This is a genomic window from Marivivens donghaensis (assembly GCF_011806565.1).
GTDB lineage: Bacteria > Pseudomonadota > Alphaproteobacteria > Rhodobacterales > Rhodobacteraceae > Marivivens > Marivivens donghaensis_A.
The window spans coordinates 114,376-162,487 of record NZ_JAATOP010000008.1 but is presented as its reverse complement, the minus strand read 5'-3'; the positions used below and the strand labels follow the sequence as shown (position 1 = coordinate 162,487).

At 61.2% G+C, this 48,112-nt stretch carries 53 protein-coding genes and 1 pseudogene (1 of these 54 cut by a window edge); 27 read left to right on the top strand and 27 right to left on the bottom strand.

Annotated elements, in window-relative coordinates:
• From HCZ30_RS12845 to HCZ30_RS12810, 8 genes and pseudogenes are all read left to right on the top strand, one after another.
• Positions 1 to 181: pseudogene (locus HCZ30_RS12845) on the top strand (hypothetical protein); the annotation flags it as partial.
• On the top strand, positions 178 to 726 hold the full coding sequence (locus HCZ30_RS12840; RefSeq protein ID WP_167638696.1) for a MotE family protein: 549 nt from the start codon (positions 178 to 180) through the stop codon (positions 724 to 726). The pseudogene HCZ30_RS12845 and the gene HCZ30_RS12840, both read left to right, overlap by 4 nt.
• A gap of 48 nt (positions 727 to 774) precedes the next feature.
• Positions 775 to 1,644: a flagellar motor stator protein MotA gene (gene motA, locus HCZ30_RS12835; protein WP_167638695.1), complete on the top strand. Its 870-nt coding sequence runs from the start codon at positions 775 to 777 to the stop codon at positions 1,642 to 1,644.
• Positions 1,641 to 3,062 (top strand): hypothetical protein, encoded by a 1,422-nt coding sequence (locus tag HCZ30_RS12830; RefSeq protein WP_167638694.1) that lies wholly within the window; start codon positions 1,641 to 1,643, stop codon positions 3,060 to 3,062. Before motA ends, HCZ30_RS12830 begins: the two co-directional genes overlap by 4 nt.
• A 45-nt stretch (positions 3,063 to 3,107) precedes the next feature.
• Positions 3,108 to 5,168, top strand: a complete 2,061-nt coding sequence (gene flhA, locus HCZ30_RS12825; protein WP_167638693.1) for a flagellar biosynthesis protein FlhA — start codon at positions 3,108 to 3,110, stop codon at positions 5,166 to 5,168.
• Positions 5,165 to 5,905: a flagellar biosynthetic protein FliR gene (locus HCZ30_RS12820; RefSeq protein ID WP_167638692.1), complete on the top strand. Its 741-nt coding sequence runs from the start codon at positions 5,165 to 5,167 to the stop codon at positions 5,903 to 5,905. The genes flhA and HCZ30_RS12820 overlap by 4 nt, the downstream gene beginning before the upstream one ends.
• Positions 5,902 to 6,951 carry an EscU/YscU/HrcU family type III secretion system export apparatus switch protein gene (locus HCZ30_RS12815; RefSeq protein WP_167638691.1) on the top strand — a complete coding sequence of 350 codons (1,050 nt, stop codon included), beginning with the start codon at positions 5,902 to 5,904 and terminating at the stop codon, positions 6,949 to 6,951. The genes HCZ30_RS12820 and HCZ30_RS12815 overlap by 4 nt, the downstream gene beginning before the upstream one ends.
• Entirely contained in the window at positions 6,948 to 7,295 is a 348-nt protein-coding gene (locus HCZ30_RS12810) for a hypothetical protein (RefSeq protein WP_167638690.1), read from the top strand. The genes HCZ30_RS12815 and HCZ30_RS12810 overlap by 4 nt, the downstream gene beginning before the upstream one ends.
• Here the strand turns inward: HCZ30_RS12810 and HCZ30_RS12805 are convergent.
• The 9 genes from HCZ30_RS12805 to HCZ30_RS12765 are packed head-to-tail and all read right to left on the bottom strand — an operon-like array spanning position 7,283 to position 11,671.
• A complete protein-coding gene (locus HCZ30_RS12805; protein ID WP_167638689.1) occupies positions 7,283 to 7,741 on the bottom strand; it encodes a flagellar basal body-associated FliL family protein in 459 nt (152 codons plus the stop codon). The two genes, HCZ30_RS12810 and HCZ30_RS12805, sit on opposite strands and share 13 nt — an antisense overlap.
• 9 nt (positions 7,742 to 7,750) lie before the next feature.
• Positions 7,751 to 8,482 carry a flagellar basal body L-ring protein FlgH gene (gene flgH, locus HCZ30_RS12800; protein WP_167638688.1) on the bottom strand — a complete coding sequence of 244 codons (732 nt, stop codon included), beginning with the start codon at positions 8,480 to 8,482 and terminating at the stop codon, positions 7,751 to 7,753.
• Complete coding sequence (flgA, locus tag HCZ30_RS12795; protein WP_167638687.1) at positions 8,469 to 8,882, bottom strand: flagellar basal body P-ring formation chaperone FlgA; 414 nt, start codon at positions 8,880 to 8,882, stop codon at positions 8,469 to 8,471. Before flgA ends, flgH begins: the two co-directional genes overlap by 14 nt.
• Entirely contained in the window at positions 8,879 to 9,664 is a 786-nt protein-coding gene (flgG, locus tag HCZ30_RS12790; protein WP_167638686.1) for a flagellar basal-body rod protein FlgG, read from the bottom strand. The genes flgA and flgG overlap by 4 nt, the downstream gene beginning before the upstream one ends.
• A 9-nt stretch (positions 9,665 to 9,673) precedes the next feature.
• On the bottom strand, positions 9,674 to 10,372 hold the full coding sequence (locus HCZ30_RS12785; protein WP_167638685.1) for a flagellar hook-basal body complex protein: 699 nt from the start codon (positions 10,370 to 10,372) through the stop codon (positions 9,674 to 9,676).
• Complete coding sequence (locus tag HCZ30_RS12780; RefSeq protein ID WP_167638684.1) at positions 10,369 to 10,638, bottom strand: flagellar biosynthetic protein FliQ; 270 nt, start codon at positions 10,636 to 10,638, stop codon at positions 10,369 to 10,371. The genes HCZ30_RS12785 and HCZ30_RS12780 overlap by 4 nt, the downstream gene beginning before the upstream one ends.
• Positions 10,635 to 10,916: a flagellar hook-basal body complex protein FliE gene (gene fliE, locus HCZ30_RS12775; protein WP_167638683.1), complete on the bottom strand. Its 282-nt coding sequence runs from the start codon at positions 10,914 to 10,916 to the stop codon at positions 10,635 to 10,637. The genes HCZ30_RS12780 and fliE overlap by 4 nt, the downstream gene beginning before the upstream one ends.
• A gap of 11 nt (positions 10,917 to 10,927) precedes the next feature.
• Entirely contained in the window at positions 10,928 to 11,320 is a 393-nt protein-coding gene (gene flgC / locus HCZ30_RS12770; protein ID WP_167638682.1) for a flagellar basal body rod protein FlgC, read from the bottom strand.
• A 3-nt stretch (positions 11,321 to 11,323) separates the two neighbouring features.
• Complete coding sequence (locus tag HCZ30_RS12765) at positions 11,324 to 11,671, bottom strand: flagellar basal body protein (protein ID WP_167638681.1); 348 nt, start codon at positions 11,669 to 11,671, stop codon at positions 11,324 to 11,326.
• A gap of 79 nt (positions 11,672 to 11,750) precedes the next feature.
• On the opposite strand from HCZ30_RS12765, the gene HCZ30_RS12760 reads away from it, so the two are divergent.
• Positions 11,751 to 13,067, top strand: a complete 1,317-nt coding sequence (locus HCZ30_RS12760) for a FliI/YscN family ATPase (RefSeq protein WP_167638680.1) — start codon at positions 11,751 to 11,753, stop codon at positions 13,065 to 13,067.
• Here HCZ30_RS12760 and HCZ30_RS12755 read toward each other — a convergent pair.
• The 6 genes from HCZ30_RS12755 to HCZ30_RS12730 all read right to left on the bottom strand — a co-directional run bounded on the left by HCZ30_RS12755 (position 13,059) and on the right by HCZ30_RS12730 (position 16,824).
• Positions 13,059 to 13,829: a DUF1217 domain-containing protein gene (locus HCZ30_RS12755; RefSeq protein WP_167638679.1), complete on the bottom strand. Its 771-nt coding sequence runs from the start codon at positions 13,827 to 13,829 to the stop codon at positions 13,059 to 13,061. The two genes, HCZ30_RS12760 and HCZ30_RS12755, sit on opposite strands and share 9 nt — an antisense overlap.
• Entirely contained in the window at positions 13,826 to 14,227 is a 402-nt protein-coding gene (gene flbT, locus HCZ30_RS12750; RefSeq protein WP_167638678.1) for a flagellar biosynthesis repressor FlbT, read from the bottom strand. Before flbT ends, HCZ30_RS12755 begins: the two co-directional genes overlap by 4 nt.
• Entirely contained in the window at positions 14,224 to 14,592 is a 369-nt protein-coding gene (gene flaF, locus HCZ30_RS12745) for a flagellar biosynthesis regulator FlaF (RefSeq protein WP_246212798.1), read from the bottom strand. The genes flbT and flaF overlap by 4 nt, the downstream gene beginning before the upstream one ends.
• Positions 14,593 to 14,667: 75 nt before the next feature.
• Entirely contained in the window at positions 14,668 to 16,152 is a 1,485-nt protein-coding gene (locus HCZ30_RS12740) for a flagellin (RefSeq protein WP_167638677.1), read from the bottom strand.
• Positions 16,153 to 16,313: 161 nt separating this feature from the next.
• Positions 16,314 to 16,616 (bottom strand): hypothetical protein, encoded by a 303-nt coding sequence (locus HCZ30_RS12735; protein WP_167638676.1) that lies wholly within the window; start codon positions 16,614 to 16,616, stop codon positions 16,314 to 16,316.
• Positions 16,609 to 16,824 carry a flagellar biosynthesis protein FlgJ gene (locus HCZ30_RS12730; protein WP_167638675.1) on the bottom strand — a complete coding sequence of 72 codons (216 nt, stop codon included), beginning with the start codon at positions 16,822 to 16,824 and terminating at the stop codon, positions 16,609 to 16,611. Before HCZ30_RS12730 ends, HCZ30_RS12735 begins: the two co-directional genes overlap by 8 nt.
• Before the next feature lie 94 nt (positions 16,825 to 16,918).
• Here HCZ30_RS12730 and HCZ30_RS12725 point away from each other — a divergent pair, with 94 nt between their 5' ends.
• Positions 16,919 to 18,079, top strand: a complete 1,161-nt coding sequence (locus tag HCZ30_RS12725; protein ID WP_167638674.1) for a hypothetical protein — start codon at positions 16,919 to 16,921, stop codon at positions 18,077 to 18,079.
• A 9-nt stretch (positions 18,080 to 18,088) separates the two neighbouring features.
• Positions 18,089 to 18,706 (top strand): flagellar hook capping FlgD N-terminal domain-containing protein, encoded by a 618-nt coding sequence (locus tag HCZ30_RS12720; protein ID WP_167638673.1) that lies wholly within the window; start codon positions 18,089 to 18,091, stop codon positions 18,704 to 18,706.
• Here HCZ30_RS12720 and ubiB read toward each other — a convergent pair.
• Positions 18,703 to 20,238 carry a 2-polyprenylphenol 6-hydroxylase gene (gene ubiB / locus HCZ30_RS12715; protein WP_167638672.1) on the bottom strand — a complete coding sequence of 512 codons (1,536 nt, stop codon included), beginning with the start codon at positions 20,236 to 20,238 and terminating at the stop codon, positions 18,703 to 18,705. The two genes, HCZ30_RS12720 and ubiB, sit on opposite strands and share 4 nt — an antisense overlap.
• A complete protein-coding gene (ubiE, locus tag HCZ30_RS12710; protein ID WP_167638671.1) occupies positions 20,238 to 20,990 on the bottom strand; it encodes a bifunctional demethylmenaquinone methyltransferase/2-methoxy-6-polyprenyl-1,4-benzoquinol methylase UbiE in 753 nt (250 codons plus the stop codon). The genes ubiB and ubiE overlap by 1 nt, the downstream gene beginning before the upstream one ends.
• 184 nt (positions 20,991 to 21,174) lie before the next feature.
• Here ubiE and mutM point away from each other — a divergent pair, with 184 nt between their 5' ends.
• From mutM to gyrB, 9 genes are all read left to right on the top strand, one after another.
• Entirely contained in the window at positions 21,175 to 22,026 is an 852-nt protein-coding gene (mutM, locus tag HCZ30_RS12705) for a bifunctional DNA-formamidopyrimidine glycosylase/DNA-(apurinic or apyrimidinic site) lyase (protein ID WP_167638670.1), read from the top strand.
• 63 nt (positions 22,027 to 22,089) lie between these two features.
• Positions 22,090 to 22,866 carry an enoyl-CoA hydratase gene (locus tag HCZ30_RS12700; protein ID WP_167638669.1) on the top strand — a complete coding sequence of 259 codons (777 nt, stop codon included), beginning with the start codon at positions 22,090 to 22,092 and terminating at the stop codon, positions 22,864 to 22,866.
• 160 nt (positions 22,867 to 23,026) lie between these two features.
• Entirely contained in the window at positions 23,027 to 23,290 is a 264-nt protein-coding gene (gene rpsT, locus HCZ30_RS12695) for a 30S ribosomal protein S20 (protein ID WP_167638668.1), read from the top strand.
• A gap of 582 nt (positions 23,291 to 23,872) precedes the next feature.
• Positions 23,873 to 25,276 carry a chromosomal replication initiator protein DnaA gene (gene dnaA / locus HCZ30_RS12690; RefSeq protein WP_217703050.1) on the top strand — a complete coding sequence of 468 codons (1,404 nt, stop codon included), beginning with the start codon at positions 23,873 to 23,875 and terminating at the stop codon, positions 25,274 to 25,276.
• Between the two features lie 112 nt (positions 25,277 to 25,388).
• Positions 25,389 to 26,507: a DNA polymerase III subunit beta gene (dnaN, locus tag HCZ30_RS12685; RefSeq protein ID WP_167638667.1), complete on the top strand. Its 1,119-nt coding sequence runs from the start codon at positions 25,389 to 25,391 to the stop codon at positions 26,505 to 26,507.
• A 76-nt stretch (positions 26,508 to 26,583) separates the two neighbouring features.
• Positions 26,584 to 27,693: a DNA replication/repair protein RecF gene (gene recF, locus HCZ30_RS12680; RefSeq protein WP_167638666.1), complete on the top strand. Its 1,110-nt coding sequence runs from the start codon at positions 26,584 to 26,586 to the stop codon at positions 27,691 to 27,693.
• Positions 27,690 to 28,109 (top strand): VOC family protein, encoded by a 420-nt coding sequence (locus HCZ30_RS12675; protein ID WP_167638665.1) that lies wholly within the window; start codon positions 27,690 to 27,692, stop codon positions 28,107 to 28,109. Before recF ends, HCZ30_RS12675 begins: the two co-directional genes overlap by 4 nt.
• Positions 28,106 to 28,726, top strand: coding sequence for a LysE family transporter (locus tag HCZ30_RS12670; RefSeq protein ID WP_167638664.1), 621 nt, complete (start codon positions 28,106 to 28,108; stop codon positions 28,724 to 28,726). Before HCZ30_RS12675 ends, HCZ30_RS12670 begins: the two co-directional genes overlap by 4 nt.
• A gap of 80 nt (positions 28,727 to 28,806) precedes the next feature.
• Positions 28,807 to 31,242 (top strand): DNA topoisomerase (ATP-hydrolyzing) subunit B, encoded by a 2,436-nt coding sequence (gene gyrB / locus HCZ30_RS12665; protein WP_167638663.1) that lies wholly within the window; start codon positions 28,807 to 28,809, stop codon positions 31,240 to 31,242.
• 36 nt (positions 31,243 to 31,278) lie between these two features.
• Here gyrB and HCZ30_RS12660 read toward each other — a convergent pair whose 3' ends face one another.
• Positions 31,279 to 32,271 carry an MDR family oxidoreductase gene (locus tag HCZ30_RS12660; RefSeq protein WP_167638662.1) on the bottom strand — a complete coding sequence of 331 codons (993 nt, stop codon included), beginning with the start codon at positions 32,269 to 32,271 and terminating at the stop codon, positions 31,279 to 31,281.
• Between the two features lie 127 nt (positions 32,272 to 32,398).
• Between HCZ30_RS12660 and HCZ30_RS12655 the strand changes: the two genes are divergently transcribed.
• Positions 32,399 to 32,842, top strand: coding sequence for a lytic transglycosylase domain-containing protein (locus HCZ30_RS12655; protein ID WP_167638661.1), 444 nt, complete (start codon positions 32,399 to 32,401; stop codon positions 32,840 to 32,842).
• Here the strand turns inward: HCZ30_RS12655 and HCZ30_RS12650 are convergent.
• The 3 genes from HCZ30_RS12650 to HCZ30_RS12640 form a co-directional block, all read right to left on the bottom strand.
• Positions 32,839 to 33,888 carry an AbrB family transcriptional regulator gene (locus tag HCZ30_RS12650; protein ID WP_167638660.1) on the bottom strand — a complete coding sequence of 350 codons (1,050 nt, stop codon included), beginning with the start codon at positions 33,886 to 33,888 and terminating at the stop codon, positions 32,839 to 32,841. The genes HCZ30_RS12655 and HCZ30_RS12650 overlap by 4 nt on opposite strands.
• A complete protein-coding gene (locus HCZ30_RS12645) occupies positions 33,889 to 34,794 on the bottom strand; it encodes a rhodanese-related sulfurtransferase (RefSeq protein ID WP_167638659.1) in 906 nt (301 codons plus the stop codon). It lies immediately after the preceding gene.
• Positions 34,795 to 34,860: 66 nt separating this feature from the next.
• On the bottom strand, positions 34,861 to 36,087 hold the full coding sequence (locus HCZ30_RS12640; RefSeq protein WP_167638658.1) for an Hsp70 family protein: 1,227 nt from the start codon (positions 36,085 to 36,087) through the stop codon (positions 34,861 to 34,863).
• Between the two features lie 142 nt (positions 36,088 to 36,229).
• Here HCZ30_RS12640 and pncA point away from each other — a divergent pair, with 142 nt between their 5' ends.
• The 3 genes from pncA to pncB are packed head-to-tail and all read left to right on the top strand — an operon-like array spanning position 36,230 to position 38,756.
• Entirely contained in the window at positions 36,230 to 36,832 is a 603-nt protein-coding gene (pncA, locus tag HCZ30_RS12635; RefSeq protein ID WP_167638657.1) for a bifunctional nicotinamidase/pyrazinamidase, read from the top strand.
• Positions 36,829 to 37,449 carry an MrcB family domain-containing protein gene (locus HCZ30_RS12630; protein ID WP_167638656.1) on the top strand — a complete coding sequence of 207 codons (621 nt, stop codon included), beginning with the start codon at positions 36,829 to 36,831 and terminating at the stop codon, positions 37,447 to 37,449. Before pncA ends, HCZ30_RS12630 begins: the two co-directional genes overlap by 4 nt.
• 14 nt (positions 37,450 to 37,463) lie before the next feature.
• Positions 37,464 to 38,756: a nicotinate phosphoribosyltransferase gene (gene pncB / locus HCZ30_RS12625; protein ID WP_167638655.1), complete on the top strand. Its 1,293-nt coding sequence runs from the start codon at positions 37,464 to 37,466 to the stop codon at positions 38,754 to 38,756.
• Here pncB and HCZ30_RS12620 read toward each other — a convergent pair.
• The 6 genes from HCZ30_RS12620 to HCZ30_RS12595 form a co-directional block, all read right to left on the bottom strand.
• Positions 38,753 to 40,225 (bottom strand): P-loop ATPase, Sll1717 family, encoded by a 1,473-nt coding sequence (locus HCZ30_RS12620; protein ID WP_167638654.1) that lies wholly within the window; start codon positions 40,223 to 40,225, stop codon positions 38,753 to 38,755. The genes pncB and HCZ30_RS12620 overlap by 4 nt on opposite strands.
• A gap of 59 nt (positions 40,226 to 40,284) precedes the next feature.
• Complete coding sequence (arfB, locus tag HCZ30_RS12615) at positions 40,285 to 40,698, bottom strand: alternative ribosome rescue aminoacyl-tRNA hydrolase ArfB (RefSeq protein ID WP_167638653.1); 414 nt, start codon at positions 40,696 to 40,698, stop codon at positions 40,285 to 40,287.
• 484 nt (positions 40,699 to 41,182) lie between these two features.
• The gene (locus HCZ30_RS12610; RefSeq protein ID WP_167638652.1) at positions 41,183 to 42,022 is read right to left on the bottom strand and encodes an esterase-like activity of phytase family protein; all 840 of its coding nucleotides are present in this window, start codon (positions 42,020 to 42,022) and stop codon (positions 41,183 to 41,185) included.
• Between the two features lie 3 nt (positions 42,023 to 42,025).
• The gene (gene mepA / locus HCZ30_RS12605) at positions 42,026 to 42,934 is read right to left on the bottom strand and encodes a penicillin-insensitive murein endopeptidase (protein WP_167638651.1); all 909 of its coding nucleotides are present in this window, start codon (positions 42,932 to 42,934) and stop codon (positions 42,026 to 42,028) included.
• On the bottom strand, positions 42,913 to 44,289 hold the full coding sequence (locus HCZ30_RS12600) for an MFS transporter (RefSeq protein WP_167638650.1): 1,377 nt from the start codon (positions 44,287 to 44,289) through the stop codon (positions 42,913 to 42,915). The genes mepA and HCZ30_RS12600 overlap by 22 nt, the downstream gene beginning before the upstream one ends.
• Before the next feature lie 78 nt (positions 44,290 to 44,367).
• Complete coding sequence (locus HCZ30_RS12595; RefSeq protein ID WP_167638649.1) at positions 44,368 to 44,901, bottom strand: acyl-CoA thioesterase; 534 nt, start codon at positions 44,899 to 44,901, stop codon at positions 44,368 to 44,370.
• Positions 44,902 to 45,028: 127 nt separating this feature from the next.
• Here HCZ30_RS12595 and HCZ30_RS12590 point away from each other — a divergent pair, with 127 nt between their 5' ends.
• The 3 genes from HCZ30_RS12590 to yaaA all read left to right on the top strand — a co-directional run.
• Positions 45,029 to 45,316, top strand: a complete 288-nt coding sequence (locus HCZ30_RS12590) for a YggT family protein (protein ID WP_167638648.1) — start codon at positions 45,029 to 45,031, stop codon at positions 45,314 to 45,316.
• A 135-nt stretch (positions 45,317 to 45,451) separates the two neighbouring features.
• Positions 45,452 to 47,488 carry a DNA helicase RecQ gene (gene recQ / locus HCZ30_RS12585; RefSeq protein ID WP_167638647.1) on the top strand — a complete coding sequence of 679 codons (2,037 nt, stop codon included), beginning with the start codon at positions 45,452 to 45,454 and terminating at the stop codon, positions 47,486 to 47,488.
• Between the two features lie 7 nt (positions 47,489 to 47,495).
• On the top strand, positions 47,496 to 48,112 hold the 5' portion of the coding sequence (gene yaaA / locus HCZ30_RS12580; RefSeq protein ID WP_167638646.1) for a peroxide stress protein YaaA. It continues 157 nt past the right edge of the window; 617 of the gene's 774 nt are visible here — the first part of the coding sequence; its start codon is at positions 47,496 to 47,498; the stop codon falls past the right edge of the window.

The following is a 48,112-nucleotide window of genomic DNA, read 5'->3' as shown; positions in this document are numbered from 1 at the left end:
GACGACCGCCCTCCAGAACGCGCGCGTTTCGGCCAAGGATAGCGTCGAGCGCCTGTCGGACGTCAGCCAGCGGGCGGAGGCTGCGGCGTCCCGTCTGGAGTTGCTGCTTGCCTCGATGCACGACTTGCCGGAGCAGCCGAAAAAACCGATGAGCGCGTTTTTCTCGGGTCATCAGCAATGAAACGCTCCCCGCGGCTCTTGCTGGCATTGTCGATTCTGCTGATCGGCTCGGGCACGTTGCGTCTGTCCGGCGGCATTCAAATCCCCGCCGTACTCGCGGACGAGGCGGAGACCTGCGTTGACACCACGCCCGAAGTGCTTGCCGCATTGAACGACCGCAGTGACCGCCTTGATCAGCGGGAGGACATCCTGAACACCCGCGCCCGCGAGATCGCCGAAGAGGAAGAGGCGCTCACCGCCTACATCGCGGAGATGGAAGCGACCAAAGCCAGCCTTGAGGACATGCTGAACCTTGCTGACAACGCCGTGGAAAACGACCTCGCGCGTCTGACGGAGGTCTATCAGAACATGAAACCGCGCGACGCTACCGCACTATTCACCGCGATGGACCCTGATTTTGCCGCCGGTTTCCTCGCGCGGATGCGCCCCGATGCCGCCGCGGCGATTATGTCGGGCTTGTCCCCCGAAACGGCCTACACGATCTCTGCTGTGCTGGCGGGGCGGTTCACCAATGTGACCGTGGACGAGGCGCTTACCCGTCCTTAACACCTGCTGTGCCACTCATATCCCCGAGTTCATAACGGGTGTGATTCTATGATTGGTGTCGTCGGCATTGTCCTGATCTTCGTCATGGTTTTCGGCGGCTACACGCTCGCCGGTGGTCATCTGGAGATCATCCTGCATTCCTTGCCTTACGAGATGATCATGATCGGCGGCGCGGGGCTGGGGGCCTTCGTGCTGTCGAATGACCTATCTGGCATCAAACACACCGCGCGGGACGTGGCCAAAGTGTTCAAGGGGCCGCATTGGAAACACGCCGATTACCGCGATTTGCTCTGCCTACTCTACGAACTGATCCGCGTTGGTCGCACCGGTCCCGTTGCGCTGGAGGCGCATATTGAGACCCCGCAGGATTCGCCGATTTTTGCCCGCTATCCCAAGATATTGGCCGACCGAGAGGCAGTTGCGCTGATCTGCGACACATTCCGCTCGGCCTCCATGAACTACGACGATCCGCATCAGGTCGAAGAGGTGCTCGACAAGCGCATGGAGACCGCGCGCCACGATGCCGAACACTCCACCCACGCGCTGCAATCCGTGGCCGATGCGCTGCCCGCTTTGGGAATCGTCGCGGCGGTGCTCGGGGTGATTAAGACGATGGGTTCGATCGACAAACCGCCCGAAATTCTGGGCGAGATGATCGGCGGCGCGCTTGTCGGCACGTTCCTTGGCGTGTTCCTCGCTTACGGGCTGATCGGCCCCTTCGCCGCGCGATTGAAGCAGGTCGTTGCGGAGGATGGGCATTTTTACCAGCTGATCCGGGAAGTGCTCGTCGCCAACCTTCACAATCACGCGCCGAATATCTGCATCGAGGTTGGTCGTCAGAACGTCCCCGGCCACGCGCGCCCCGAATTTAATGAGGTCGACGAGGCCCTCCGCACCCTTAAACAGGAAGCCGCATGAGGTGGCTTTGGCTCTGTCTGGCGCTGTGGGGCACGTCCGCGAATGCCGACACGCTCCCCGTCTGGAGCGGCGAGCACGGTGCTTTCACGCGGCTGGTCATTCCAATCGGCGCGCGGGAATGGGACTTGGTCAATCGCGGCGCGGACTATGAACTCACGATCATCGGAAGCGACTTCGATACCCGCCAGATCTACACCCGCATCGACCGCACCCGTTTAGCCGCAGTGAGCGGAGAGGACACGCTTCGCCTCACCCTTGGGTGTCACTGTCAGGCGTTCGCTGACACAGAAGACGGTAATCTCATCATCGACATCCGCGAGTCTGCTGTGATCACCCTACCGATTGTGGCCGAGCGTCCACCAGCGCCGCTCGAATTGCCACCCATGCAGCAACAGATTTTCGCCGCCAACATCGCACGCGCGGCGTCTGCTGCGTTCATTGATCCGCTTACTAACCTGAAATCCGACACCAACTCAGCCGGAATTACCTATCAGGATGCCCTTGGAACCCGCACTGACCCTTATGCGGATCGCACCGGCTGCTTGCCCGACGGTGCCCTTGATGTCGCGACTTGGGGAACGGGCGAGTTTCAGGCTGACGTGGAAAACGCGATATCGCACATGGCCGAAGGGTTCGACAGCCTGAACGATGAGGCACGCGAGGCACTCGCGAGAACCTACCTCTACTACGGCTTGGCCGAAGAGGCGGAGTCTTTGGCCACAAGTCCTGCAACCCGAGTCATCATCACTGCGCTGCTAACCAGTCATAGCTCTCTCACCACCCAGTCATCATGCGGCGACGACGCGCACCTCTGGGCGGCCGCGTCCGGTGCGCAAATCTCTGACGCCGCAGCCATCCAGCGAGCATTTCGGAGCCTGTCGTCCGATCTGCGCAACGCGCTTAGCGACCGCCTGACCGCCAGCTTGATCGACGTTCAGGACCTGTCCGCTGCTGCTGCGATCATTGCGATGACGCCTGAGCCGACAAAGCTGGCCCGCGCAAGGCTCGCGCTCGGTCTAGGGGATCTGTCAGGGGCAAAGTCCCTGTTGCTGGCCGCACTAGATAGCGATCAAGCAGGCGAAGCCTTCGATCTTTTCTTTGCGGTGAAGCCTCAAATATCGGCAAGCGATTTCGAGGCGCTCGCGGCTTATGCCTTCACCATCCGCCGTACCCCCGAATATACCGAGAAAATCAGTCAACTCGCGGAACTTGCCAGTCAGTCGGGCCTCTATGCGCAGGCATTCAGTGTCGCCTCAAGCGCGGCACTCCCCGAAGTCGTCCGAGCCCTCGTTGACACCGCCAATGACGCCGAGTTCTTGACGGTCGCGCTCACGCTTAAAGACCTGCCGCCGCGCTTGCAGAGCATCGTCGACGAGCGCCTCCATCGCATGGGGTTTGCCGCCGCAAACGAATTGTAAACCTTTGGGCATTAGCGTCGGATCATAACCGCAAGAATTGCGAATATGACCCAGATCTCGACCCTGTTCCGGCCTACCGTTCTCCTCGCGCTCGCGCTGATGGCGGTCATCGTCATGATGATCCTGCCCGTGCCTGCGATCATTCTTGATATCGGGCTGGCTGCATCCTTTGCGCTCGCGATCCTGATTTTCACAGTGACGCTGTTCATCGAGCGGCCCCTCGATTTCTCGGCCTTCCCCACGGTTTTGCTGGCCTCCCTCATGCTGCGTCTTGCGCTCAACGTCTCCAGCACGAAGCTGATTATCGGTCAGGGACATACAGGCACCGGCGCGGCGGGGCAGGTGATCGAAGGGTTCGCCTATTTCGTCATGGGCGGTTCTGTTTTGCTGGGCCTCGTCGTATTTTCTGTCCTGTTGATCGTGAATTTCGTGGTCATCAACAAGGGCGCGACCCGCATGGCAGAGGTCGGCGCGCGCTTTGCCCTTGATGCTATGCCTGGCAAGCAGCTGGCCATCGACGCCGACATGAGCGCAGGCGCGATCGACCATGCCGAGGCGCGCCACCGCCGCGAGGTCGAACAGGCGGAGACGACGTTTTTCGGCTCGCTCGACGGCGCATCGAAGTTTGTCAAAGGCGATGCCGTGGCGGGCCTTTTGATTACCGGTCTCAACCTCGTCATGGGCATGATCATCGGCACCGCGCTGCACGGAATGCCGATTGGCAAAGCGCTCGAGACCTACGCGATCCTCACCGTCGGCGACGGATTGGTCAGTCAAATCCCCGCGGTCGTCATCTCCATCGCCTCTGCGCTGCTGCTGGCGCGTGGCGGGTCCAAGGGGGCGACCGATATCGCGCTCGTGGGACAGCTGGGCAAACATCCTGCCGCCTTGGCGACGGTCGCGATGCTCATGTTGCTCTTCGCATTTGTGCCGGGCCTGCCGTTCATCCCCTTTATCGTCGGCGCAGGTGTCCTCGGCGCCTGCGCCTATTTTGCCCGCTCGAAACCCGCCGAACCCGATGCGCCCGAAGAAAACCTGCCAGCGCCCGAAGCGTCGCTCGGCGATATGCTGGACCTCGACGACATCCACGTGGAATTCGCGCCCGATCTGATCGAAATGGTGCTTGATCCCGTGACGGGCCTCGACGCGCGGATTGTCAGTATGCGCCAGCACGTCGCGACGCGGTACGGCCTGATCCTGCCGGAAATCCGGATGACCGACAGCGCAATGCTGCCCGATGGTCACTACGCGATCCGCATTCAGGGCGTGGAGCAGGCGACCGACCAACTGCGCCCCGGACGTATTCTGGCGCTGCTCCCCGACGGCACAAACCCGCCCGTTTCCGGTGAAACAGTGACTGAACCGGTCTACGGCGCGCCCGCGCGGTGGATCGCGCCGCAGGATCAGGACACCGCGTTGATCGAGGGGCTGACGACCGTGCTCCCGAACGAAGTGCTCGCCACGCATCTCCTTGAAATTATCAAACGCAATTTCCCGCGCCTCATGAGCCAGCGGGCGTTGGCCCGTATTCTGGACGAGATGGTGAACCTGTCGGATGGCACGCGGCGCGAAGCGAACAAGCGGCTCCTGAACGACATGATCCCCGACCGTGTGCCGACCGATTTGTTGCTAAGTGTCCTGCGGTTACTGCTGGAGGAACAGGTCTCCATACGCAATCTGCCGCTGATCCTTGAGGCGATCTCCGAGGGGCGCGCCACCTACGGCACCCCCGAAATGCTGACCGAATACGTGCGCCAGCGGCTCGGCTTCCAGATCATCGCGGAATACAAACGCAGCGACGGAACGCTCCCGCTGATCCAGCTCGCGCAGGAGTGGGAGGACACGTTCACCCGCTACCAGATCGCGGGCGAGCGTGCCGATGTGGCCCTGCCGCCCGATGTGTTCAACCAACTCGGCACGTCTATCGCCGAAAAGGCGTCTGAAATCGCGGGCAATGGTGTTCAAGCGGCCATCGTCACCAACGCCAGACGGCGGCGGTTCCTGCGCACGATCCTCACCGCGCGGGGCGTGTCGAACCCCGTCATCAGCTTCGAGGAAATCGGCCTCTCCGCCAAACCCGCGCTCGTCGGTCTGGTGCCCGCATGACGCTTGCCGATATCGGGGCGGAGGCGGTCTGGGCGGCGATGATCCTCTTCGCGCGGATCGGTGCCTGCATCGCCCTCGCCCCCGCATTCGGAGAAATGACGCTGCCCGTTCGCATCCGCCTCGGGATCGCGCTGGCCTACACGGTGACGCTTTGGTCCATCGTGCAGATCCCAGCAGAACAGACTCTAAATCAGGCAATCATCACCATTATTGTCGAGGCTCTGAACGGCCTCTTTTGGGGTATTCTTCTGCGCCTCGTGGTGATCGCTCTTGAAACTGCGGGCACGATTATTGGGCAGTCGATGTCTCTGTCGCAGCTGTTCGGCAACACCGCTGGCGCCGAGCCGTTGCCCGTCGCGGGTCAGATTTTGCGCGTCGCCGGCCTCGCGCTCGCCTGTGCGCTGGGCCTGCATGTGAAGCTCGCCGCCTACCTGATCGCGACCTACCAGATCGCGCCTGTAGGCGATCTGATCTCGGCCGATACCATGATGCAGGCGGGGCTGGAGGCGATCAGCTCTACCTTCGCCCTTGCTTTTTCGCTCGCCGCCCCATTCGTGATCGGCGCGTTCCTCTATAACCTCACAATCGGTTTCATGAACCGCGCGATGCCGCAGTTCATCCTGACGATCGTCGGCGCGCCCGTGAGTATGCTTGGCGGTATATTCCTCCTGATTCTCATGGCGCCGCTGATCCTCGGCCTCTGGATCGAAACGCTGGATCGGATGCTCGCCCCATGAGCGAGGACGACGACAAGCAGTTCGAGCCATCGCAAAAGCGGCTCGACGATGCCCGAAAGCGCGGGGAGGTCGCCAAATCGCTCGACCTCGTCACCGCGGCGTCTTGGGGCGGCTTGCTGATCGCGATGCTCGTGACCATTGGGGCGTCTTTTGGTTACCTCGGCACTATGTTCATGGTGCTGATCGAAACCGCTGGGTGGACCGAGATTGATCGACCGCTGCTGGGGCGGCTTTTGGGGCAAACGGCCCTCCCGACACTCGCTTGGTTTCTGGTCCCGCTGCTCACGTCGGCGCTGGCGCTATTTGCCCAGCGCGCCGTGATATTCGCGCCGACCAAGCTTGCGCCCAAGGCCGACCGCATCAATCCGCTCAAGAACGCCAAGCAGAAATTCGGGCGGGCAGGGCTGTTCGAGTTCGCGAAAAGCGCGGCCAAACTCATGCTCTACGGTGCCGTTCTGGCCGTCGTCATTGCCCGAGGGCTGCCTGACATCACACGGTCGATCTGGATGACTCCGGCACAGGCAGTTGGCGCGATGATGTGGCTCGCGGCGCAGGCGTTTGCCGCTGTGATCGTGCTGTCTGGGGTAATCGGCGTAGTCGATTTCATGTGGCAACGGGCCGAACTGCACCGGCGTAACCGCATGAGCCGTCAGGAGTTGATGGACGAAACCAAGGAAAGCGAAGGCGATCCGCAGCTCAAGCAGCAGCGCCGCCAAAAGGCCGTCGATATCGCGATGAACAAGATGTTGGCGGACGTGCCGTCGGCGGATGTGGTGATCGTGAACCCGACGCACTACGCGGTCGCGCTGAAGTGGGACAAAGCGTCCGGCCAAGCGCCGATCTGCGTGGCGAAAGGGGTCGACGAAGTCGCCGCGAAAATCCGCGAACTGGCCGCCGAATACGCAGTGCCGGTGCGATCCGACCCTCCGGCGGCGCGGGCGCTTTATGCGACAGTCAAAGTCGGCGAGCCGATCCGTCCAGACCACTACCGCGCTGTCGCCGCCGCGATCCGGTTTGCCGACGCCCTGAAGAAGCGAGCGCGATGAAAAACCTGTCCAAACTGCAACAGCTCACCGACGCGGTCTATGCCGCCGAGATGGCAAAGGTAACGGATCTTAACCGGCAGGAGCAGCACCTGCGCCAGAGGCTGGCCGAGCTGAAAGCCGCGCCCACGCCAGACGGAATTTCGCCATTCGCTTTGGCCGGTGCCGATCTGAAATGGCAGAGCTGGATTGCCGAAACCCGCCGCGCGCTGAACATCGAACTTAGCCGAGTCCTCGCGGCAAAGGAGCGAGCGCGCACCGGGCTGTCCACCGCGCTTGGCAAGCAGCAGGCGGTGAAGAAGTTGATCGAAAATCAAAGTCTAAAACGGCGAAATCACACGTCCTGACGCGCGATGTCGAGGATCAATACGTCCTCGATCGCGTCAGGCAGGACGACCTCGGCAGCCTCTTTCAGGACCTGCCGCAGCGTGCGCATCTTGTCCGAGCTCGTAAAGTTGCCCGAAAATCCGCCAAGGTTCGCGTGCTCCATCAGGGCGGAGAACAAGACATCGCGCAGCTTTGGCTCCATCGCGTAGACGCTATCCTTTTCGTCCTCGGGCACCTGCAAAGACAGCGAAAGCACGACGACCGACCGCATCTCGGCATCCTCGACCACAGGCACGATGAACTGGTTGTTCAGCTTGGCGTAGGCGGCGGTGGTTTCGTGCTCCTCGTCAGGGGCGTGCTCCTCGGCGGCCTCGTGCGGTGCCTCGTCCGAGCTCAGGAAATACCCCGCGCACGTGCCCGCCGCGATGCCGATGATGAAAAACAGAACGGGTATCAGAAGCCGCATTTCGCCCCCTTAGAACGGTAGCAGCGCGTCGGCGATCTGCTGGCCGTAACGCGGTTGCTGCATGTCCGAAATCTGCCCCTCGCCGCCGTAGGAAATACGGGCGGAGGCGATTTTGTCGTAGGTAATTTCATTCTGGCGGCTGATGTCGATGGGCCGCACGAAGCCGGACACCAGCAGCTCTCGCATCTCGAAATTGACACGGACCTCCTGGCTCCCTTGGATTGCGAGCACGCCGTTGGGCATCACGTCCGTCACGGTCGCTGCCACGCGGAGTGTCAGTTTCTCGCTCCGCCGGATCGAGCCGTCACCCCGCGCGGAACTGGTGGACCCGAGCCCGACCGCCGATCCCATCGACGCGCCGGCGGGCAGGCGTTCGTCCATGCGTTGCGGCCAACCGAAGAGGTCGTTGATCTCCATCTCCTGCGAGGCGCGGCGCGAGCGGTCGGAGGAGTTGTTGATCTGCGCGCCCTCGTCGATTTCCACCACTACTGTCAGGATATCGCCCCGCGTCATCGCGCGGCGTTCACCGAGCAGCGATCCGCGCTCGCCCGTCCAGAGCGACGCGGTCTGCGCGGGGCGAAAGGGTTCGGCTTCCTCGGCGAATGGAAACGCGGGCGTCATCATCGCGGTGTGCTCGACCGTTGTGACGGGCGGCGACATTTCCGGCAGTTGGCCGATGCGGCCTAGCGGAGTGCAGGCCGACAGGCAAAGCGCGGCGATGGCAATTCTAGCGGCCCACATAAGCAGCTCCATCCACGCCGATCTTGGCGCTCACTGTGTTGCGCGAGCCGAGGTTCATCACGCGGATCACCTCCCCCGGTCCGGCGCGATCCAGCGCGCGTCCATCGGTCGAAATCATCATGCCGCCGGTATCGTAGATCAGCGTGATCACCTGATTGCGCTCGACCACGGCAGGCATCCGTAGGCTCGCCGCGCTGATCGGGCGGTTGGCGTAGAGCGCGACGCGGGCTTCCATCCCGATGATCGACGCGGCGTCCGCGATGCCGCCGGGAATGTCCTGCGCGATTTCCTTGAGGTCCTCGGCCATCAGCACAGTGCGCGGCGGAATCGTTCGTGCGGCAACGACCGTGTCCGCAAACGTCGGAGACGCCGTCAGGCAAAATAACAACGCACGGATCATCGGACCTGCACCATTGCGCTCAGCATCTGGTCGGCGGCGGTGATAACCTTAGAGTTCATCTCGTACCCCCGCTGCGCCTCGATCAGATCGGTCACTTCGCGGACGGCATCCACGCTGGAATCCTCCAGATAACCCTGACGCAGCACGCCCAACCCGTCCTGTCCCGGCGTCGATACAAGCGCGGGACCGGAGGCCGTGGTCTCCGCAAACATGTTGCTGCCCGTAGCCTCGAGCCCTTTGGGATTGGTAAACATGGCAAGGCTGAACTGGCCGAGGAGTTCCGGCTCGATCCGATCCGCGAACTGAGCGTAGACCTCACCTTCCGCTGAAATAGAGACGGATTTTGTGTCAGCGGGTAGCGTAACGCCTGGCATCACGGCGTATCCCTCCGACGTCACGATCTGACCGTCGGCAGAGATTTTCAGGGCGCCGTCCCGCGTGTAACCCGAGGTGCCGTTCGGCAGCATGACCTCCAGATAGCCCGCGCCTTCGATGGCCACGTCGAGATCGCCGCCCGTCGCGGCCAGCGCGCCTTGTTGGATCATCACGGACACGGCGGTCGGCTTCACGCCAAGGCCAAGCTGCACCCCTGTTGGCATCACCGTCCCGTCGCTCGCGGTGATCGTGCCGGGCCTGACGGCCTGCTGATAGTGAAGGTCCGCAAACTCCGCCCGCCGCGGGTCAAAGCCGGTCGTGTTCATGTTAGCGAGGTTGTTGGAAATCACCTCGACCCGAGTTTGCTGGGCGCTCATTCCGGCGGCCGCGATCGCAAGGACGCGCATGGTTATCTCCTATCGCGTGATGGTGCCGAGCGCATTGCGGACCCGTTCGTCCTCGCGCTCGCTGAAACTCTGGCCCAATTCGTAGGCCCGTTGGACCTCGATCAGGCGGCTGATCTGAAGGATCGGATCAACGTTGGACTGCTCGACAAAACCCTGAACCATGCGGCCCTCGGCGGGCTCATAGCCGTCCGCCGCAAACCGCGTGCCTTCGGTCCTGCGCATCGTCAGCGGGTCGGCGGGTTGCCAGATACCGACTTGCCCGACGATCTGTCCGTCTGCCGAAATCGTTCCGTCCGGCGCGATGCCGACCGAGCCTGCGCCGATAGGCACGAACACAGGCGCGCCGCCGCTATCGAGCACCGGATGCCCGTCCATCGTCACCAGATCGCCCATCTCGTTCGGCGTGAAATTCCCTGCCCGTGTGAGGCGCTGCCCCTCCGGCGTTTCGACCAGAAAGAAGCCGTCCCCTTCGATAGCGAGGTCATACGTCCCGCCCGTCTGCGCCAGAGCGCCCTGCGAGACCGAAAAATGATGCGCCCGCGCCGCCGACATAGAGACTGATCCGGCGCTATTCAGGAACTCCGAAAACGTGATCCCCGCCGACCTGAAACCTGCGGTATTCGCGTTCGCGATGTTGTTCGCGATGGTCTGCATTTCGGTCATCAGACCGGACTGACGGCTCAGGCTTGTGGTAATCGCGTCCATCATGCCCCCGCAATCATCGGCACCAGCGTATCGCGCCACAGCGACACGAGCGTCTGCGTCATGAACCCCATCGAGGCCCAGAACACCGCGACGATGCACACCAGTTTCGGCACGAACGTGAGGCTGTTTTCCTGAATGGAGGTGAGCGCCTGAAATAGGCCGATCACCAACCCGACGACCAGCGACACCGCGAGCAGCGGGGCGGACATCACCACGCCGGCCCAGAGCGCCGCGCGCAGCACGTCGAAAATTGCGCCTTCGCTCATCATACCGGCATCCTCAGGATTTCCTGATACGCCTCTACGACCTTGTCGCGGATGGTCACCGCCGCTTCGACAGCGAGCTCCGTCTGCGCCAGCGCCTGCACCAGCGAGTGTGCGTCCGCGCCGCCTGTCATCGACGCGATGGCCGTTGTTTCACTGGCGCGCAGCGTTTCGGCAAAATCCTCTGCCTTGCCAAGCACCGTGCCGCCGTGGCCTTGCGCGGGCGTGGTGGCGGGCTTGTTGGCGGCGTAAGCCTGCGTCGCAAAACGTGAAGAGATATCCATAGCGTGCTCCTTCAGCGACGCAGCAGATCAAGCAGGCCCGAGGACATCTGTTTGATCTGTTCGAACATTTTGAGATTGGCCTCGTAAGACCGCTGCGCCTCGCGGGCGTCGGCGATTTCGACCAGCAGATCGACGTTGGAGCCGTTGTAGTGCCCCGTCTCGTCGGCCAGTGGGTGCGAGGGATCGTAAATCTGCGACAGCGGTGATTGATCGAGCGACGTGCGCCCGACCTCGATCCGTCCGGTCTGCTGACCGCGTTGGACCTCGGCGTCAAAGCTGACCAGCTTGCGGTGGTATCCGGGCGTATCCGCATTTGCGATATTTTCGGAAAGCCGCCCGATCCGCGCGGTCTGCGCGGACATGCCGGAGGCTGAAATGCCAAGCGCTTGGGTAAAGTCAGACATGGCTTACCCCCGTCCGAGCGCAGTGCGCAGAACAGTCAGCCCGTGCCGATAGATGGCCAGCGCTTTTTCGTGGTCGCGCTGGGCGTCGACCGCCTTCACCATCTGCTGTTCGAGCACAACTGCCGCGCCGGTATCGAACGTCGTGGCGGTTTCGTCTGTGCCCATGTGGCTCGTGCTGGACGTTTTCAGCGCCAGCCCGCGCTCCATCGTCGCCTCGAACGGCGCCACACCTTTTGCGTGGTATCCGGGACGATCCGCGTTCGCGATGTTCTCTGCGATGACACTCTGCCGGCTGCCCGCATAGGCCGACATGGCGCCCGCGACCCGGAAAAGAGCTGCATTTTCTATCATCGGGGCTTCTCCCTCGATTGCTTCAACCTCTGCTTAACCCCGATTCCTTAAGAAGGGGTTGAGAGGCAAAGGAGCGATGATGACAGATAGTGTTTTTGAACGCGGCAGGGCGGCAGTTCGGCGTGTAGATGTGCAGAATTATGCCGGAATAGTCTCGAAGATTTCTGGTGGCATCTTGTCTGTCGACGGTTTGCCCGACACCACGCGACTCGGCGATCAAGTCGAGGTCGTCACCGACAGCGCTCGTATCAAAGCCGAGGTGATCGGACTCGAAACGGACGTTCGCCTGATGACCGACGGCCCGACCCGCGGAGTAAAACTGGGCGACACCGTCATCCATCGTGGAAAGTCGCATTTCCGCCCCGACGCATCATGGATCGGCCGCGTGATCGACCCCGACGGCAAGCCGCTCGACGGTCGACCGTTGCTGGACGGGCTGCGCACGGCCACTCTCGACCGTAATCCGCCTGACGCCTACGCCCGCCGCCCGCTTGGTGCGCGGGTCCCTACCGGTCTTGCCGTTTTCGACACCATGTTGCCCATCGTGCGCGGCCAGCGCATCGGTCTTTTCGCGGGCTCCGGCGTCGGGAAATCCACGCTCATCGCCAACCTCGCCCGAGGCATGGCCGCCGATGTGATCGTCATTGCAATGGTCGGTGAGCGCGGCCGCGAGGTGCGGGAGTTCGTCGAAAATGTCCTAGGCCCCGAGGGCCTTTCGCGTTCGGTCGTTGTTGCAGCGACCTCCGACCAGTCCGCCAATATGCGCAGGCGCTGCGCCCTATCCGCGACCGCCGTGGCCGAACACTTCCGCGCGCTGGGTCAGCAGGTGTTGCTATTCGTCGACTCGGTGTCGCGTTTCGCCGAAGCTCACCGCGAAATCGCCGCAGCGAGTGGTGAGGCGTCGAACTTGCGTGGTTTTCCGGCATCGACCGCGGCCTCCATCGCCCGCCTGTGTGAGCGTGCCGGACCCGGCCCCGCGAACGAAGGCGACATCACCGCGATCTACAGCGTGCTCGTCGCCGGCTCGGATATGGAGGAACCTGTGGCCGACATGCTGCGCGGCGTCCTCGACGGACATGTCATTCTAAGCCGCGACATCGCAGAGCGCGGCAGATTTCCCGCGATCGACGTTCTCCGCTCGGTGTCGCGTGCCTTGCCTGCTGCGGCGAATGAGGCAGAGAATGCGCTGATCAAAGAGGCTCGCAGTCTGATGGCGGCCTATGAGCAGTCTGAGTTGATGATCCAGTCCGGTCTCTATTCCGCTGGAAGCGATCCGCAAATCGACAAGGCGATCAAACTGCGGAACGGTCTGGAGCAGTTCCTTTCCTATCCTTCCGTCGGCATCGGCACAGCGTTTGCCGACCTGCGGCGCACGCTAGAGGGGCGCTCAACGTAAGAGCGTCAGAATGTGCGACTGAACCGCCGACGGATTGGCCATCTCCGAGCGGACGAAGAACATCCGAAGTAGTTTTTCCTGTCCTTCCGGTTCCAGAAATTGCGCGACATCGGACGTTCCCAGCACCCGTTCCGAGCGGTCCCTGAACTGCTCGAGCTGCTGATCGATATCGAGCGCACCGAAACTCGTCGGAAAACCGAGCGCTGTCTCAAACACCTTGCGCACCGCGGGGTTGCCCATCACGGCGAACCATTTGCCGTCGCCGCTTGCGACCGAACTGTCGATGTCTTCCAATGCGGACCCGAGGTTCAGCGCCATCCGCATCGTATTGTCGACCTCGCCCAGCGCGGCCTCGAAACTGCGGTCCTGATAGCGGGCCACAATGTTCGCCACACCGTCGGTTGTGAGCGGCTTCCCGTCCCCGAATCCCAGCGCTTTGGCCATCGCGGCATAGCGTTTGTCTGACAGCTTCCCTGCCAGCGCCTCACGGTCGCCTGTCGGGCTTTCGAGGACTTTGCGCACGAACGCTTTGGCATTGATGTCGTCGCCCAAACCGAACGCTTCGAGGGCAACCGACATTAACCGGCGATCGGAAACCAGTTCCTCTGCGCTTTCTACTCCGCCTATCGTTTCGCTGAAATAGGCACTGTTTCGCGCCGCTTCGCCGCTTTGCGTAAAGGCGTCCTTCTGCTTGTCCAGCGTCCGGTTCAGGAACACCCAACCGCCGTAACCGGAGAGCGGAACGACAGGCTGGAAGCTCATGAATATTGCGCCATCAGACGGTCCTCGCGGGGGAGGAGCGTACGCAGATGGCGGAGGCATTTGTAATAGTCGCCCTCCAGCACGGCGCTCGTCCCTTTGGTCAGCGCCTGTTTGCTGTCGTGATCGCAGAACACTTGGCTGAGCTGCTCGATCCCGCTGAGGATCTGGCGTTTCGCCTGTATTTCCTCGGCATCGCCGGACAGTACAAGCTGCGCGATGTAGCAAACGCGGCGGACGGGCGTGTTGGCCTCGTCAGGGTGGATCGCATCACGCAGGCGGAGGATATTCGCCTTGGGTGTCAGGATCGAAATGCGGGAGCGTTTGTCACCGTTTTCGATCACTGCGCCGTTCACCAGCAGCCGCTCACCCGGCCCGAGTTTCAGAACGAGCCCGCTCATGCTGCTGCCTCGGACGACAGGCCGGCAATGACAGCACGGTTGATGTCGACGAGCACAGCCGGATCGGCGCCATCCTTCAGGACGAGGCTGGAGTGGTGGTGCGTGAATTCGGCAAGGTAGAAAATCTGGCCTCGCAGTTGATCGGGCAGCCCATTGTCGTCGCTCGCAATATCGACCGCGATGGTCGTCCAGAGCTTGCGGTTGTCATGCAGCGCCTCGATCAGCGCTTTGCGGTGGGTCCCCGCAATCGCCCGTGACAGGCGCGAGGTGATCTGACCGAACAGAAGCCGCTCCATCGAACGGGGGTGGCGGCTGACGGCGGTTTTCGGGTCATAGCCCATGCGGGCCTGAATAATGGCGTTCAAGGCAAAGTCCTTTCGGGACGGAAATGGCACGATTTCATCGTGATTGGGGGAGGGCTACGCGCCCTCCCCCCGGCCTTAGCGGAAGAGCGACAGGATCGACTGCGGCGCCTGGTTCGCCATTGACAGCGACTGCACGCCGAGCTGCTGCTGCACCTGAAGCGCTTGCAGGCGGGCGGAAGTTTCCTCCATATCCGCGTCCACAAGGCTGCCGATGCCTGCCTTCAGCGCGGACGACAACTTGCCGATGAAGTCCGACTGTGTCTCAAGTCGCCCTTGGGCCGAACCGAAGGCAGCCGCCGCGTCGACCGAATTGGCGATCAGCGTGTCGATATTGCCCAGCGCAGCCTTTGCGCCGTCCTTGGAGGACACGTCGATAGTGTCGAGCCCGAATAGACCGCCAGACGCTTCGCCGCCAGCCGCGCCGGTGACACCCAAGCCCAGCGACGCAGACCCGCTGCCATCATTGTCGACCTTGAGCGTCCATTGGCCTGTTGTCGCGTCCTGAGTGACAGAGGTCGACACCCCGTCAACGCTGCCGCCGTCGATTGCGGCTTTCAGGCCCTTCGCGACGTCCTCCATCGTCTCGCCCTTGCCGGCCACATAGCTGTAGGAGGACGAACCGATCGTCACGCGATACCCGTCACCGTCATTCACGCTGGCGCTGGCGGAGAAGTCGATGGTTTCTGCGCGCTCGGCGATTTCCGTCGCGCTGGCAGTAGCACCGGTCGCCGACAGGCTTACATCTTCGAACGCGCGGGTGGATGTGATGTCGATCTGGTTTGCCGTGCCGCCATTTACAGCCGCTGTGACACCTTCGATACCGAGCGCGTTGATGGCGGAGGTAATGGTCGCAGCCGCAGCATCCTGGTCGCCCGCCAGATCACCTGCTGCGAACGAAAGGACTGTGCCGGCGATATCAATGCTGATCGTATTGTCGGACATGTCGGCATCGGTTGCGATCGTGACATTCGCCGAGTTACCCGCCGAAGCGACTGCTGTATCCGAAGGGGTGGCGTTCGCGTTCAGCGATGTCCCGCTGCCGAACGTGCCCTTCGACGCCGTCAGGTCCTGACGGTCAATGGCGATGTTCGAAACAGACACTGTACCGTCCGAAGCGCGGTCGAGCGAGGACAGAACCTCCACCGAATCCGACCCTTCGAGGAAGTTGAGGCCGTTGAACTGCGCTGCGCCCGTGACCGATTTGATCTGGTCGCTCAGCGCCTTGATGTCCGACTGGATCTTGTCGCGGTCGACGTTCTCTTCCTGCGCGGCGACGATCTTGCCTTTGATGTCGGTGAGCAGGTCGGTCACCGTCTCGGACGCACCCGCCGCAACCGCGAGGCTCGATTCGGCGAGCGACAGGCTGTCCGAAATGCCCTTGAAGCCCTTCACGTCGGCTTCCATCACCTTGGAAATCGCCCAGACCGAGGCGTCGTCCTTGGCCGAGTTCACCGACTTACCGGTCGAAATGGTGTCCTGAACTTTGGACAGATCGCTATTGATGCTTTTGAGAGTGTTCAGCGCAACCATGGCGCCGTTGTTGGTCAGAATGCTGGACATGAGTCAGAGTCCCTTTTGCTGGCGCTTTTGCGCCCGTGTTCCAAAAGCCGTTCGGCTCGGTGAAATGTCGTTCTGACTGTCCGGAGTGTCCGGCGATCCATTCGGGATCTGAAGTGACTGTGCGGGTCAGGTTCTAAGATTCCCCTAACGGCCCGCGAATTTTACGACTGCCTATCGATCGTTTTGCGCGACTTGCGCGGCATTTTGCGCCCGTCGGCATCATAATAGCCAAACGTCTCCTGAAGCAGGGACAGATCGGCAAGTCGCTGACGCACAACGGAAATTCCGGCCTGCGCCCGCTGGAGAAGCGCGAGGTTGCGCGCGGCTTCTTTCCTGATCTGCACGGCTTCGGCCTCGGTCAGGAGAGCTGCATCAAACTCCACAGGATTTAGATTGAATTGTCCGTGAATAATCGCCTCGCGGTCGGCGGCGAGGGCCTTCAATACGCGCGCTGCCTCAGTCATTTCGGGCCTCCAGTGCGGTCAGGATGGTCTGCGATAGACCGATTCCGCCAGCCGCGACGAGCTTTTCCGAAACGGCATCACGCATGAACGTATCGAATTCCGCGCCGTTCTGTTCGCCGCCGAAACCCGTGTGTTTCAACATCTCTGACAGGAATTGGCTCTCGATTTTCTGCGCCGCAAGCCGCAGGTCGGTCGGTGGGATTTGCATGATCACTCCTTTGTTGTCCGAGCAAGCATGAAACGCGGCGGTAAATATTCGGTAAGTTTCATCGGCTATCAAATCGAGAGCCACAGGAGCCCCGATGATTCCGTTTCAAATCCCAGACCTGCCGATTTGCCCGATTCCATCGGCTGCCTCGCCCGTCGAGAGCGGCGCGGAATTCGCAGCGGTTTTCGCCGAGTTGGTGCGGGAAGTGGTGCAAGTCGAGGAGCCTGAGCCTATTCCTGAGGCCGCGGTTGAAGTTGACGTTGAGAAGCTTGAAGAGGGGGCGGTCGAAGAGGCTGAAGTACCTGATGCGCCGGTGGCCGAAGTCCCACAGGCGAACCGCGAACCGACACCAACGCCGGACTCCGAACAGTCACAACTGTTGACTGAGATCCCTGCTCGGCCGTGCAGCGATGAGCCACCGGCGGAAACAGCAGAACCAGCCAAGGTGCCGATCCCGCGTGAGGATGCTGAGGCACCTGGCGATGCACCTCCAACCATTGAGCCGCTAATGCCGGATAGGGTTGCGCCGCCCCAAATACCTGAGGCGAACACGCCGGTCGCAACGCAGTCGGTGGACAGGTCTAAAGTCCACGATGACGTACCGCAGCCTGTCAAAAAGACGGCCCAAGTCGAAACCGCTCCAGCCGAGCGACCAACTGCTGCGCTGGCACCAGTTCATGTCGAATCGGGAACGCAGATGCCCGAGCAGCAGACTGATTGCCCAGAACCCGCCGCTCCAGAGTCATCTGAGGACCCCAGCGCCGATACCCCGCTTGCCGTCCCCCGCGAACGAGACGCTCCACAAACGCCGTCGCTCCCGTTACCCGCCCCCCAGCCAACCAGAGCGTCCGAGCCGCCCGCACAGCGCACCGAGGTGCCCGCCGCCCCAGACATTGCCCCCCTTCGTGCCGCGACCCCCGACGAACCCGGTGTCGTCATTGCGTCGGAAACTGCCGACGTGATCGAAGTCGATATCCCTCAGGGCAAGGACGCGCCCGTGAAGCTCAGGATCGAGACGGCCGACGACTCCGCCATTGTCACGGTCACGACCGAGCGGCAGATGATCGAACCTGTCCAGCGCGCACTGCCGGTACTGAGTGACGAAATGGTGCGCAGCGGGTTTGCCAGCCTGTCGGTGAACATCGAGGCACGCGGCGAACGGCAGAAACGCCAGCAAAGGGCGACAGAACATCATCACGATGACGCGCCGCAAGAGCGACCACGCATCACGACCGGCATCGATATCCGAATTTAGGAGACCCCAATGGAAGTCACTTCGGCCACAACGCCCACAACGCCGTCCGCCCGCTCCAAGATCGGGTCGGATTTTGATACCTTTCTCAAGATGTTCACGGTGCAGCTCCAGAATCAGGACCCACTGAACCCGACCGATCCGTCGGACTATGCCGTACAACTGGCGACGTTCTCTGCGGTCGAGCAGCAGGTCATGACCAACGATCTACTCACCGGCCTGTCCGACCTGATGGCCTCTGCCTCGCTCGCGGATTTCGCGGGGATGGTGGGCAAGGAGGTGCTCGCGCCGACTACCGTTACCTATACGAACACGCCGATCACCGTCGAAATCCCGCCAGCCGCCGGAGGGGCGGACAGCGCAGACCTTGTGGTCAGGGATGAGAATGGGTTCGAGGTGCAGCGGATGCCCGTGAGCGTGGCGGGCAGCACGATCAACTGGAGCGGCGAGGCGCAAGGCACCCACAGCTTCGCGCTCGAATCGTACGAAGGGGACACCCTGACCGCGACGACCACAGCGTCGGTCTATGCGCGGGTGGTAGAGGTCCGCAGCGACGCCAGCGGACCGGTGCTCGTGTTCGAAAGCGGCGGAACAGCGCCCGCCGCCTCGATCAGCGGTCTGCGAGGTTAGAACGCGCCCGAAAGCGCCAGAAGCCAGATCACCAGACCCGAGGCCGCAGCGCCGCCAACGAACCACCAGCCGTGGCGGTGAGTGTTCTCTTCATCGTCACCGGAGTTATGGCCCTGCTTCACCAATGCTGCCTGCGCAAGTTCGGGCAGGCGGGGGCCGAAACGGGCGAGGACTAGCGCGGTGCGGGACAGATCGCGGATGACGGCTTTGGGGCCGATGCTTTCCTTGATGTAGTCCTCGACGATGGGCTGGGCGACTTCCCAGATGTTGATATGCGGGTCGAGCGAACGGGCCACGCCTTCGACAACGACCATCGTGCGTTGCAGCAGGATCAGCTCGGTGCGGGTCTGCATGCCGAAACGTTCGGTGACTTCGAACAGGTAGGACAGCAGGCGACCCATCGAGATGCGCGAGGCATCCATACCAAATATTGGCTCGCCCACCGCACGCAGCGCGCGGGCGAATTCGTCCATGTCCTGATTGGCAGGGACATAGCCCGCTTCGAAGTGAACCTCGGCCACGCGGCGGTAGTCACGGCGGATGAAACCGAACAGGATTTCAGCGTATACACGCCGTGTATATTCATCAATTCTGCCCATGATTCCAAAGTCATAGGCGATGATGTCACCGTTTTCACTGATCTTCAGGTTGCCCTGATGCATGTCAGCATGGAAGAAACCGTCGCGAAGTGCGTGGAGCAGAAACAGCTCCAGAACGCGGGCACCGAGACGCGCGCGGTCATGTCCTGCGGCGTCGATCGCGTCGTTATCACCGGAGCCGACGCCCTCGACCCAGCCCAGCGTCATCACGCGGCGGGACGATAGGTGCCAGAAGACCGGCGGGACAGAGAAGCCCGTATCGCCCGCCGTGTTGGCTTCGAATTCGGACGCGCCGGAAGCTTCGAGCCGCAGGTCCAGCTCTCCCTGAACCACTCCGTCGAAGTGGCGGATCACCTCCATCGGGCGCAGGCGGCGCGACGACGGGGAGAGGAATTCGACCATCTGCGCGGCAAAATAGAACGCGTCGATATCCTTGCGGAACGCTTTCTCCACACCGGGGCGGAGGACCTTCACGGCGACTTCTGCGCCTGTGTCCTTCAGCACGGCCTTATGGACCTGCGCGATGGACGCGGCGGCCACGGGGGCGGAGAATTCGGAGAAAACGTCGTCGACCTTGATGCCCAGCTCGCGCTCGACTTCTTCCTCGGCGATCGCCACGGGGAAGGGGGGCAGGGCGTCTTGGAGGACGCGCAGTTCGTTCGCCATCTCGGGGCCGACCACGTCGGGGCGGGTCGACATGATCTGGCCGAACTTGATGTAGGCAGGGCCGAGCGCCGTCAGTGCACGCGATACGGGGGGCAGCGACGGGTCGCCTTTGTAGCCGAGCCAGCGGAACGGAAACGCCAGCGTGCGGGCCACGGCGCGCAGCAGCGGACCGGCCTCAAAAGCGTCGAGCGCATGGTTCATCGCGCCAGCGCGTTCGAGCGTCGCGCCGGTACGGATCAGGCGCCAGATATTGTGGGGACCGCGCATCAGATCTTCCAGCCGGAGTGCAGGCAGGCAATGCCCATCGACAGGTTGCGGTATTTGGCGTTCTCGAAGCCCGCGTTCTTCACCATGCCGAGGAAGGTTTCTTGATCGGGGAAGTTACGGATCGATTCCACGAGGTACTGATAGCTCTCGCTATCGCCCGCGATCACCTTGCCCATCCGCGGGATGACGTTGAACGAATAGAGGTCGTACATCTTTTGCAGCATGTCGTTCGGGATCTGGCTGAACTCCAGTACCATCAGGCGACCACCGGGTTTCAGCACGCGGTACGCCTCGTTCAGCGCCTCCTGCGGGCGGGTCACGTTACGGATGCCGAAGCTGATGGTGTAGACGTCAAAGGTGTTGTCCGCGAACGGCAGCTTCATCGCATCGCCGACCACCCAGTCGAGGCTCTCGGCCATGCTTTCTGCTTCGGCACGCTTGCGGCCTTCAACCAGCATCGACTCGGTCAGATCGCAAACGGTGGCGTGGCCGTGGCCCGCACGCTTGAGGAAACGGAACGAGATGTCGCCGGTGCCGCCAGCCACGTCGAGCAGCTTCTGACCGCCGCGCGGGGCCAGCCAGTCCATCATCGCGTCCTTCCAGACGCGGTGGATGCCGACGCTCATTACGTCGTTCATGATGTCGTACTTGGAGGCGACCGAGGTGAAGACGCCTTGGACCTTTCCGGCCTTTTCCTCTTCCTTGACGGTCTGGAAACCGAAGTGAGTGGTGTTTTCGGGGGTCTCGGTCATGTCGCACATAAGCCTTCTGATGGTCGGGGACGGGTTATAATCTTTCAGGGGTGGTGACAAACCCCCTTTGTGCCGCATCCATCACGTAGATGTGGCGTCCCATGCCCCGCGTCAAATGCTGCGGGGCTTGAAAAACGGCACCACTTGGCCCGATTTAGGGTGCGACAGGTCTAGAAAGGTCCAGATGCCCGAACTTCCCGAAGTCGAAACCGTCCGCAAAGGTCTCCTTCCCGCGATGGAAAGCGCCCTGATTTCCAATGCCGCGGTGAACCGCCCCGATCTGCGCTGGCCATTTCCGGAGCGTATGGCAGAGCGTCTGACAGGCAAGCGCATCAACGCGCTGCGCCGCCGCTCGAAATACATCCTCGCGGACCTCGATAGTGGGGAGACGCTGCTGATCCACCTTGGCATGTCGGGCCGCATGACGGTGTCGGGCCATACGATCGGTGAATTCCACCATCCGCACCCGACGCCGGCAAAACACGACCATGTGGTCTTCGACATGGACAACGGCGCGCGCGTCACCTTCAACGATGCCCGCCGCTTTGGTGCAATGGACCTGATGGCGACCGAAGGGCAGGCCGATCACTGGCTGCTCAAGGGAATCGGGCCGGAGCCCTTCGGCAACGACTTCAACGAATCCTATCTGGTGGAGCGGCTGGCGGGTCGCAAATCCCCGATCAAAACCGCGCTGCTGGACCAGAAAATCGTCGCCGGTCTGGGCAATATCTACGTCTGCGAAGTGCTCTACCGCGCGGGAATCGCCCCCGCTCGCCTAGCCGGAAGCCTGACCCAACGTGAGGTCGCGGGACTCGTGCCGCTGATACGCGAAGTTTTGGCGGATGCTATAGAAGCAGGCGGTTCTTCTTTACGCGACTACCGCCAAGCGGACGGTGAACTGGGGTATTTCCAACACACTTTCAAGGTGTACGACAGGGAGGGTGAATCGTGCCTAACCGACGGATGCCAAAGCAAAATCGAGCGATTCGCCCAGAGCGGTAGGTCGACGTTTCACTGTCCGCAATGCCAAAGATAGCTTGATCGCCCGTGGCTCGGTGTTAAGCACTTGGTTTCAAGTTAACCGCTACCGAGGCTGCTCATGGCTTACGAGACGATCATCGTGGACGTTCAGGCGTATGTCGCCACGATTACCCTGAACCGACCCGAGGCTCTCAACGCTCTCAACTCCCAGCTTTTGGGCGAACTGTGTTCGGCGCTCGAAGCTGCCGACCAGAATGAGAAGGTGCGCTGCATCGTTATCACCGGCTCCGAGAAGGCATTTGCCGCTGGCGCCGACATCTCGGAAATGTCGAAGAAGTCCTTCGTCGATATGTACACCGAGAAGTTCTTTGCCACCGAAGGCGAGCGCTTCAACAACATCAAGAAGCCGATCGTGGCGGCTGTGGCCGGCTACGCGCTGGGCGGCGGTTGCGAGCTGGCCATGATGTGCGACTTCATCATCGCCGCTGACAACGCCAAATTCGGCCAGCCCGAGATCAACCTCGGCGTCATCGCCGGTATCGGCGGCACCCAGCGTCTGACCCGCTACGTCGGCAAGTCCAAATCGATGGACATGCACCTGACCGGCCGTTTCATGGATGCCGAAGAAGCCGAGCGCTCGGGCCTCGTGTCCCGTGTCGTTCCGCTCAAGAAGCTGAAAGAAGAAGTCGCTTCGGCTGCCGAGAAGATCGCAGAGAAATCGCTGCTGGCCGCCGCCGCTGCGAAGGACTGCGTGAACCGCGCCTACGAAGTGCCGCTCGAAGACGGTCTCGCCTACGAGCGCGCGATCTTCTACTCGCTCTTCGCGACCGAAGATCAGAAGGAAGGCATGGCCGCGTTCCTCGAGAAGCGAGAGCCGCAGTTCCGCGACCGCTAAAACACTTGCCTTTTAGGGCGGCGGGCATTAAACGCCGCCCGATACATGCGCGTGAGGCCCGCTAGGCCAGAATCAGCCGGTTCGTAAAACCCGGTGGGGCCCGTTGCGCTAACGATATTCTATTATGGTCCCCCGCGGACCCTCGAAAGGGAAGACGAACATGGCAAACACGCCCCAGTCCAAAAAGCGCGCACGTCAGAACGAACGCCGCTTCGCAGTCAACAAAATGCGCCGTTCGCGCATTCGCACCTACCTCCGCAAAGTCGAAGAAGCCATCGCATCGGGCGATCAGGCTGCTGCTGCTGCCGCTCTGAAGGCTGCTCAGCCGGAACTGATGCGCGGCGTCACCAAGGGCGTCGTTCACAAGAACACCGCTTCGCGCAAGATCTCGCGTCTCGCATCGCGTGTAAAAGCACTCGCTTGATTCTGCTCACAGAACGGTGAATTTCCCTTGATACAAGGGGAACAAAACGCACCCAAATCGGGTGCGTTTTTTTTGTGGCTATCGTGCCACCCTATCCTTTCGCGCGGCCTTGTTTTTAAGGCGCGCAGAGATTCTTTTTGCCCAAAGCCAGAGTCAAGATCGTTGTTGTGTTGAGGGGATTATACCCCGTTGCTAACTTCACGAGGCGATTCACATCGTTCCTGGGGGAGCAGGTGAAAGCCGGTGATTGGGTACGCACGTTTTGCAACCTTAACGTGCGATACACTCTCTACGAGCTAAGACCATACGATCCTACGGTGCCGTTACAGAGTATGTAGCGGGCCAATGGCCGTGGCTTGTCTGCAATCGGGTCGGACCCGAAGGCAACGCCCCCGTTTTGTAAAGTACGAGGCCGGCATCAGTACGCCGATGGCCATCTGTAAGTGACATAGAATGCGACTTGGTCGCCTGGTGTGGGAGTCAGGCGAGCGACAGTTTTTTTGTCCTTACGGATCGATGTGAAAGGGTTGGGCAACCCGCTCGAACAAAGAAGACGTGACGACCGAAATGGACAGGCAGGAAATGACAAAAGAACTCTGGGGCAATATTTGCGAAACCCTCAGGAACACGATTGGGGCAGGAAACTTCGCCAACTGGATCGAACCGCTGGAATTCGTAGAAGTTTCGGATGGCGTCGCACAGTTCGTCGCGCCGACCTCTTTCTACGGCAACTACGTCACCCAGAATTACGCTGACCAGATCCTGTATCTGTTCCGCCGCCTCGATGTGCCTGCCGAACGCCTGTCGTTCCGCATCCGCCCGACGGCTGCCGCGATGCGTCCTGCCATGTCGAAACAAGCCGCTCCCACTGCACCGACCAAATCGGCCAAGACGAAAACCGAAAGCGCACCTGCCGCGCGTTCGTCCTATGCCGAAGACGGTATGCTGCCGGATTCGCAGCTCGACCCGCGCTACACCTTCGACAACTTCGTCGTCGGCAAGCCGAACGAGCTGGCGCACGCCGCAGCCCGCCGCGTTGCCGAAGGTGGCCCCGTCACCTTCAACCCGCTGTTCCTTTATGGCGGCGTCGGTCTGGGTAAGACCCACCTGATGCACGCCGTTGCCCATGAACTCCGCCGCCGCGACCCGAACCTCAATGTGGTCTATCTGTCGGCAGAGCAGTTCATGTACCGCTTCATCTCGGCGCTCAAAGACCGCCGTATGATCGACTTCAAACAGATGTTCCGCTCCGTGGACGTGCTCATGGTCGATGACGTCCAGTTCATCGCGGGCAAGGACTCCACGCAGGAAGAATTCTTCCACACGTTCAACGCGCTGGTCGAATCCCGTAAGCAGATCATCATCTCCGCCGACCGCGCACCGGGCGAGATCAAGGACCTCGAAGACCGCATCAAGTCGCGCCTTCAGTGCGGCCTTGTCGTCGACCTGCACCCGACCGATTTCGAACTCCGTATGGGTATCCTGCAAACCAAGGCAGAGATGTTCCACTCGCAGTTCCCCGGCCTCGAAATCGAAGACGGCGTTCTGGAATTCCTCGCGCACCGCATTTCGTCGAACGTCCGCGTTCTTGAAGGCGCGCTGAACCGTCTCTTTGCCATGGCGTCGCTGGTCGGAAAGCCGATCACCCTCGACATGACGCAGGACTGTCTGGCCGACCTGCTGAAATCCACCGACCGCCGCGTCACCATCGACGAGATCCAGCGCGCTGTGGCCGAACACTTCAACATCCGTCTGTCCGACCTCGTCGGCCCCAAGCGTCTGCGTGCCTACGCACGTCCGCGTCAGGTCGCGATGTGGCTGGCAAAGCGCCTCACCAACCGTTCGCTGCCGGAAATCGGCCGCAAGTTCGGTGGCCGCGACCACACTACCGTCATGCACGGTGTGCGCCGCATCGACGAGCTTCGCGAGGCCGACAGCCAGCTTTCGGATGAATTGGAGCTGCTGCGCCGCACTCTGTCCTCGTAAGAGCGAGAAATCTCGCTAAAACATTGTTATTAGGGCTTGAGAAGCAGGTTGAAACGGGTAGGGTTTTCCTCCCGACCTGTCGGGGTCCGATCAAGTACGCGGAGCGATGGATATGAAATTCACGATGGAACGGGCAACGCTTCTCAAGGCTGTTGCGCAGGCACAATCGGTTGTCGAACGTCGGAACACGATCCCGATCCTCGCCAACGTGCTGATCGAAGCCGAAGGCGATACCGTCATGTTCCGCGCCACCGACCTCGACATCGAAGTCGTTGATCGCGCCGACGCTAAGGTCGAACGTGCGGGCTCCACCACCGTGGCCGCCGTCACCCTCAACGAGATTGTCCGCAAGCTGCCCGACGGCGCGCTGGTGACCCTCACCGAAGACGGCAACAAGGGCCGTCTGTCGATTGAGGCCGGCCGCTCGAACTTCAGCCTCGCGACCCTGCCCAAGGACGACTTCCCCGTGATGGCGTCCTCGGACTACGAAACCAGCTTCACCTGCCCCGCGCCGGTCCTGCGCCGCCTCTTCGACAAGTCGAAGTTCGCGATCTCTACTGAAGAGACCCGCTACTACCTCAACGGCGTTTACATGCACGTTGCCGATAGCGATGGCGGCAAGGTTCTGCGTTGCGTTGCCACTGACGGTCACCGTCTGGCCCGCATCGACGCCGACATCCCCGAAGGCGCCTCCGGTATGCCGGGCGTGATCGTTCCGCGCAAAACCGTGGGCGAGCTGCGCAAGTTGCTGGACGACGACGAGATGCAGATCGAGGTTTCGGTGTCCGAAACCAAGGTCCGTTTCGCGACCCCGAACCTGACGCTGACCTCCAAGGTCATCGACGGCACCTTCCCCGACTACAGCCGCGTGATTCCCGCCGGCAACACCCGCAAGCTCGAAGTGGACGCCAGCGAATTCGCCAAGGCCGTCGACCGCGTTGCCACTGTTTCGTCGGAGCGGAGCCGCGCCGTGAAACTGTCGCTCGACGAAGACCGCCTGGTCCTCTCCGTCAACGCGCCCGATAGCGGTGCCGCGACCGAAGAGCTCGCCGTGGCCTACGGTGACGAGCGTCTGGAGATCGGCTTCAACGCCAAGTATCTCCTTGAAATCGCAAGCCAGGTTGACCGCGAGAACGCTGTCTTCATGTTCAACTCCTCGGGCGATCCGACCCTGATGCGCGAAGGTAACGACACCTCTGCCGTCTATGTCGTCATGCCGATGCGCGTGTGATGTTTCCGGTTTTCGGATCGAAAACCGGATGCCTCCGGCGGAGGTATTTTTGTCAGAATGAAACAGGGGGCCGCGCATGAGCGGCCTTTCTGTTGATTCCCTGAAGCTGTCCCATTTCCGCTCGCATCGCCGCGCAGAGATGGCGTTCGACGGCCGTCCCGTGGCGATCTACGGGCCCAATGGTGCAGGCAAGACCAACATCCTCGAAGCGGTGTCCATGCTATCGCCCGGTCGCGGTCTGCGGCGCGCGGCGGCAGAGGATATGGTCCGCCGTCCCGAAGGGCTCGGCTGGAAGGTCGCTGCCGAAATGAGCGCTGGCGGCAAGCTGCACGAGATCGACACGTGGGTCGAGGGCGGCACCAGCCGTCAGCTACGGATTGACGGGAAAACCGCGCCGCAGGTGGCTTTGGGGCGGATCGCGCGCGTTCTGTGGCTCGTGCCGTCGATGGATCGCCTCTGGATCGAAGGGGCGGAAGGGCGGCGGCGGTTCCTGGATCGCACCACGCTGAGTTTCGAGCCGAACCACGCCGAGGTCGTTCTGACCTACGAAAAAGCCATGCGCGAGCGGAACCGCCTGCTCAAAGACATGGTCCGCGATGCCCATTGGTACGCCGCGCTGGAGATGCAGATGGCGCAAGCGGGCGCGGTCATCACCGCCAACCGCCAGCGCGCGATTTCCGAGCTGATCGACGCGCAGCAGGCGGCAGAAACGGCGTTCCCCGTGGCCGACCTTGTGCTGATCCAGTCGGACGGCACGCCCGTGGGCGAGGATGATCTGCGTCAGGCCTATGCCGACAATCGCCAGCGCGACATGCAGGCGGGGCGCACGCTGATCGGGCCTCACCGCAGCGATCTGGGCGCGACGTTCGCGGCCAAAGGCGTTCCGGCCTCCGATTGTTCGACGGGCGAGCAGAAGGCCCTGCTGATTTCGCTGATCCTCGCGAACGGGCGCGCGCTGGCATTTGAGCTGGAGGTGCCGCCGATCCTGCTTCTGGACGAGGTCGCGGCCCATCTTGATGCCGGACGGCGCGCCGCGCTCTATGACGAGATCGCCGCGTTGGGTGCACAGGCGTTTATGACGGGCACCGGTCCCGAGTTGTTTGCCGAACTGGAAAATCGCGCTCAATATGTGGAAGTGACCGAAGAATCGGGCACCTCCATCACCACGCAAAAGGACCATCCATGACACCGCAACGTGTGACGCTGATTACGCTCGGCGTGAACGACCTCGACGCCTCGAAGGCGTTCTATGAAAAGCTTGGATGGACGCCTGCGCAGGAACAGGAAAACGTTGCTTTCTACCAGATGAACGGCATGGCGCTTGGCCTGTTACCGACGGTGGAGCTGGCCAAGGATCAGAACCGGTCCGAGACGTCGCTGGGCACCGGTGCGATCACGCTGGCGCAGAATTTTGCCTCCGAAGCCGAGGTGGATGAGGCATTTGCCAAGGCCATCGAGGCCGGTGCCAAAGAGCTCAAGAAGCCCGAGAAGGTCTTCTGGGGTGGATATTCGGGCTATTACGCCGACATTGACGGACACGTCTGGGAAGTGGCCCACAATCCGTTCTGGGAACTTGGCGAAGACGGAAGCCTCACCCTGTGACAATTACGGCCCACGACCTGCTGCTTTATGCGGGTGCTCTTTTTGTGCTGTTCATGACCCCTGGCCCGGTCTGGGTCGCACTGACCGCCCGCGCAATGTCGGGCGGTTTCCGCGCAGCGTGGCCGCTGGCGATGGGCGTCGTGATCGGCGATGTGCTCTGGCCGTTCCTCGCCATCCTGGGCGTCACGTGGATCGTCTCGGTGTTTTCCGGCTTCATGGAGTTCCTGCGCTGGGTCGCCTGCCTGACCTTTATCGTCATGGGCGTTCTGCTGATCCGCAGCGCGGACAAGACCATTGCCTCCGACAGCCGCCTCACGCGTCCTGGTATGTGGGCGGGTTTCCTCGCCGGTCTGGCCGTGATCCTCGGCAATCCCAAGGCGATCCTGTTCTACATGGGCATGATGCCGGGGTTCTTTGATTTGACCACTTTGCGCTGGCCCGACATGGTCGCGATCGCGGTTCTGTCGGCCATTGTGCCGCTGACGGGGAACCTCATTCTCAGCGTTTTCATCGGTAAGGCGAGGGCGCTTCTGACCTCTCCGACGGCGCTGCGCCGGACCAATATCACGGCGGGTGTCCTGCTGATCGGCGTTGGGGTGCTTATCCCCTTTATTTAACAGAAATAACAGGGGTCTGAGGCGTGACATTCCTCTGCCGATTTTCTATATTCTGACGACTGAATACGGGGAAAAACCGCATGTCTGAAGAAGAGCAGAAGCCGGCAGAGTACGGCGCCGATTCCATTAAGGTTCTCAAGGGTTTGGACGCTGTCCGCAAGCGCCCTGGGATGTATATCGGCGACACGGACGATGGTTCGGGTCTGCACCATATGATCTACGAGGCCGTTGATAACGGCATCGACGAAGCACTGGCCGGTCACGCCGACTACGTATCCGTGCGAATTCACGCCGATAACTCGGTTTCCGTCACCGACAACGGTCGCGGTATTCCGGTCGATATGCACTCCGAAGAGGGCGTGTCCGCAGCCGAGGTCATCATGACCCAGCTCCACGCCGGCGGTAAGTTCGACCAGAACTCCTACAAGGTGTCCGGCGGTCTGCACGGCGTTGGTATTTCCGTTGTGAACGCGCTGTCCGACTGGCTCGAACTGCGTATCTGGCGCAACGACAAGGAACACTACGTCCGTTTCGAACGCGGCGAGACCGTGAAGTCGCTCGAAGTCGTCGGCCCCGCCAACGGCCAGAAGGGGACGCAGGTCCGCTTCCTCGCGTCATCCAAGACGAACGATCCGAACGGCACGTTCCTCAACCTCGAATACCAGTACGAAACGCTCGAAAAGCGTCTGCGCGAACTGGCGTTCCTGAACTCCGGCGTCCGCATCCTGCTCGAAGACGACCGTCCGGCGGAGCCGATCAAGAACGAGCTCTACTACGACGGCGGCGTGCGCGAATTCGTCAAATACCTCGACCGTTCGAAGCATCCGCTGATGCCCGAACCGATCTATGTCGCGGGCGAAAAAGACGGCATCGGCGTCGAGGTTTCGATGTGGTGGAACGACAGCTACCACGAAACCGTACTGCCCTTTACGAACAACATTCCGCAGCGTGACGGTGGTACCCACCTCGCCGGTTTCCGTGCCGCGCTGACCCGCGTTCTGACCAAGTACGCGCAGGAACACGGCATCGGCAAAAAGGAAAAGGTTTCCTTCACCGGTGACGACGCCCGCGAGGGTCTGACCTGCGTTCTGTCGGTCAAAGTGCCCGATCCGAAGTTCAGCTCGCAGACCAAGGACAAGCTCGTTTCGTCCGAAGTCCGCCCTGCGGTCGAAAACCTCACCGGCGAAAAGCTGTCCGAGTGGTTCGAAGAAAATCCGCAGATCGCGAAGAACATCGTCGGCAAGATCGTCGAGGCCGCCATGGCCCGCGAAGCTGCCCGCAAGGCCCGCGAACTCACCCGCCGCAAGACCGCGATGGACGTGAATTTCCTCGCTGGCAAGCTCAAGGACTGCTCCGAAAAAGACCCGTCCAAGACCGAAGTCTTCCTCGTCGAGGGTGACTCCGCAGGTGGTTCCGCACAGACTGGCCGTGACCGCGGTACGCAGGCCATCCTGCCGCTGCGCGGTAAAATCCTGAACGTGGAGCGCGCCCGTTTCGACCGGATGCTCTCCTCGCAGGAAATTGGCAACCTCGTGATGGCGCTCGGCACCGGCATTGGCCGCGACGAGTTCAACCTCTCGAAGCTGCGTTACCACAAGATCGTCATCATGACCGACGCGGACGTCGACGGTGCGCACATCCGTACGCTGCTGCTGACGTTCTTCTTCCGCCAGATGCCCGAACTGATCGAGGCCGGTCACCTCTACATCGCGCAGCCGCCGCTTTACAAAGCGACCCGTGGTAAGTCCGAAGTTTACTTGAAAGATCAGGCCGCTATGGACGAATACCTGATCAATCAGGGGATCGATTCCGCTCTGCTGCGTCTGGCCGACGGCGCCGAACTAGCAGGTCAGGACCTTCTGCGCGTCGTTGAGGATGCCCGCAGCCTCAAGCGCGTTCTGGACGCCTTCCCGACGCACTATCCGCGTCACATCCTCGAACAGGCGGCCATCGCTGGCGCCTTCATTCCGGGTGCTGTGGATAGCGACCTTCAGGGCGTCGCCGACAAGGTCGCGCAGCGTCTCGACCTCATCGCGCTCGAATATGAAAAGGGCTGGTCCGGCCGCATCACGCAGGACCACGGCATCCGTCTGGCCCGTATCCTGCGCGGCGTCGAAGAGGTGCGTACCCTCGACGGCCCAATGCTCCGCTCGGGCGAGGCGCGCAAGACCGGCTCCTTCACGCAGGCGCTTCAGGAAGTTTACGACCGTCCCGCCAAGCTCGTCCGCAAGGATCGCGAGCAGTGGATCTACGGCCCGATGGACCTGCTGAACGCCATTCTGGCCGAAGGCGAAAAGGGCCTGTCGATCCAGCGTTACAAGGGTCTGGGCGAAATGAACCCCGATCAGCTGTGGGAAACCACGCTCGATCCGGACGCCCGCACGCTGCTTCAGGTGAGCGTCGACGACATGAACGATGCCGACGACATCTTCACCAAGCTGATGGGCGACGAGGTGGAACCTCGCCGCGAGTTCATCCAGCAGAACGCGCTCTCGGTCGAAAACCTCGACTTCTAAAACGAAACGGCGGGCCCCAGAGCCCGCCGTTTTTCTTTACTCTAGATCGGTGTTGATCGGCACCACCACGCGGCCCCTCTGCGTGCCATTCATCAGCCGCCCTGCGGCCTCGATCACGTCCTCGAACGCGACAGTATCCACCAGTTTATCCAGCAAACGTGGGTCCAGATCGGTCGACATCCGCTTCCACGCCTTGATCCGGTCTGCTTGCGGCAACATCACGCTATCGACGCCCAGCAGAGCAACACCCCGCAGGATAAACGGCGCGACCGTCGCAGGCAGCGCCATGCCCCCCGCCAACCCGCAAGCCGCCACAGCGCCGCGATATTTCAGCGATGCGCAGACGTTGGCCAGCACATGCCCGCCGACCACATCGACCGCCGCCGCCCAGCGTTCCTTGGCGAGCGGACGCCCTTGTTCGGAATAGCCGCCGCGCCCGATCACCTCCGCCGCGCCGAGGTCTTTAAGGAACTCCGCCTCTTCGGGACGACCGGTCATCGCCACCACGCGGTAGCCGAGCTTCGACAGGATCGCGACCGCAATGCTGCCCACGCCGCCCGCCGCGCCCGTGACCAGCACGTCGCCCTTGTCCGGCGTGATCCCGTAATCTTCGAGCGCCATCACGCACAGCATCGCCGTATAACCCGCCGTCCCGATGATCATTGCATCGCGGAGCGTGAACGGCGCGTGCAGCGGCACCAGCCAGTCACCCTTGACCCGCGCCAGTTCTGCCAGCCCGCCCCAGTGACCTTCGCCTACGCCCCAGCCGTTCAGCACGACCTTGTCGCCGACCTTGAACGCGGGGTTGTCCGACTGTTCGACCACGCCCGAAAAATCGACGCCCGGTACCATCGGCCATTTGCGCACAACGGGCCCGCTGCCCGTGATCGCCAGACCGTCCTTGTAGTTCAGCGTGGAATAGCCGACGCGCACCGTGACGTCGCCCTCCGGCAGGTCCGCTTCATCGACTTCGGTAATCGCCGCCTTGGTCGCGTCGCCGTCTTTCTCGAGCTTGATTGCACGAAACATATTGCCCTCCTCTTTGGCCTTCGGCGTATGACAGCCGATCCTGCCTTCAAAGTCGAGCGACAGAGTGACACATGGTTTGCGCCGCGCGCCCAATCCGTTTTAAATCGCTGAAAACATGGAGCCAGATATGCTGTCGCGCCGCGCGATGATCCTGATGACGCTTTCGGTCGCTGCTTGCGGGCGCCGACCCAGCGAGCCCGACCTCTACCCCGGTGAAACCGCGCACATGCGCACGCTCATCAACTACTGGGCCGACGAATACGAGGTCCCGCGTTCGCTGTTCCACCGCGTCATCCAGCGCGAGAGCGACTACCGCGCCTTTGCCCGAAACGGTCCCTATTACGGCCTGATGCAGATCCTGCCCGAGACCGCGCGCACGATGGGCCATCGCGGTCCGGCGGACGAACTGCTCGATCCGAACGTGAACCTGCAATACGCGGGCAAGTATCTGCGCGGCGCGTGGCTGGTGTCGCGCGGCAATCAGGACAAAGCGGTGATGTGGTACGCGCGCGGCTACTACTACGAGGCCAAGCGTCTCGGTCTGCTATATGAGACCGGCCTACGCACCTAGGCCGGTTTGACGCCGATCCGTTTGAACACGGCGGGCGCACTCATGATAATCAGCAGGATCCGCAGGATGTGCATGACGGAGACATAGGCGACCTCTTGGCCCATCGACAGGGCGAGCAGCGACATCTCCGTCAAACCGCCCGGCGAATAGGCGAGGAACACCGCCGATACAGGCACGCCCGTGACGGCCGCCGTGATCGACGCATAGATCACGCCCACGCCCAGCATCCCCGTACAGGCCACGATGCCGAGGCCCACGTCCTTGACCATCTCGCCCAGTGCGACCCCGATGAAGCGGCTGCCGATGATGGTGCCCAGCACGATCTGCGCGGCCACCACGAGGATCGTTGGCGGCGCGATTTCGACCCAATGCGGGATATGCGCGGCGGCGGACAGCAGCATCGGTCCCAGCATTCCCGCCGCAGGCAGGCGCAGCAGTTTGCCGAACGGCACGCCCAGCACAGCGCAGCCCCCGAGGATCAGCCAGTCCGACATATCCAGCGATCCCGCCGCGATCCACGGACGCCCGCCCGTGCCGCCTGCCGTCACGCCCAGCACGAGGCCGTAGTACATGCCCACGAACGAAATCACGACGAGGATGCGGGACGCGTGCGCCAGCGCGATCTTGTTTTCCTTGCCGCCGTAGGCCGTGCCCAGCGTCAGCATGTCCACAAGGCCCCCCGGCATGGCCGAGAAATACGCGGTGATGAAGTCGTATTTGCCGACCTTAATGTAGACGAACAGCGACACGACCGCGGCGCTCGCAAGGAACGGGATCATGATGACCAGCGTGGTGAACCATTCGGGCAGGCGGGCGATAATCTCCGCACTGACGGAGGCGCCCAGCATCACGCCGATGACGGGGATCACGTAGGGTCGCAGCTTGGTCGGTGCCGCAATCGGCAGCTTGAGCATCGCCGCCAGCGTGTTGACCAGCATCGGGCCGAGCATCCACGGCAGCGGAATGCCGATCTGATATGCTGCGTAGCCAGCGATGACCCCCAGTCCGAGAGCCAGTGCCTGACGACGCAACATATCGAAATTCATTTAGTCTGCTCCGAGGTGTTTCTCCCCGCGTTCTTTCGCGAGGTTAATCTGTTTCTGACGCTCGCGGAAACGCGCCTTATCGGCGTCCGAGGTCTCTTCAATGCAATGATGGCAGGACACGCCTGCTTCGAATTCCTTGCGCGCCTTGTCTTCGGGAAGGATAGCGCGGCGGCACGCGTGGCAAAGCTCGTGCGGGCCTTCGACCAGTCCGTGACCAACCGAAACGCGGCCGTCGAACACGAAACACTCGCCGTCCCACATGCTTTGGTCCTGCGGCACGTTTTCGAGGTATTTCAGAATGCCGCCCTTGAGGTGGTACACCTCGTCGATGCCCTGCTGCTTGACGAAGTTCGTCGACTTCTCGCAGCGGATACCGCCCGTGCAGAACATGGCGATGCGCTTGTTGTGAAAGCGCTCCTTGTTCTCTTCCCACCACTGCGGAAATTCGCGGAATGTCTTGGTCTGCGGGTCGATGGCGTTCTTGAACGTCCCGATCGCGTATTCGTAGTCGTTGCGGGTGTCGATCACGACCACATCGTCAGCCGAGATCAGCTCGTTCCAGTCTTCGGGTTCGACGTAGTGACCGACGGCAGCACGCGGATCGACATCGGTCACGCCCATCGTGACGATCTCTTTCTTCAGGCGCACCTTCATCTTGCCGAAGGGCTGCTCTGCCGCAGTGCTTTCCTTCCACTCCAGATCGCTACAACCGGGCAGCGCGCGGATATGCGCGAGCACGTTGTCGATCCCGCCGCGCGGACCGGCAATCGTGCCGTTGATGCCTTCGCGGGCCAGAAGAAGGGTGCCTGTGACGCCATTTGCCTTGCATAGGTCAAGCAGCGGCTCGCGCAGGGCCGACGGGTCGGCAAACGGCGTGAAGTGGTAAAGGGCTGCGACTGTATACATTTGTATACCGTACCTCCGACGATGATATGGAACAATGCGCGCTACTGCACACTCCGTCCGATAATATCAGTTACCCTCTGCCGCAATGGCGAGGCCATTCACAACGGCGGTAAAAGGGTCGCTGCGTTCGATATCGGCGTGCGGGAGAAGCGATTTCGTCCCCTCCGCCACAACGCCCAGCAGACTCGAGCCGCCGACCATCACGACCTTGGTGATGTCCTCGCGCCCGATTCCCGCCTTTTCAATCGTGGTGCTGGCCGCCGTGATGATCTCCGCCACAGTCGCGCCCAGCCCCTGATAGAGGTCCACAGGCGCCAGCGGCACCGACAGTCCGCTCTCCAGCACACGCAGGTCGATGACACCGTTTCCGGCGTTCGCACCGATCTTTCCGCGTTCGACGGCAAAGGCGATCTCGTGCCCCAGTTCGTCCTCCAGAACCTCCTGCAAACGGTCCCAAAGGTCGGGCTCCACCGCGACCTGAGCCATCTTCGCCACGTTCCGTTTCACATCGGCGGAGTACTGGAACGGGATCTTCTCCCACGTAGCAAGGTCATGGAAAATCGCGTTCGGCGCACGGTGGGTTTCGTTGCCGAAAACGTTCTTCAGCTCCGATCCGTACCCCAGCAGCGGCATCACATGCGCGATATTCAGCAGCCGGTCGAAATCCGTCCCGCCGATCCGCACACCGTGGCTGGCGATGACCTCGATCGCGCCCGCAACGCCTCGGAACACGGTAAAGTCCGACGTACCGCCGCCGATATCCACGACCAGCCCGTAGCCACTGTCGACCCCGCCGCAGGCAATCGCCGCGGCTTCGGGTTCTGGCAGGAACTCCACGTCCTTGAACCCCGCCATCGCGTAGCACTCGGCCAGATCGACCGCCGCCTGCGCGTCCCGCTCCATATCGCGCGAATGGAAATGCACGGGCCGCCCCGAAAGCGCGCTGTCGAAGGTCTGATAGGTCTGCGCCTCCGCCTCGGCCTTCACCTTGGCCAGAAACCGCGCGACGACCTCCATCAGCGTGATCCGCTCCCGCCCGATCAGACGCTTTTCGCGCATCAGCTGGGTGCCGAGAACACTCTTCAGCGCCCGCATGAACCGCCCCTCGCGCCCTTCGATCAGTGCGGCAACAGCGCGGTGTCCATAGACGGGTTTGGCTTGATCAGGGTCGAAAAACACCGCCGTCGGCAGTGTCGTCTCACCCGGCTCCAGCGGGATCACATAGGGGGAGCCGCCCGCCATCACAGCGGCAGCCGTATTCGATGTGCCGAAATCGATTCCGAGACGTGCCATTTACAAACCCCCTTTATCAGAAGCCGCGCTGCCTAATTGCACGCCGCAGCAGGGTCAAGAGGAACCCACCCGAACCGCCGGAGGTTGACCATCTGCGTAGCCTTCGTACCTTGCAACCAACGCACCCCAACGGAGCCCTCCGATGCACAGTGACAACCACGCCCTTCTCGTCATCGACGTCCAGAACGACTTCTGCCCCGGAGGCGCGCTCGCCGTACCCGGCGGAGACGAGATCGTCGCCCCGATCAACGCGCTGATGGACAATTACAAAACCGTCGTCGTCACGCAGGACTGGCACCCCACGGGCCACAAATCGTTTGCTTCCAGCCATGACGGCAAATCCCCGATGGAGGTGATCGACATGCCCTACGGCCCGCAGGTCCTGTGGCCCGATCATTGCGTCCAGAACACCAAGGGCGCGGACCTTCACGCCGTGCTGCGCGACGGCGGCAACATCATCATCCGCAAAGGCACCAACCCCGAGATCGACAGCTACTCCGCCTTCTTCGAGAACGACCACGAGACCCCCACGGGCCTGCACGGCTACCTCAAGGAAAAGGGCATCGACACGCTCACCATCGTCGGCCTCGCCACCGATTTCTGCGTGAACTACTCCGCCATCGACGCCGCCAACCTCGGCTACAAAGTCACCGTGTCCTTGGACCACTGTCGCGCCATCGACTTCGACGGCTCCCTCTCCGCCGCCATCGACGCCATGAAAGGCGCAGGCGTCACGGTGGAGTGACCCCTTTCGCCGATATGCTGGTCCGCTGGGCGCTCGACTATCCCGCACGGCGGACCGATCCGTTCAAGGGCAACGATTTTGCCCACTGGATCAGGCATGATCTGGCCATTGCCGCCCGCGACCTGATTTCGCTCCGCGACGAGCCGCTCAGGATCAAGGCCAGCGCCGGCATCGGCCAATGGACGTCGATCCCGTGGATCGGCTTTTTCGACGAACGCGCCACGCTGACCGCCCGCGATGGCGTCTATGTCGTCTACCTTCTCGCTCCCGACCTCGGCACCATCACTCTGTCGCTCGTCCACGGCACCGAAACGCTCTACCGCCTGCACGGCCCGACCGAAGGCCGCCGGATGCTCCGCGAACGTGCCGCCGCCATCGCCGACAGCCTCCCGCAATTCCACGCCCGTTTCAGCACCGCGCCGATCACGCTGGGATCGGATGCCGATACGCCGCTGAACTACGAAGCAGGTCATGCGATGGGCCGCACCTACACGCTTTCCGATCTCGCCACGACTGATCTCACTGGCGACCTGAACGCGCTCCTCGATGCATACAACGCATTCATCCTGCTTGAAAAACAGGGCAGTACAGCGTCTACTCGCTCGGAACTGCGCTGAACAAAGGACCTGACATGGTCGACCTCGCCACCCGCGTCTATAACCACAAGTGGAAAATCGACCCGATTGTCCGCTCTCTGATCGACACGGATTTCTACAAGCTGCTCATGTGTCAGTCGGTATTCCGCAACAAGCCGGACACTACCGTCACCTTCAGCCTGATCAACCGCGCCAAGCACATCCGTCTGGCCGAGATGATCGACGAGGGCGAACTGCGCGAACAGCTGGACCATGTGCGCTCCCTCTCGCTCTCGCGCGGCGAGTCCACATGGCTGCGCGGCAACACCTTCTACGGCAAGCGCCAGATGTTCCGTCCCGACTTTATGGAGTGGTTCGAGAACCTGCGCCTCCCCGCCTATCACCTCGAAAAACGCGACGGACAGTTCGAGCTCACCTTCGAAGGCAAATGGCCCGAGGTTATGCTCTGGGAAATTCCCGCGCTCGCCATCCTGATGGAGCTCCGCTCCCGCGCCGTGCTCAACACCATGGGCAAGTTCGAGCTACAGGTGCTCTACGCCCGCGCCATGACCAAGCTGTGGGAAAAGGTGGAAAGCCTGCGCGAAATTCCCGACCTCAAGCTCGCGGACTTCGGCACCCGCCGCCGCCACTCCTATCTGTGGCAGGATTTCTGTGTGCAGGCGCTCGAAGAGGGCCTCGGCGACAAATTCACCGGCACCTCCAATTGCTCCATCGCGATGAAGCGCGACCTCGAAGCGATCGGCACCAACGCCCACGAGCTGCCCATGGTCTACGCCGCGCTGGCCCGGACCGACGAGGAACTCCGCCGCGCGCCCTATGACGTCCTCGCCGACTGGCACGAGGAGCACGAGGGCAACCTGCGCATGATCCTGCCCGACACCTACGGGACCGAGGGCTTTTTGCGCAACGCCCCCGACTGGCTCGCGGGGTGGACGGGGATGCGCATCGACAGCGGTGATCCCGCCGCCGGAGCCGAGACCGCGATCAAATGGTGGAAGGACCGCGGAGAGGACCCCACGCAGAAGCTCGTCATCTTCTCGGACGGTCTGGACACGCAGAAAATCCACGAACTCGCCGCGCAATTCCGCGGTCGGGTCAAGGTGTCCTTCGGCTGGGGGACGATGCTGACCAACGACTTCATCGGCCTCACCCCCGGCAATACCCTCGCCCCCTTTAGCCTCGTGTGCAAAGCCGTCGAGGCCAACGGCCACCCCACAGTCAAACTCAGCGACAACCCCAACAAAGCCATGGGCCCCTCAGAGGAAATCGCCCGCTACAAACGCGTGTTCGGGGTGGGCGAGCAGGAGGCGCTGGAGGTTAGGGTTTAGAAAATTCCTAAACTTTGTTGAAGTCCACGATGTATCGTTATGCCCATATCAGGAATGAGATTTGCATCGTCTCGGTATGATGCAAAGACTCTTGGATGACCATTGATCACTTCATAATTAAAGATTACACCAGCTTCGAATAGGTCTTTCAACAATTCATCAAGGTCAAATTTCCGCTCAAGAACGGCAAATGAATCTTTCAAATCGTCGGCATTTTCGTAATTCGGTTGTCGAATTAACGAGGTAACTCTATCAATTTCCGATCTTGAGTATTTAACCTCAAGTTCGGCGGAAATATCTTGGATGGAGATTCGTGAATACTCTTTCAAGAAGCGTACTTGGTCATCGCCTTTATTAAAAAGAATTGTCTGTCCGCCGTTGGTGGTCTGATAGGTCTTGAGAATCCGAATAACATCTCGAGGCCGGTACCACGTGATGTTTAGGAAAAATTTGTGGAATTCTATTTTCTTCTTTGCAACTAAAGAGTAAACCTCTTCCGGTAGTGCTTGCAAAAAATCCTCACCATAACCAGAATTTTCCATCTTTTTTCGTAGAAGGGTCATTAATGGATTGTCAACACCCTCACGAGATGGCCAACTCAAATTCACATGACATGACTCTATAACTTTCTGCATCTCACTGTCGCGCCGAATTATTGCATTGCGAATTTCCGGACGGAGTGAACATATAACATGCACGTCCACTTTTTTTCTTACAAAGAGATCATTTAACTCATCGGTAGCCCTGACTATATCGTAAATCAGCGCTAAGTAAGTATTATACTCATCAGTCTTGGACTTCGAATGACTCAGGTTTAGTTCGTCAAAGAAGAAGTAATGCCGCACGTCTGGATGGCATTGGAAAAGGAGATCAAAGCCGATAGAGACAAAGTCTTTAAGTGAGATTTTGGAATTAGCTTTGATTTTGTTTGCGCCGTGCCAGACGGTACCAAGGATTGACTTTGCCGGTTCTGGGAGTGGCAAGTTGAGGCCACGTTCTAGCCCATCAGCAATCCCATTTTCGGAAAGGTCAATGCTGGTTACCCAGCTCTTGAATGTCGAGCTTCCTGGTAGGTCTAGTGCAATTCGGTGGAGTACCTTTCTTTTCCACATATCGCGAAAGTCGTAGGCCTCTAAAATTGACTCGAATAGTTTTGTCGTATCGATTGACTTGAGGTCAATGTTTTGAGTGTGTACAGCTTCCTTGAGTTCGGATCTGCCAACTTCTTCTGAGAAATTGTAGAAAGTGGTGTTGTATCCTTTGAGTCGCTTTGCGTGTGACAGAGAGAGGCAACAGGAGGACTTTCCTGTTCCTTTCCTGCCAATCAGAACGAAATTCTGGGAATTCCGGAGTGAATTCATTGAAAATCCATCTGGATCAATGAATGATTTGATAAAGGCCTCAGGGTCTCGGTTGTACTCCTTCAGACCTGAATAATCACCGAACCACAGATTTTTGAATTTTTCCAATTCCAGCCTCCACTTCTTCCGTATGCAGTCATAGCGAGAGAATTTTGAGAATGAAACTACTAATCTACTTTCCCCCTGAGCGCCTTAACCTCCCCACGTTTCTTCTTCTCGTCCAGACGCCGCCTTACCGATCCCTTGGTGGGTTTGGTGGCGATGCGGCGTTTGGGGACGTGGGTGGCTTTGAGGATCATTTCGGCGAGCCGTTCGCGGGCGATCTCTCGGTTGCGGGGCTGGCTGCGGGTGTCTTGCACGAACAGGATCAGCGCGCCGTCCTGCGTCCACTTGCTGCCCGCGATGCGCTTCAGGCGGCGCTTGACCGGATCGGGGAGCGAAGGGCTGCGTTCGGCCTCGAAGCGCAGTTCGACAGCCGTTGAGACTTTGTTCACATTCTGACCGCCGGGGCCGGACGAGCGGACGAATTGCTCGGTCAGTTCCCAGTCCTGAATGGTGATCTGGTCATTCACTTTTAACATAGTTTCCAATCGCACCCTTTTATGCCCTGAAACTAGTGCGAAGTGGGCATCCCGCACCCTTTTCGCGCGTTTGCGGGCTAAATCGGTCCGAATTTTCGCATGTGCCGCGCCGGATTGCGCACCCTTTATTCCCGTCAAAAGGGTGCGCAGCGGCCCGTTCGGGTGCGAATTAAAAGGGCCGCCGAGGCGATCGGCGACCCTTCGAAAGTCCAGGAGGTGGGCCGGTTAGGCTGTCCCACCTGAGGTTTGAGCCGTCTAAGGGCTGCCTTAGACTACCGCCCCCCAAGCTGTCCCGACCACTTTCTCCAATACCTTTCTCGACACTGGATCACCTCCTTTCAATGAGTTTCGCCTGTACCTGAAGGGTGGCACAGATGTCGTATATGTCAAAATAAAAATCGCTACTGGTTGTAACAGTTTTCACAAATTTCGCGGAGGAGTTCGCCGGTCGCACAGGCTGTAGGCAAGCAATACAGGGGCTGCCTCAATCGAGGATATATTCGGTGATATAGGTCCCGATGAACAGATTTTCGTTGTTGTCGGACACCATCGTGAGCCTTATCCGCCCCTGATCGTCCTCCCAGACCGAGATCCCTTCGAGGTTCGAATGCGTTCCGGTGGTGGTCTCGATCAACGTCTCCTCCGACCCACCATTCATATCGAAACGGCGGACTCTGGTTTTGAAGCCGAGGCCGACGAAATCGCGTTCGAGTAGATAAAAAAGGCCGTCGGGGCCAATGTCGGCGCCTGTCACGAGGAACTTGCCGCGGCGGGGGATCTCGAACGCGACGTCCCAGTCGTTGCGGTAGCGGTAGACGGGAAACGGGCGGTCGTAGCGGCCCGAGCGTTCGGGCACCGTGTAGATCGTGCCGTCAGGGCCAGTCGCCAAGGCTTCGAGGCCGGAGTTCGGCTGGAGGTCCGCAAAGGCCGGATTGCGGGCGTAAGGCGCGGCAGGACCGGCGGGATCGGTGTAGGACCAGACGCGGGGCGTGGACTCGAAACTGACGATCAGGCGACCGTCGGGCGTGATCGAAAGCCCCTCGGAGTCGTAGGCGGGCCGTTGCAAAACACGCCCCTGCGGGTTGTGAAGGTCGGCTTGCCCCGTATGGCGCAGGCCCTTCAGGACGCCGTTTTCACGCACCAGATCAAGCGTCAGGATCACCCCGCGGTCTGACAGCAGGACGGCGGAGTTGCCGCTGTTCTGCACCTCGATCGCGGACAGGCCGCCCTTGATCCCCATGGGTAGGGTGATCTCGGACGACAGGTGCGCGTCGGCATGGGTAGTGCTGGCCCAAAGGGCCAGCAGCAAAGGCAAAAATCGCATCGTTTAGTTCGCAGCCACAGCCTGACAGGTGGCGGGAAGCTGCTCCATCAGCAGCGGACCACGCGGAGTGCCGCCACCACCGCCACTCGGAGGCGGCGGGTTCAGGATGTTGTCCACCCAGACCTGCGCATCGGCGCAACCGTCACCTGCGGGCGGCGGGTCCTGCGGGACGCAGCTCGGGTCACCCGGCTGGCAATTCAGACGGACGTGGAAGTGATAGTTGTGACCCCACCACGGACGGATTTTGTTGAGCCACGAGCGGTCTCCCGTCGCGTTTTTGCACATTTCCACCTTCGCACCAGGGAAGATGAAGATGCGGGCCACACGTGGATCGGAGGCAGCGCGGCGCAGAAGCGCTTCGTGCTGCGGGGTCCAATTGTCGTTGGTGTAAGCGCCGCTGGTGCGGTCCATACGGATGGAGGAGATGTTTTCTCGCTCGGTGACGGTCAGGTTCAGGCGATCAGGTGCGCGCAGCCAGATATCGGCGTCGAGGCCGATCTGGTGGCTGGCGTGACCGGTGAGCATGGGGCCGCCGCGCGGCTGGCTCATGTCACCGACATAAAGCCCTTCCCACCCTGGCAGGGTCGCGGCATAGGCGCTGAGGTCCTGCACGAACTCGACCATCTCGGGCTGGGCCCAGTTGCGATTGCGGCTCAGGCGCATGGCCTGCCACGTCGGGCCGTTTTCGGCCAGCTCGACAGCGCCGCTGGAACAGCCGCGCGCATAGGAGCCAATAGCCTGCGACGCGCCTGCGTTCGGCGCATCGATGTGGCCGAACACCTGCTTTGCGACGCGCGGATCGTCGATCGTTTGCGTCGACACAGCGGCGCGCGTGGGCGGCGCGCCGTTCTCCGACTTACATGCAACCAGCGCCGTCAGCGCCAGTGCAATCAATCCAAACTTGTACCCCATGCTGCCCGATCTCCGTTTTTGTTAACCGAGCGTAGCATTACCAGACCAATGAGGAAAAGGATGATCACAGGTATGAAACCAAGCTGATTACTGCCGGTCATGTAGGTCGTGATGCCGATCAGCATCGGAGCGAGGAACGCCGTTGCCTTGCCGGTGAGGGCAAAGAGGCCGAAAGCCTCGGCGGGGCGTTCAGGATTTGTGTGGCGCACCATCAGCGAACGGGACGCCGCATAAAGCGCACCGCCCGCGCCGCCGATCACAGCGCCGCAGATGTAGAACAGGATATCGGGGAGCGACGAGCCGTCGGCCAGCGTGATGGGGCCAATGCGGTCGCGGGACATGCTGACGATGATGGTCGACACGAAGATCAGCGCGATCACGGCGGAGTAGATCACCGGCTTGGGACCGTAGCGTTTATCAGCCAGACCGCCGAGCCACGTCACAACCGCTGCGGTAATAACGCCGAGGATGCCAAAGACGCCGATCTGCATCGTCTCCCAGCCGAGCACGAGCTTGGCGTAGACACCGCCGAATGCATAGAGCGCGTTCAGCGCGTCACGGTACAGCATGGAGCCGATCAGGAAGTAGCTGAGGCTCTTGCTGCGGCTGATGGATTTGACCGAGCGGACGAGTTCCTTGGTCACTAGCGACGGGTTCACGCGGCCCTTCGGCGTGCTGCGGTCATCGCGGACCCACAGGAAGAACGGGATCATGAAGATCGCGTACCAGAGCGCGATGAATGGCCCGACAGCGCGGGTGCCTTCGTTGGTTGCGGGGTCAAGCAGGCCGAATGCGGGCTGGAGGCCGAGGATCGTCTGGCCCGCGCCGTCTTCGAATAGCGTAAGGATGATGATCAGCGAAACAAGGCCGCCCCAATAGCCGAAGGCAGCGCCCGAACCGGAAATCTTGCCGACCTCGCGGTCGTTGCCGAGCGACGGGAGGATCGCGTTGACGAAGTTCAGCGAGGACTCGGACGCGATGAAACCGACATAGAATACGATCAGCACAAGGATGAGGTTCGTGCCGTCTGGCAGTAACCCCCACATCATCCAAGTCGCGACGAAATAGATGACCGAGAAAAACGCGATCCATGGGACTTTGCGCCCCGAAAGGTCGGCCCACGCGCCAAGGAACGGCGCGGAAATGGCGATGATCAGACCCGCGACCGTCTGGCCTGCGGACCAGAGCGACTGGGCGTCTGCCTGCGGTGACAGATGCCCCTGCGCCATGAACCAGTCGGCCGCAACGGCGGCGAAGTATGGTCCGAAAATAAAGGTAAGGCCGAGCGTGTAGAATGGCTGCTGTGCCCAATCAAAGGTCATCCAGCCCCAAATGCGTTTCTTGGCGGTCGTCATAGTTCATCCCTGTTCTTGGCTTTCTTAGAGCAGCAAGAACAGGAGACTGGCAAGTTTCGAGATGACCGAGGGTAGTTTTTATTCCGACATGGGCGGCCAAGGGCGCTGTCCCTCGGCGGCGATCCATGCGTGGACCCAATCGGGCAGTTCGGGCGAAACAGGGTCGTTACCCATCTCCTTGGCGACCTCGGACGGCGGGACGATGCCCTTGCGGCTCGTGACGGCGGAGCGGATCAGGACGTGGTTGGCGCACTCGCCGTTCTTCCACATGCTTTGCTCGATATAGATGAACTTGTCGTCCCAACCGAGCGCACGGGAGCGCATCTCGATCTTTTCCATCATGCGGATACGGCGGCGATAGCGCGGGCAGGAGCCTGCGACCGTCAGGCCCCATTTGCGGCGACGCAGCGCATCGGTCAGCCCAGAGGCATGCCCGAGGGGGATGCGGCCCATGTCGTAGAGCGTCAGCGTGCGGCCGTTGTTCAGCTCGACCCAGAGATCGAGGTCCCACGGCAGGCAATAGTGATAGGTCGTGTAGACATCACCGAAGGCGACGGGGCCGTCATTCCGGTGTTTGAAGGTTTGCCAGATGAGGCGGACAAAGGGATACATGCGCAAATTTTCCGGTTCTATGGGACCGGAATACCCCCATGTGACACGGCGTCAATTGTAACGTGAGGGCACAGTCTTGTGTCAGCGGGCCTGTGGCATTACCTGAGAGCCAACGAAAGGACATCGCATGGCTTCGGTTTTTCAAATCCTCCTGATGCTGATTGGCGTCGCCCGATTCATCATCTTTGCCCACTTCATCATGAGCTGGCTCATCAGCCTGCAAGTGCTGAACATCCGCCAGCCGATCGTGGCGCAGATCTGGTACGGTCTCCAGCGTATTTTGGACCCGCTCTACAATCCGATCCGCCGCATCCTGCCGAACCTGGGCGGTCTGGATTTGTCGCCGATCGTTGCGCTTCTCGCGCTTGAGGCGATCCGCATCATCCTGATGAACAACTACTACGCGTTCATGTGATCGGGGAGGGGCGCTGCCCCTCTTGGCCTGCGGCCAATTCACCCCGGGATATTTAGAGCACAAAGGCAGGGCGGGGTTGCTCCGCTCTGTTTGCTGTGATTCTTTTGCGCAAACGAGCAGACTTCTAGGACACAAATGACCGCGGCAGCATATTTGCGCGACGTATTCGGATTCGACGGCTTCCGCCCCGGGCAGGAGGAGATCGTCGAGGCTGTTGTTGCGGGGCGGAATACGCTGGCCATCATGCCGACGGGCGGCGGTAAATCCTTGTGTTATCAATTGCCTGCGCTGGTGCGTGACGGGGTGACGGTCGTTATTTCTCCGCTCATTGCGTTGATGCGCGATCAGGTGCGGGGACTGCGCGAAGCGGGGGTCGAAGCGGGTGCGCTGACATCGGGCAATACGCAGGAAGAGACCGACGCGGTTTGGCAGGCGCTCGAAGAGGGGCGGCTCAAACTGCTCTACATGGCGCCGGAGCGTCTGGCCTCTGGCGGAATTCCGCAGATGCTGCGCCGCGTTGGCGTGTCGCTGATCGCTGTGGACGAGGCGCATTGCGTCAGCCAATGGGGCCATGATTTCCGCCCCGATTATCTGCGGATCGGAGAGCTGCGACGGGCGCTGGACGTGCCGCTGGCCGCGTTCACCGCGACGGCTGATGCCGAGACGCAGGTCGAGATCGTCGAAAAACTGTTCGGCTCGGAGCAACCGCAGACGTTCCTGCGAGGCTTTGACCGTCCGAACATCCATCTGGCGTTTGCGGTGAAGGACCAGCCGCGCAAGCAGATCCTGAACTTTGCCAATGCGCGCAAGGGACAGTCCGGCATCGTTTATTGCGGGACACGGGCGAAGACCGAAGGGCTGGCCAAGGCGCTGGGCGAGGCGGGGCATCTGGCCTGTCATTATCACGGCGGGATGGAAGCTGACGACCGGCGCGAGGTCGAGGCGCGTTTCCAGCGTGAGGACGGGCTGATTGTGGTCGCGACCGTGGCCTTTGGCATGGGCATCGACAAGCCGGATATCCGCTGGGTCGCGCACGCCGATCTGCCTAAGTCGATCGAGGCCTACTATCAGGAAATCGGACGCGCGGGGCGTGATGGTGCGCCTGCGGAGACACTGACCCTGTTTGGGCCGGACGACATCCGCTATCGCCGTCAGCAGATCGACGAGGGGCTTGCTCCGCCCGAACGGCGGATGGCGGATCATGCGCGTCTGAACGCGTTGCTGGGGCTCTGCGAGGCGCTGGATTGCCGCCGTCAGACCTTGCTGGGGTATTTCGGTGAGCAGTCGGAGCCCTGCGGTCATTGTGACCTATGTGACAAGCCAGCCGATGTGTTTGACGGGACGACACCGGTGAGGATGGCACTGTCGGCGGCGCTGCGCACGGGGGAGAGCTACGGCGCGGGGCATCTGATCGAGATCCTGCTGGGGAGTGACCTCGACAAGATCCGCGAGCGGGGGCACGACCAGTTGCCGACCTTCGGGGTGGGCAAGGAATACAGCCGTCGCGAATGGCAGGCGATCTTCCGTCAGATGATGGGTCACGATCTGCTGCGGCCCGATCCCGAACGCCATGGCGGGCTGCGGATGACCGAGCGCGCGAGGCCGATCCTGCGCGACGAGGAAAGTATCCGCCTGCGCCGCGACACAATCAAAGCGGCGAAATCTGGAAACAAGATCAAGATGTTGGTGAGCGAGGAAGACGCGCCGCTGATGTCTGCGCTCAAGGCCAAGCGGCGCGGGCTCGCGGAAGCGGCTGGCGTTCCGGCTTACATCATCTTCAACGATTCAACGCTGATCGAAATGGCGCAGCAGCGACCCACCACGCTGGATGCGATGGCGAAGATCAGCGGTGTCGGTGCCAAGAAACTGCAAAGCTACGGCGATGCGTTTCTTTCTGTGATCGCTGGCGAGGTGGCGCACGTACACCCTGCACGGCGCAAGATGGCGGGGCGGTCCGAGGGTGATCTTTATGATCGTCTGCTGGCGGCTCAGGCTGATCTGCAACGTGGCGAGGACGGGACGGGCAAGCCGATGAGCTGCTCTGCGTCCTTGCTGGCGAAAGTGGCCCAGTCGCGGCCGAATGATATGAATGCCCTGCAACGGCTGCTGGGTGAGCGCTATGCCGAACGCTTCGGCGCCGCGTTCCTCGACGTGTTGCAGGAAGCCTCGTGAGGACAAAATGCTAGTCGTCGTTTCCCCCGCAAAATCGCTCGATTTCGATCCCGTTGACGTGGCCCCGACCGAGCCTGCGTTTCAGGCCGATGCCGTGCGTCTGGCCAAAACAATGCGAAACCTGACGCTTGGCGATCTGAAGGGGCTGATGAGCCTGTCGGATAACCTCGCCAAGCTGAACCGCGACCGTTTCAAGGCGTTCGAGGCGGAGCCCGCTGCCGACAAGGTAAAGCCCGCGATCTATGCGTTCGATGGTGACACGTACAAAGGGCTGGAGGCGAAAACGCTGTCCGAGGACGCGATCCGCTATGCGCAGGACCATCTGCGTATTCTGTCGGGCCTTTACGGTGTGCTGCGCCCCTTGGACGCGATGCAGCCGTACCGTCTGGAGATGGGCAGCCGCCTGAAAACGCGCCGCGGTAAGAACCTCTATGACTACTGGGGCGACCAGATCGCGAAGGCGCTGAACGCGCAAGCTGCCGAAATAGACACTGATGTTCTGGTGAACTGCGCCAGTCAGGAATACTTCGGTGCGGCGCAGACCAAAGCGCTGAAGCTGCGCGTGGTCACGCCCCAGTTCTACGAGATCAAGAACGACAAGCCGCAGATGGTGAGCTTCTTTGC

Bases quoted from the DNA above. Each gene is read 5' to 3' on its own strand.
- flbT (WP_167638678.1), bottom strand. From the start codon at position 14,227: ATGAGCGGGCTCGTTCTGAAACTCGGGCCGGGTGAGCGGCTGCTGGTG.
- dnaN (WP_167638667.1), top strand. From the start codon at position 25,389: ATGAAATTCACGATGGAACGGGCAACGCTTCTCAAGGCTGTTGCGCAG.
- recQ (WP_167638647.1), top strand. From the start codon at position 45,452: ATGACCGCGGCAGCATATTTGCGCGACGTATTCGGATTCGACGGCTTC.
- flgC (WP_167638682.1), bottom strand. From the start codon at position 11,320: ATGTCTGACTTTACCCAAGCGCTTGGCATTTCAGCCTCCGGCATGTCC.
- mutM (WP_167638670.1), top strand. From the start codon at position 21,175: ATGCCCGAACTTCCCGAAGTCGAAACCGTCCGCAAAGGTCTCCTTCCC.
- fliE (WP_167638683.1), bottom strand. From the start codon at position 10,916: ATGGATATCTCTTCACGTTTTGCGACGCAGGCTTACGCCGCCAACAAG.
- recF (WP_167638666.1), top strand. From the start codon at position 26,584: ATGAGCGGCCTTTCTGTTGATTCCCTGAAGCTGTCCCATTTCCGCTCG.
- HCZ30_RS12765 (WP_167638681.1), bottom strand. From the start codon at position 11,671: ATGATAGAAAATGCAGCTCTTTTCCGGGTCGCGGGCGCCATGTCGGCC.
- motA (WP_167638695.1), top strand. From the start codon at position 775: ATGATTGGTGTCGTCGGCATTGTCCTGATCTTCGTCATGGTTTTCGGC.
- HCZ30_RS12645 (WP_167638659.1), bottom strand. From the start codon at position 34,794: ATGTATACAGTCGCAGCCCTTTACCACTTCACGCCGTTTGCCGACCCG.
- dnaA (WP_217703050.1), top strand. From the start codon at position 23,873: ATGACAAAAGAACTCTGGGGCAATATTTGCGAAACCCTCAGGAACACG.
- HCZ30_RS12650 (WP_167638660.1), bottom strand. From the start codon at position 33,888: ATGAATTTCGATATGTTGCGTCGTCAGGCACTGGCTCTCGGACTGGGG.
- arfB (WP_167638653.1), bottom strand. From the start codon at position 40,698: ATGTTAAAAGTGAATGACCAGATCACCATTCAGGACTGGGAACTGACC.
- HCZ30_RS12755 (WP_167638679.1), bottom strand. From the start codon at position 13,829: ATGAGCTTCCAGCCTGTCGTTCCGCTCTCCGGTTACGGCGGTTGGGTG.
- HCZ30_RS12675 (WP_167638665.1), top strand. From the start codon at position 27,690: ATGACACCGCAACGTGTGACGCTGATTACGCTCGGCGTGAACGACCTC.
- HCZ30_RS12810 (WP_167638690.1), top strand. From the start codon at position 6,948: ATGAAAAACCTGTCCAAACTGCAACAGCTCACCGACGCGGTCTATGCC.
- HCZ30_RS12760 (WP_167638680.1), top strand. From the start codon at position 11,751: ATGACAGATAGTGTTTTTGAACGCGGCAGGGCGGCAGTTCGGCGTGTA.
- flgA (WP_167638687.1), bottom strand. From the start codon at position 8,882: ATGATCCGTGCGTTGTTATTTTGCCTGACGGCGTCTCCGACGTTTGCG.
- flgG (WP_167638686.1), bottom strand. From the start codon at position 9,664: ATGCGCGTCCTTGCGATCGCGGCCGCCGGAATGAGCGCCCAGCAAACT.
- pncA (WP_167638657.1), top strand. From the start codon at position 36,230: ATGCACAGTGACAACCACGCCCTTCTCGTCATCGACGTCCAGAACGAC.
- HCZ30_RS12730 (WP_167638675.1), bottom strand. From the start codon at position 16,824: ATGCAAATCCCACCGACCGACCTGCGGCTTGCGGCGCAGAAAATCGAG.
- flhA (WP_167638693.1), top strand. From the start codon at position 3,108: ATGACCCAGATCTCGACCCTGTTCCGGCCTACCGTTCTCCTCGCGCTC.
- mepA (WP_167638651.1), bottom strand. From the start codon at position 42,934: ATGGGGTACAAGTTTGGATTGATTGCACTGGCGCTGACGGCGCTGGTT.
- HCZ30_RS12640 (WP_167638658.1), bottom strand. From the start codon at position 36,087: ATGGCACGTCTCGGAATCGATTTCGGCACATCGAATACGGCTGCCGCT.
- HCZ30_RS12660 (WP_167638662.1), bottom strand. From the start codon at position 32,271: ATGTTTCGTGCAATCAAGCTCGAGAAAGACGGCGACGCGACCAAGGCG.
- HCZ30_RS12780 (WP_167638684.1), bottom strand. From the start codon at position 10,638: ATGATGAGCGAAGGCGCAATTTTCGACGTGCTGCGCGCGGCGCTCTGG.
- HCZ30_RS12700 (WP_167638669.1), top strand. From the start codon at position 22,090: ATGGCTTACGAGACGATCATCGTGGACGTTCAGGCGTATGTCGCCACG.
- HCZ30_RS12805 (WP_167638689.1), bottom strand. From the start codon at position 7,741: ATGCGGCTTCTGATACCCGTTCTGTTTTTCATCATCGGCATCGCGGCG.
- HCZ30_RS12740 (WP_167638677.1), bottom strand. From the start codon at position 16,152: ATGTCCAGCATTCTGACCAACAACGGCGCCATGGTTGCGCTGAACACT.
- HCZ30_RS12820 (WP_167638692.1), top strand. From the start codon at position 5,165: ATGACGCTTGCCGATATCGGGGCGGAGGCGGTCTGGGCGGCGATGATC.
- HCZ30_RS12600 (WP_167638650.1), bottom strand. From the start codon at position 44,289: ATGACGACCGCCAAGAAACGCATTTGGGGCTGGATGACCTTTGATTGG.
- HCZ30_RS12590 (WP_167638648.1), top strand. From the start codon at position 45,029: ATGGCTTCGGTTTTTCAAATCCTCCTGATGCTGATTGGCGTCGCCCGA.
- flgH (WP_167638688.1), bottom strand. From the start codon at position 8,482: ATGTGGGCCGCTAGAATTGCCATCGCCGCGCTTTGCCTGTCGGCCTGC.
- gyrB (WP_167638663.1), top strand. From the start codon at position 28,807: ATGTCTGAAGAAGAGCAGAAGCCGGCAGAGTACGGCGCCGATTCCATT.
- HCZ30_RS12595 (WP_167638649.1), bottom strand. From the start codon at position 44,901: ATGTATCCCTTTGTCCGCCTCATCTGGCAAACCTTCAAACACCGGAAT.
- HCZ30_RS12735 (WP_167638676.1), bottom strand. From the start codon at position 16,616: ATGACTGAGGCAGCGCGCGTATTGAAGGCCCTCGCCGCCGACCGCGAG.
- ubiB (WP_167638672.1), bottom strand. From the start codon at position 20,238: ATGCGCGGTCCCCACAATATCTGGCGCCTGATCCGTACCGGCGCGACG.
- HCZ30_RS12815 (WP_167638691.1), top strand. From the start codon at position 5,902: ATGAGCGAGGACGACGACAAGCAGTTCGAGCCATCGCAAAAGCGGCTC.
- HCZ30_RS12725 (WP_167638674.1), top strand. From the start codon at position 16,919: ATGATTCCGTTTCAAATCCCAGACCTGCCGATTTGCCCGATTCCATCG.
- HCZ30_RS12655 (WP_167638661.1), top strand. From the start codon at position 32,399: ATGCTGTCGCGCCGCGCGATGATCCTGATGACGCTTTCGGTCGCTGCT.
- HCZ30_RS12720 (WP_167638673.1), top strand. From the start codon at position 18,089: ATGGAAGTCACTTCGGCCACAACGCCCACAACGCCGTCCGCCCGCTCC.
- HCZ30_RS12610 (WP_167638652.1), bottom strand. From the start codon at position 42,022: ATGCGATTTTTGCCTTTGCTGCTGGCCCTTTGGGCCAGCACTACCCAT.
- HCZ30_RS12840 (WP_167638696.1), top strand. From the start codon at position 178: ATGAAACGCTCCCCGCGGCTCTTGCTGGCATTGTCGATTCTGCTGATC.
- HCZ30_RS12830 (WP_167638694.1), top strand. From the start codon at position 1,641: ATGAGGTGGCTTTGGCTCTGTCTGGCGCTGTGGGGCACGTCCGCGAAT.
- HCZ30_RS12785 (WP_167638685.1), bottom strand. From the start codon at position 10,372: ATGATGGACGCGATTACCACAAGCCTGAGCCGTCAGTCCGGTCTGATG.
- ubiE (WP_167638671.1), bottom strand. From the start codon at position 20,990: ATGACCGAGACCCCCGAAAACACCACTCACTTCGGTTTCCAGACCGTC.
- pncB (WP_167638655.1), top strand. From the start codon at position 37,464: ATGGTCGACCTCGCCACCCGCGTCTATAACCACAAGTGGAAAATCGAC.
- rpsT (WP_167638668.1), top strand. From the start codon at position 23,027: ATGGCAAACACGCCCCAGTCCAAAAAGCGCGCACGTCAGAACGAACGC.